At 64.4% G+C, this 55511-nt stretch carries 52 protein-coding genes and 2 tRNA genes (2 of these 54 cut by a window edge); 20 read left to right on the forward strand and 34 right to left on the reverse strand.

Translation table 11 applies throughout. The features are described from left to right. Nucleotides 1-530, reverse strand: partial view of a MerR family transcriptional regulator gene (locus ACFW0H_RS21055; RefSeq protein WP_422915804.1) — the 5' portion only. 280 nt of this gene lie to the left of the window's left edge; 530 of the gene's 810 nt are visible here — the first part of the coding sequence; it begins with the start codon at nt 528-530; its stop codon lies beyond the left edge, outside the window. Between the two features lie 260 nt (nt 531-790). Here ACFW0H_RS21055 and ACFW0H_RS21060 point away from each other — a divergent pair, with 260 nt between their 5' ends. Then, nucleotides 791-1738: an alpha/beta fold hydrolase gene (locus ACFW0H_RS21060; protein WP_422915805.1), complete on the forward strand. Its 948-nt coding sequence runs from the start codon at nt 791-793 to the stop codon at nt 1736-1738. Nucleotides 1739-1783: 45 nt separating this feature from the next. Here ACFW0H_RS21060 and ACFW0H_RS21065 read toward each other — a convergent pair whose 3' ends face one another. Continuing rightward, nucleotides 1784-3262, reverse strand: coding sequence for a DNA recombination protein RmuC (locus ACFW0H_RS21065; RefSeq protein ID WP_459077323.1), 1479 nt, complete (start codon nt 3260-3262; stop codon nt 1784-1786). 51 nt (nt 3263-3313) lie between these two features. Then, complete coding sequence (locus tag ACFW0H_RS21070) at nt 3314-3667, reverse strand: SEL1-like repeat protein (protein WP_422915806.1); 354 nt, start codon at nt 3665-3667, stop codon at nt 3314-3316. 542 nt (nt 3668-4209) lie between these two features. On the opposite strand from ACFW0H_RS21070, the gene ACFW0H_RS21075 reads away from it, so the two are divergent. Further along, nucleotides 4210-4692, forward strand: a complete 483-nt coding sequence (locus ACFW0H_RS21075; RefSeq protein WP_422915807.1) for a GreA/GreB family elongation factor — start codon at nt 4210-4212, stop codon at nt 4690-4692. A gap of 29 nt (nt 4693-4721) precedes the next feature. Then, nucleotides 4722-5138 carry a hypothetical protein gene (locus tag ACFW0H_RS21080; protein ID WP_422915808.1) on the forward strand — a complete coding sequence of 139 codons (417 nt, stop codon included), beginning with the start codon at nt 4722-4724 and terminating at the stop codon, nt 5136-5138. A 611-nt stretch (nt 5139-5749) separates the two neighbouring features. Here the strand turns inward: ACFW0H_RS21080 and ACFW0H_RS21085 are convergent. The 5 genes from ACFW0H_RS21085 to ACFW0H_RS21105 form a co-directional block, all read right to left on the reverse strand. After that, nucleotides 5750-8830 carry an error-prone DNA polymerase gene (locus tag ACFW0H_RS21085; protein ID WP_422915809.1) on the reverse strand — a complete coding sequence of 1027 codons (3081 nt, stop codon included), beginning with the start codon at nt 8828-8830 and terminating at the stop codon, nt 5750-5752. After that, a complete protein-coding gene (locus ACFW0H_RS21090) occupies nt 8827-10242 on the reverse strand; it encodes a Y-family DNA polymerase (RefSeq protein ID WP_422915810.1) in 1416 nt (471 codons plus the stop codon). Before ACFW0H_RS21090 ends, ACFW0H_RS21085 begins: the two co-directional genes overlap by 4 nt. A 7-nt stretch (nt 10243-10249) precedes the next feature. Continuing rightward, nucleotides 10250-10864: a translesion DNA synthesis-associated protein ImuA gene (gene imuA / locus ACFW0H_RS21095; RefSeq protein ID WP_422915811.1), complete on the reverse strand. Its 615-nt coding sequence runs from the start codon at nt 10862-10864 to the stop codon at nt 10250-10252. Nucleotides 10865-11039: 175 nt separating this feature from the next. Continuing rightward, nucleotides 11040-13877 carry an AMP-binding protein gene (locus ACFW0H_RS21100; protein WP_422915812.1) on the reverse strand — a complete coding sequence of 946 codons (2838 nt, stop codon included), beginning with the start codon at nt 13875-13877 and terminating at the stop codon, nt 11040-11042. 153 nt (nt 13878-14030) lie between these two features. Further along, nucleotides 14031-15641 (reverse strand): M28 family metallopeptidase, encoded by a 1611-nt coding sequence (locus ACFW0H_RS21105; protein ID WP_422915813.1) that lies wholly within the window; start codon nt 15639-15641, stop codon nt 14031-14033. Nucleotides 15642-15914: 273 nt separating this feature from the next. Here ACFW0H_RS21105 and ACFW0H_RS21110 point away from each other — a divergent pair, with 273 nt between their 5' ends. The 4 genes from ACFW0H_RS21110 (at nt 15915) to ACFW0H_RS21125 (ending at nt 18306) form a co-directional block, all read left to right on the forward strand. Continuing rightward, entirely contained in the window at nt 15915-16604 is a 690-nt protein-coding gene (locus ACFW0H_RS21110) for an SOS response-associated peptidase (protein ID WP_422915814.1), read from the forward strand. Between the two features lie 308 nt (nt 16605-16912). Next, nucleotides 16913-17203 (forward strand): hypothetical protein, encoded by a 291-nt coding sequence (locus ACFW0H_RS21115; protein WP_422915815.1) that lies wholly within the window; start codon nt 16913-16915, stop codon nt 17201-17203. A 280-nt stretch (nt 17204-17483) separates the two neighbouring features. Next, complete coding sequence (locus tag ACFW0H_RS21120) at nt 17484-17870, forward strand: hypothetical protein (protein ID WP_422915816.1); 387 nt, start codon at nt 17484-17486, stop codon at nt 17868-17870. 199 nt (nt 17871-18069) lie between these two features. Further along, complete coding sequence (locus ACFW0H_RS21125; protein WP_422915817.1) at nt 18070-18306, forward strand: type II toxin-antitoxin system ParD family antitoxin; 237 nt, start codon at nt 18070-18072, stop codon at nt 18304-18306. 124 nt (nt 18307-18430) lie between these two features. Here the strand turns inward: ACFW0H_RS21125 and ACFW0H_RS21130 are convergent, their stop codons facing one another. Next, nucleotides 18431-18814 carry an HNH endonuclease gene (locus ACFW0H_RS21130; protein ID WP_422915818.1) on the reverse strand — a complete coding sequence of 128 codons (384 nt, stop codon included), beginning with the start codon at nt 18812-18814 and terminating at the stop codon, nt 18431-18433. Between the two features lie 117 nt (nt 18815-18931). Between ACFW0H_RS21130 and ACFW0H_RS21135 the strand changes: the two genes are divergently transcribed. Continuing rightward, on the forward strand, nt 18932-19192 hold the full coding sequence (locus tag ACFW0H_RS21135) for a helix-turn-helix domain-containing protein (RefSeq protein ID WP_377695294.1): 261 nt from the start codon (nt 18932-18934) through the stop codon (nt 19190-19192). An 872-nt stretch (nt 19193-20064) separates the two neighbouring features. Here the strand turns inward: ACFW0H_RS21135 and ACFW0H_RS21140 are convergent. Next, a complete protein-coding gene (locus ACFW0H_RS21140; RefSeq protein ID WP_422915819.1) occupies nt 20065-20256 on the reverse strand; it encodes a hypothetical protein in 192 nt (63 codons plus the stop codon). A gap of 74 nt (nt 20257-20330) precedes the next feature. Between ACFW0H_RS21140 and ACFW0H_RS21145 the strand changes: the two genes are divergently transcribed. From ACFW0H_RS21145 to ACFW0H_RS21160, 4 genes are all read left to right on the forward strand, one after another. Then, nucleotides 20331-20552 carry a GDCCVxC domain-containing (seleno)protein gene (locus ACFW0H_RS21145; RefSeq protein ID WP_422915820.1) on the forward strand — a complete coding sequence of 74 codons (222 nt, stop codon included), beginning with the start codon at nt 20331-20333 and terminating at the stop codon, nt 20550-20552. Between the two features lie 810 nt (nt 20553-21362). Continuing rightward, entirely contained in the window at nt 21363-21785 is a 423-nt protein-coding gene (locus ACFW0H_RS21150) for a hypothetical protein (RefSeq protein WP_422915821.1), read from the forward strand. A gap of 619 nt (nt 21786-22404) precedes the next feature. After that, nucleotides 22405-22638, forward strand: a complete 234-nt coding sequence (locus ACFW0H_RS21155) for a helix-turn-helix domain-containing protein (protein WP_422915822.1) — start codon at nt 22405-22407, stop codon at nt 22636-22638. Next, the gene (locus ACFW0H_RS21160; RefSeq protein ID WP_422915823.1) at nt 22635-23897 is read left to right on the forward strand and encodes a HipA domain-containing protein; all 1263 of its coding nucleotides are present in this window, start codon (nt 22635-22637) and stop codon (nt 23895-23897) included. Before ACFW0H_RS21155 ends, ACFW0H_RS21160 begins: the two co-directional genes overlap by 4 nt. 170 nt (nt 23898-24067) lie before the next feature. Here the strand turns inward: ACFW0H_RS21160 and ACFW0H_RS21165 are convergent. The 4 genes from ACFW0H_RS21165 to dapA form a co-directional block, all read right to left on the reverse strand. After that, nucleotides 24068-24157 (reverse strand) — tRNA-Ser (locus tag ACFW0H_RS21165). Between the two features lie 159 nt (nt 24158-24316). Beyond that, entirely contained in the window at nt 24317-25186 is an 870-nt protein-coding gene (locus ACFW0H_RS21170; RefSeq protein ID WP_422915824.1) for a phosphoribosylaminoimidazolesuccinocarboxamide synthase, read from the reverse strand. Between the two features lie 90 nt (nt 25187-25276). Next, nucleotides 25277-26395: an outer membrane protein assembly factor BamC gene (gene bamC, locus ACFW0H_RS21175; RefSeq protein ID WP_422915825.1), complete on the reverse strand. Its 1119-nt coding sequence runs from the start codon at nt 26393-26395 to the stop codon at nt 25277-25279. 18 nt (nt 26396-26413) lie between these two features. After that, nucleotides 26414-27292, reverse strand: a complete 879-nt coding sequence (dapA, locus tag ACFW0H_RS21180; RefSeq protein WP_422915826.1) for a 4-hydroxy-tetrahydrodipicolinate synthase — start codon at nt 27290-27292, stop codon at nt 26414-26416. Nucleotides 27293-27470: 178 nt separating this feature from the next. Here dapA and ACFW0H_RS21185 point away from each other — a divergent pair, with 178 nt between their 5' ends. Both ACFW0H_RS21185 and ACFW0H_RS21190 read left to right on the forward strand, forming a co-directional pair. Next, nucleotides 27471-28028 (forward strand): glycine cleavage system transcriptional repressor, encoded by a 558-nt coding sequence (locus ACFW0H_RS21185; RefSeq protein ID WP_422915827.1) that lies wholly within the window; start codon nt 27471-27473, stop codon nt 28026-28028. 13 nt (nt 28029-28041) lie between these two features. After that, nucleotides 28042-28515 carry a peroxiredoxin gene (locus tag ACFW0H_RS21190; RefSeq protein WP_422915828.1) on the forward strand — a complete coding sequence of 158 codons (474 nt, stop codon included), beginning with the start codon at nt 28042-28044 and terminating at the stop codon, nt 28513-28515. 300 nt (nt 28516-28815) lie between these two features. Here the strand turns inward: ACFW0H_RS21190 and ACFW0H_RS21195 are convergent, their stop codons facing one another. Next, nucleotides 28816-29889 carry an AI-2E family transporter gene (locus tag ACFW0H_RS21195; RefSeq protein WP_422915829.1) on the reverse strand — a complete coding sequence of 358 codons (1074 nt, stop codon included), beginning with the start codon at nt 29887-29889 and terminating at the stop codon, nt 28816-28818. 36 nt (nt 29890-29925) lie between these two features. Continuing rightward, nucleotides 29926-30177, reverse strand: a complete 252-nt coding sequence (locus tag ACFW0H_RS21200) for a sulfurtransferase TusA family protein (protein ID WP_422915830.1) — start codon at nt 30175-30177, stop codon at nt 29926-29928. Nucleotides 30178-30332: 155 nt separating this feature from the next. Here ACFW0H_RS21200 and ACFW0H_RS21205 point away from each other — a divergent pair, with 155 nt between their 5' ends. Continuing rightward, nucleotides 30333-31766, forward strand: coding sequence for a M48 family metalloprotease (locus tag ACFW0H_RS21205; RefSeq protein WP_422915831.1), 1434 nt, complete (start codon nt 30333-30335; stop codon nt 31764-31766). 165 nt (nt 31767-31931) lie between these two features. On the opposite strand, the gene nadA is transcribed toward ACFW0H_RS21205, so the two are convergent. The 3 genes from nadA to ACFW0H_RS21220 form a co-directional block, all read right to left on the reverse strand. After that, nucleotides 31932-32990, reverse strand: coding sequence for a quinolinate synthase NadA (gene nadA, locus ACFW0H_RS21210; RefSeq protein WP_422915832.1), 1059 nt, complete (start codon nt 32988-32990; stop codon nt 31932-31934). A 360-nt stretch (nt 32991-33350) separates the two neighbouring features. Continuing rightward, nucleotides 33351-33644 (reverse strand): hypothetical protein, encoded by a 294-nt coding sequence (locus ACFW0H_RS21215; RefSeq protein WP_422915833.1) that lies wholly within the window; start codon nt 33642-33644, stop codon nt 33351-33353. Between the two features lie 417 nt (nt 33645-34061). Further along, complete coding sequence (locus ACFW0H_RS21220) at nt 34062-34706, reverse strand: response regulator (protein ID WP_422915834.1); 645 nt, start codon at nt 34704-34706, stop codon at nt 34062-34064. A gap of 324 nt (nt 34707-35030) precedes the next feature. Here ACFW0H_RS21220 and ACFW0H_RS21225 point away from each other — a divergent pair, with 324 nt between their 5' ends. Both ACFW0H_RS21225 and ACFW0H_RS21230 read left to right on the forward strand, forming a co-directional pair. Next, the gene (locus ACFW0H_RS21225; RefSeq protein WP_422915835.1) at nt 35031-39290 is read left to right on the forward strand and encodes a hybrid sensor histidine kinase/response regulator; all 4260 of its coding nucleotides are present in this window, start codon (nt 35031-35033) and stop codon (nt 39288-39290) included. Between the two features lie 36 nt (nt 39291-39326). Next, on the forward strand, nt 39327-40472 hold the full coding sequence (locus tag ACFW0H_RS21230) for an ATP-binding response regulator (protein ID WP_422915836.1): 1146 nt from the start codon (nt 39327-39329) through the stop codon (nt 40470-40472). Nucleotides 40473-40549: 77 nt separating this feature from the next. On the opposite strand, the gene ACFW0H_RS21235 is transcribed toward ACFW0H_RS21230, so the two are convergent. The 15 genes from ACFW0H_RS21235 to aspS all read right to left on the reverse strand — a co-directional run bounded on the left by ACFW0H_RS21235 (nt 40550) and on the right by aspS (nt 52742). Further along, nucleotides 40550-40625 (reverse strand) — tRNA-Lys (locus ACFW0H_RS21235). A gap of 58 nt (nt 40626-40683) precedes the next feature. Next, nucleotides 40684-41358, reverse strand: a complete 675-nt coding sequence (gene queC / locus ACFW0H_RS21240) for a 7-cyano-7-deazaguanine synthase QueC (RefSeq protein ID WP_422915837.1) — start codon at nt 41356-41358, stop codon at nt 40684-40686. A 70-nt stretch (nt 41359-41428) separates the two neighbouring features. Next, a complete protein-coding gene (queE, locus tag ACFW0H_RS21245; protein WP_422915838.1) occupies nt 41429-42076 on the reverse strand; it encodes a 7-carboxy-7-deazaguanine synthase QueE in 648 nt (215 codons plus the stop codon). A gap of 126 nt (nt 42077-42202) precedes the next feature. After that, on the reverse strand, nt 42203-43027 hold the full coding sequence (ybgF, locus tag ACFW0H_RS21250; protein WP_422915839.1) for a tol-pal system protein YbgF: 825 nt from the start codon (nt 43025-43027) through the stop codon (nt 42203-42205). Nucleotides 43028-43033: 6 nt separating this feature from the next. Next, complete coding sequence (pal, locus tag ACFW0H_RS21255; protein WP_422915840.1) at nt 43034-43531, reverse strand: peptidoglycan-associated lipoprotein Pal; 498 nt, start codon at nt 43529-43531, stop codon at nt 43034-43036. A 58-nt stretch (nt 43532-43589) separates the two neighbouring features. Further along, nucleotides 43590-44894, reverse strand: a complete 1305-nt coding sequence (gene tolB / locus ACFW0H_RS21260) for a Tol-Pal system beta propeller repeat protein TolB (RefSeq protein ID WP_422915841.1) — start codon at nt 44892-44894, stop codon at nt 43590-43592. Next, nucleotides 44891-45937, reverse strand: a complete 1047-nt coding sequence (gene tolA, locus ACFW0H_RS21265; RefSeq protein WP_422915842.1) for a cell envelope integrity protein TolA — start codon at nt 45935-45937, stop codon at nt 44891-44893. Before tolA ends, tolB begins: the two co-directional genes overlap by 4 nt. After that, complete coding sequence (tolR, locus tag ACFW0H_RS21270) at nt 45937-46395, reverse strand: protein TolR (protein ID WP_422915843.1); 459 nt, start codon at nt 46393-46395, stop codon at nt 45937-45939. The genes tolA and tolR overlap by 1 nt, the downstream gene beginning before the upstream one ends. 34 nt (nt 46396-46429) lie before the next feature. Then, complete coding sequence (gene tolQ / locus ACFW0H_RS21275; protein WP_422915844.1) at nt 46430-47125, reverse strand: protein TolQ; 696 nt, start codon at nt 47123-47125, stop codon at nt 46430-46432. 2 nt (nt 47126-47127) lie between these two features. Continuing rightward, nucleotides 47128-47574, reverse strand: coding sequence for a tol-pal system-associated acyl-CoA thioesterase (gene ybgC / locus ACFW0H_RS21280; protein WP_422915845.1), 447 nt, complete (start codon nt 47572-47574; stop codon nt 47128-47130). Nucleotides 47575-47667: 93 nt separating this feature from the next. Continuing rightward, nucleotides 47668-48720, reverse strand: coding sequence for a Holliday junction branch migration DNA helicase RuvB (gene ruvB, locus ACFW0H_RS21285; protein WP_422915846.1), 1053 nt, complete (start codon nt 48718-48720; stop codon nt 47668-47670). Between the two features lie 6 nt (nt 48721-48726). Next, nucleotides 48727-49332: a Holliday junction branch migration protein RuvA gene (gene ruvA / locus ACFW0H_RS21290; protein ID WP_422915847.1), complete on the reverse strand. Its 606-nt coding sequence runs from the start codon at nt 49330-49332 to the stop codon at nt 48727-48729. Nucleotides 49333-49353: 21 nt separating this feature from the next. Further along, nucleotides 49354-49878 (reverse strand): crossover junction endodeoxyribonuclease RuvC, encoded by a 525-nt coding sequence (ruvC, locus tag ACFW0H_RS21295; protein WP_377695320.1) that lies wholly within the window; start codon nt 49876-49878, stop codon nt 49354-49356. Nucleotides 49879-50013: 135 nt separating this feature from the next. Then, complete coding sequence (locus tag ACFW0H_RS21300; protein ID WP_422915848.1) at nt 50014-50763, reverse strand: YebC/PmpR family DNA-binding transcriptional regulator; 750 nt, start codon at nt 50761-50763, stop codon at nt 50014-50016. Nucleotides 50764-50966: 203 nt separating this feature from the next. Then, nucleotides 50967-52742 (reverse strand): aspartate--tRNA ligase, encoded by a 1776-nt coding sequence (gene aspS / locus ACFW0H_RS21305; RefSeq protein WP_422915849.1) that lies wholly within the window; start codon nt 52740-52742, stop codon nt 50967-50969. A 273-nt stretch (nt 52743-53015) separates the two neighbouring features. Here aspS and ACFW0H_RS21310 point away from each other — a divergent pair, with 273 nt between their 5' ends. The 3 genes from ACFW0H_RS21310 to ACFW0H_RS21320 form a co-directional block, all read left to right on the forward strand. After that, nucleotides 53016-53834 (forward strand): SDR family NAD(P)-dependent oxidoreductase, encoded by an 819-nt coding sequence (locus ACFW0H_RS21310; protein ID WP_422915850.1) that lies wholly within the window; start codon nt 53016-53018, stop codon nt 53832-53834. A gap of 134 nt (nt 53835-53968) precedes the next feature. Beyond that, nucleotides 53969-54439 carry a Dps family protein gene (locus tag ACFW0H_RS21315; protein ID WP_422915851.1) on the forward strand — a complete coding sequence of 157 codons (471 nt, stop codon included), beginning with the start codon at nt 53969-53971 and terminating at the stop codon, nt 54437-54439. Between the two features lie 104 nt (nt 54440-54543). Then, nucleotides 54544-55511, forward strand: the 5' portion of a protein-coding gene (locus tag ACFW0H_RS21320; protein ID WP_422915852.1) for a GGDEF domain-containing protein. 100 nt of this gene lie beyond the right edge of the window; the window shows 968 of its 1068 coding nt (coding positions 1-968); it begins with the start codon at nt 54544-54546; the stop codon falls past the right edge of the window.

Below are 55511 nucleotides of genomic sequence, written 5' to 3' on the forward strand. Positions count from 1 at the left end.
AGTGGAATTCCCGAGCGGTAGAGCTGCACCCCGGCGCTGAATACCCGGGGGTTGAGCACCCGCAGGTGGTCGCCGGCGAACTCGATCAGGCCCAGCTCGCGGGCACGGTCCATGTTGTCGTCGGTAAGATCGGCGCCGAACAGCGCCTGCACTTCGTCGAAGCCCAGGTGGGTGGGCTCCACCAGGTTCCAGGCACCGACAATGGCCTGCTCCAGCCCCAGCACATGGGCCAGGTCCTGGCCCTGCTCCCAGGCCTCCAGCAGCTCGCGAATGCTGGCGATGCTGTAGCCGCGTTCCAGCAATTGGCCGATCAGCCGCAGCCGCGCCAGGTGCTCGCCGTTGTAGATGCCCACTCGCCCACGCCGCTCCGGCGGCGGCAGCAGGCCGCGATCCTGGTAGGCGCGCAGGTTGCGCACCGTGGTCGAGGCTTCGCGGGCCAGTTCATCCACCGTGTATTCAGCGTCCGGCACGGCCGGGCTTGCGGCAGTCGGGTGGAGCAGCTTGCCGAGGAAGGAGGGGACATTTTTCATGGCCCGGATCATATCGCCGCCCCGTTCGCCCCAACAACAGCGGCCGCCCGCCCCAACCATTGGCTGGACTTGCCCCACCCTCCTCTCCCCCGACTTCGCCGGAACCGCCACGCAAGCGCTCTGCAACGGACGTTTTCGCCTTTGGGTAAGCGGGTAACGCGGTCGGAACGAGTGCCACCAAGGGCTGGCCAGGGCCGGACTCCCTGCTGAAGAATGACCATTACATCAAGCAATGTAACAGTCACTCCCAGGAGAGCCCCATGAACCTGCCCTTGCCACTGGAACCCCGGCGCTTCGCCGTGAAGGGCGCCGGCGTGGAACTCGCCGCCTACCGCTGGGGCAATGCCTGCGGGCCAACCCTGCTGCTGGTGCACGGCTACCCCGACAACCATGAGGTCTGGCTGCCGCTGGTGCGTGAGTTGGCCGCCGACTACCAGGTCATCGCCTACGACGTGCGGGGTGCCGGCGCCTCGGATATCCCGCGCCGGACCCGCGACTACCGGCTGGAGAAGCTGGCCCGGGACCTGGAAGCGGTGATCAGGGCAGCCAGCCCCGAGGGCCCGGTGCACCTGGTGGCCCACGACTGGGGCTCGATCCAGTCCTGGGAAGCGGTGACCGAGCCTCGTATCCAACCGCTGCTGGCCTCCTACACCACGGTGTCCGGCCCCTGCCTGGACCACGTCGGCCACTGGCTGCGCGAGCGCCTGAAGGAGAAACGCCTCCGCGCCGTCGGGCAGGTGCTCGGCCAGCTGGTCAGCTCCTGGTACGTCGCTTTCTTCCATACCCCGTGGTTGCCGGAACTGCTCTGGCGCGCAGGGTTGGCCCGCGCCTGGCCAGGCCTGCTGCGGCGTCTGGAAGGGGTGCGGGCGACGCGCGGCAATCCCACGCAGGAAGCCGATGGCCGGCATGGTGTGAAGCTCTATCGCGCCAACTTCATCAGCAGCCTGTTGCGCCCGCGCCCGCGATCGACCCGGGTACCGGTGCAATTGATCGTCGCCACCCGTGACCGCTTCGTGCGCCCGCAGCTGTTCCAGCAACTCGACCGCTGGGCGCCGCGCCTATGGCGCCGGGAAGTGGCCGCCGGGCACTGGCAATTGCTGGCCGAGCCGCAACGCCTGGCCGGCTGGATCAGGGAGTTCGTCGGGCAGATCGAAGGCGGCGAGGCAAAGGACGGAGGCTGTCTGAGGAAAGTGGGCGCTTTTATGTAGGGGCGAATTCATTCGCCAAGCAGGCCGCAGGTCTGCCCAACAATCTCAACCCTCGATCTGCTCATCCAGCAGCGGCAAGCCCGCCGCCCGCTCCAGCAGGTCGTTGGGCAGGCTCTTGCTGGCGCGGGCGCCGAGGAGCTTGAGGTTCTCCACCCGGCCGATCAGGTTGCCACGGCCTTCCACCAGCTTGTTGCGGGCGTTGGCGTAGGCCTTGTCCAACTGCTGCAGGCGGCTGCCCATCTCGTCCAGGTCCTGGACGAAGGCAACGAACTTGTCGTACAGCGCCCCGGCGCGTTCGGCGATCTCGCGGGCGTTCTGGCTTTGCCGTTCCTGGCGCCAGAGGCTGTCGATCACCCGCAGGGTGGCCAGCAGCGTGGTCGGACTGACGATCACGATGTGCTGCTCGAAGGCCTCCTGGAACAGCCCGGGGTCGGCCTGCAGGGCCGTGGCGAAGGCGGCCTCGATGGGCACGAAGAGCAGCACGAAGTCCAGGCTGTGCAGGCCCTCCAGACGCTGGTAGTCCTTCACCGACAGCCCCTTGAGGTGGCTGCGCAGGGACAGGACGTGCTGCTTCAGGGCCTGGCTGCGGGCGGTTTCGTCCTCGGCGGCGATCAGCGCCTGGTAGGCCGTGAGGCTGACCTTGGCGTCCACCACCACCTGCTTGTCCCCCGGCAGCTGGATCAGCACGTCGGGCTGGAAGCGTTCGCCCTCGGCGCTCTTCAGGCTGACCTGGGTCTGGTATTCGCGGCCCTTCTCCAGGCCGGCGTGCTCCAGCACCCGTTCCAGCACCAGCTCGCCCCAGTTGCCCTGGGTCTTCTGCCCTTTCAGCGCGCGGGTGAGGTTGGTGGCTTCATCGCCCAGGCGCTGGTTGAGCTGCTGCAGCCGCTCCAGTTCCTTGCCGAGGGAGAAGCGCTCGCGGGCTTCCTGTTGATAGCTTTCCTCCACCCGTTTCTCGAAGGCCTGGATGCGCTCCTTGAGCGGGTCGAGCAACTGGCCGAGGCGCTGCTGGCTGGTTTCGGCGAAGCGCTGTTCGCGCTCGTCGAAGATCTTCCCGGCCAGCTCGGCGAACTGCGCGCGCAGGTCGTCGCGGGCCGCCTGCAGGTCACCCAGGCGCTGCTCGTGGGCCTCGCGCTGCTCCCGCAATTCGGCTTCCAGGCCCGCGCGCTCGGCATCCAGGCGACGCAGTTCGACGTCCTTGCGTTCGCGTTCCTGGTTCCAGGCAAGCAGTGCTTCGCGAGCGCTCTGGCGCTCGACACCCAGCAGCTCAGCCTCGCGGCGCAGGGCCGCCAGTTCGGCCTGCTGGGCTGCGTTGAGCTGGCCGAGTTCGCGGTTTTCCACACGGCTGTCGTCCAGCTGCACGGCCAGGCCGTCCTGGGCCAGTTGGGCGTGGGTCAGGCGCTCTTCGAGCAGGGTCTGTTCGGTCTCAAGGGCGCTGAGCTTGCGCTGCAGCTGCCAGGCCAGGCCCAAGAGGGGCACGGCGGCGGCGAACAGGCCGATCAACAGGTTGGGGATATCTATGGGCATGAGCGGCTCCGCGCTGGAATGCCGGGAGTATACCCAGCGGCGGGCGCGCGATCAGGGGTGCTGTGGGAGGCTGCTGAGCAGGCGGCTCAGTTCCAGTTGCGCGCGACGATCACCGGCGCGGGCGGCCTGGCGCAGCATGTCCAGGCCGATGCGGCGGTCACGCTGGTTGCCGCAGTCGCGGCAGAGCATCTGCCCCAGGCGACTCTGGGCGGCCACCACGCCTTCCCGCGCGGGCTGCTTGAGCAGCTGGCCGGCGAACCGCTTGACGCTCGGCGCCTGGCCCAGGCGCGGGTTGTCCAGCAACCAGAGGGCGACGCGGGTCGGCAGGGTTTGCGGGCTGGAAGCGGTATCGGCGGGAACGCGGTACTTCATGAAACAGGGGCAGCTGGACGGAAAGGCGCGCAACTCTACTCCTTTTTTTCGGCGGGTAAAGTCTTGCATTTGCCGAAGGTCGCGTTCTAGAGCAAGTGCTCGGGACAATCCACAGAAGCTGTGGATAACTCTGTGAAAAAGGTGCTCGAAATGTCACCGAGCGCTTGTGGATCGTGGCCTCCACTCAAACTGATGATTTTTTCACCAATTATAAAAATCGTTATTTATCATGCACTTACGAATTCATCGCGGAGAATCAAGCGCTTACGGGGCATTCCGGCAGCGGTTTACGAGTCTGCTTCGCGACTGTGCACAACTCGAAACTGTCAATACCCCATTCGCCCCGTTGTGGGGCATCCGGTGCTGAAAACGCTCTGGAACCTGTGTTGCACGGGCGTTCCAGCCGACGACGAATGGCACGAAACACGACCTGGAGCGGACGTCCAGAAGCGGGTACCAAGGTTCATCCGCGCCAACTCCGTGCACAGGTTCTTCGGCTTCTTGCACAGGCCTGTCTCCCGCCTTTGCCGGAAGGTCCTTAGAATGTCTTGCCTTGCCCCAGCCGACCGCGCCCCATGGACAAAGCCCGTATCCACCGCCTGATCCTCGACAAGCTCGCCGCTGACCTGCAGCTGCTGCAGCGCGCGGCGCAAACCGCCTACGAGGCGGCGACCCACGCGGAAAACATCGCCGAGAACAAGTACGACACCCTCGGCCTGGAAGCCTCCTACCTGGCCACCGGCCAGGCCCGCCGTGCAGCCGAGATCAAGCAGGCATTGGGACTGTTCGAGAACCTCAACCTGCGCACCTTCGATCCGGCGCGGGGCATCCAGCTCAGCGCGCTGGTGCTGCTGGGCGCCGAGGACGGCAGCGAGCAACTGCTGTTCCTCGGCCCCGAAGCCGCCGGCCTGAAAGTGGTGGACCAGGGCGAGGAAATCACCGTGATCAGCCCCCGCTCGCCCCTGGGCCAGGCCCTGCTGGGCAAGGCCGAAGGCGCCGAGGTGACCCTGACCATCGGCAATGGCCGTCAGACCTTCGAGGTGCTGGAGGTACACTGAAGCTGCTGCCCCACCGCTTCGGAGGCCCCATGAATCGCCAACGCCGCATCCTGCGCATCAGCTTCAGCCCCCTGGCCCTGACCCTCAGCGTCGCCCTGGGGGTCTGGCTCGGTTTCATCGCCATCGGCGTGACCACCTACGTCGGCTACCAGTTCTACATGGCCAAAGCCCAGGCACCGGTCGCCGAGGTCATCATTCCGTCACCCGCCGCGCCCCAGCCGGCGCCAACCCCGGCCCCCGCGCCCGCCCTGCCGAGCACGGGCGAGGAACGCCTGCAGAAGTACGAGGAGAACTACAACGCCGCCCAGCGCGCGGACAACGAGCGCCAGGAACGGTTGGCGGAACAGCGCCGGCTGGACGAGACCAAGTGCCAGTTCTGGACCGAGCAGTACCGCAACGCCCCTACCGAGAAGGCCAAGCGGAACATGGACCAGGAGTGCCGTTGACCGGTACCCCGTCCGATCGCCACGACCGAGCCGACCAAAGGCAGCCGGCTTCAAGCAGTCGTCACACGGGCCAGACTAGACTCAGGACGTGCGCCCTCCACTTTGGCGCCTGAGGCGGTTCGCAATGGGTCCCGAAATTTTCATAGCCCTGATGATTCTGGGCTGGCTGCTGGCTGCGGTCGCGCTGCTCTGGGCCATGCTCAGGATCTCCCACCATCACCACCACCATCACAGCCGGCCTACACCGCCCCACTCCTCCCGCTCGTTCCGGCGGCAAAAGGCGAAGGACACGCCGGCGACGCCGCACTGACTTTCAAGGCAACAGCCGAAAACGTGCGGCGATTTGCGCCGATCCAACACCGCTGGTGGATAGAAAAGCGCTATCCACGCTACATGGCTACGAACTGGGCAGCTCACCGTAGGATGGGTGGAGCGGAGCGATACCCATGCGGGCAGGGCTGATGGGTATCGCAAGCTCGCGGAACGCCGCCCGACCCATCCTTGAACTATCCACCCTACATGGCTCAGATAATCGCAGGGGCCGCTACGCGTCCCTTGGCGAATGAATTCGCCCCTACAGTAACCGCCTATATGCGGCCATCCTCGCCGATCTAGCGGAAATCACGGCTGCGCACATCCAGCCCGTCGAGCAGCGGCGTGAGGTCATGCAGGCGGCGGGCGATCAGGTGGCGCACGCCCTCCACCGATTCCAGGCGGCCGTCCACCTGCAGCAGCCGCGAACCCACCAGCACGCGGCGCTGGCGTTCGGCGAGATCGTTCCAGACCACCACATTGACCATGCCGTGTTCGTCTTCCAGGGTGACGAAGATCACCCCGCTGGCGGTCTGCGGGCGCTGCCGCCCCACTACCAGGCCGGCGACGCTGACCTGGCGTCCGTGTTCCACCGCCAGCAGCTCCCGTGAACTGCGGCAGCGTCGCTTGCGCAGGTCGCCGCGCAGCAGGGCGATGGGGTGCGGCCCGAGGGTGGTGCCCAGGGTGGCGTAGTCGGTGAGCATGTCTTCACCCACGCTGGGCAGCGGCAGGGCCACCTGCGTTTCGTCCTGCTCCGGCAGGCCGGCGAAGAGCGGCGCCTGCACCTCCACCCCGGCCACGGCCCAACGCGCCCGGTGGCGGTGTCCGGCCAGTTCGCGCAGGGCGCCGGAGTCGGCCAGCAGCTCGCGGGCGCGGGCATCCAGGCGGGCACGCTGGCTGAGGTCGCCGACGCTGGCGAAGGCCGCCGCCTGCCGCGCCGCCTCGATGCGCCGCGCATCCTCCTCACGGAAACCACGCACCATGCGCAGCCCCAGGCGGATGGCCAGCTCGCTGCCCGGCCCCACGGGCTCCAGGGAGCAATCCCAGCCGGAATGCCGCACATCCACCGGGCGCACCTCGATGCCGTGGCGGCGGGCGTCCTGCAGCACCTGGTCAGGGCTGTAGAAGCCCATGGGCCAGCTGTTGATCAGGGCGCAGGCATAGATGGCCGGCTCGTGGCATTTCAGCCAGCAACTGGCGTAGGTGAGCAGGGCGAAGCTGGCCGCGTGGGATTCGGGAAAGCCGTAGCTGCCGAAACCCTTGATCTGCTCGAAGATCTGCTCGATGAAGGCCTGTTCGTAACCCTTGGCGCGCATCCGCTCGGTCAGCCGCTGGCGATGGTGCTCCAGGCCGCCATGACGTTTCCAGGCGGCCATGGAGCGGCGCAATTCGTCGGCCTCGCCGGGGCTGTATTCGGCGGCCACTATCGCCAGCTGCATCACCTGTTCCTGGAACAAGGGCACGCCCAGGGTGCGCTCGAAGACGGGGACCAGCTCCGCGGAGGGGTATTCGACCTTCTCCAGGCCATTTCGCCGGCGCAAGTAGGGATGAACCATGTTGCCCTGGATCGGCCCCGGCCGAACGATGGCGACCTGGATCACCAGGTCGTAGAAGGTCCTGGGTTTCAGGCGCGGCAGCATGGACATCTGCGCCCGCGACTCGATCTGGAACACACCGATGGTGTCGGCGCGGCCGATCATCTCGTAGGTGGCCGGGTCTTCGGCGGGAATCTGCGCCAGCGTCAGCGCCTGGCCACGATGGACCTCGATCAGCTTCAGGCAGCGACGCAGCGCGCTGAGCATGCCGAGGGCCAGTACATCCACCTTGAGCAGCCCCATCAGGTCGAGGTCGTCCTTGTCCCACTGGATCACGGTGCGCTCGGCCATGCTGGCGTTCTCCACCGGCACCAGGCTGTCCAGCGGCGCTTCGGAAATCACGAAGCCGCCGGGGTGCTGCGACAGGTGGCGGGGAAAGCCGATCAGCTCGCTGGTCAGCGCCAGCACCCGGCGCAGCACCGGGCTGTCCGGGTCGAAGCCGACCTCGCGCAGGCGCTCCGCCGCCGGGGCCTGGTCGCTCCAGCCGCCGCAGCAGTCGGCCAGGGCATTGACCTGGTCCGGCGGCAGGCCGAGGGCCTTGGCCACATCGCGCACCGCGCCGGCGCCGTGATAGGTGCTGACCACCGCGGTGAGCGCCGCCCTTCCCCGCCCGTAGCGGCGGAACACGTACTGGATGACCTCCTCGCGGCGCTCGTGCTCGAAGTCCACGTCGATGTCCGGCGGCTCGTTGCGCTCCTTCGACATGAAGCGCTCGAACAGCAGACTCACCCGCCCATCCGGCCCCAGCTCGGTAATCCCCAGGGCGAAGCACACCACCGAGTTGGCCGCCGAACCCCGGCCCTGGCAGAGGATGTGCTGGCTGCGAGCGAAGTTGACGATGTCGTACACCGTGAGGAAGTAACTTTCGTAGCCCAGCTCGGCGATCAGCGCGAGTTCCTGCTCCACCTGATCCCGCGCCTTCTTCGGCACGCCATCGGGCCAACGCCACTTGAGACCCTGTTCGGTCAGCCCACGCAACCAACTGGTGGCACTGTGGCCTTCCGGGACCAGCTCATGGGGGTACTGGTAGCGCAGCTGGCCCAGGTCGAAGCCGCAGCGGCGGGCGATGCGCACCGACTCGGCGAGCAGCTCCGCCGGGTAGAGGCCGGCCAGCACCTCGCGACGACGCAGGTGGCGCTCGCCATTGGGGAAGAGTCGGTGCCCGGCTTCGGCCAGGGTGCAGTGGTGACGCACGGCGGTCATGCAGTCCTGCAGGGCGCGGCGGCCACGGGCATGCATATGCACATCGCCGCTGGCCACCGCCGGGATATCGAGGCGTTCGGCCAGGGCCAGCAGGCGTGCCAGGCGGCCGGCGTCGTCCGGGCCCCGGTGCAGCTCCACCGCCAGCCACAGGCGCCCGGGGAAGCACTGGCGCAGCCAGGCGGCTTCGCGATCATCGTCATCAAAGTCGGGCACCCAGAGCGCCAGCAGGCCGTCCGCCGGTTCCGACAGGTCGTCACGCAGCAGGCGGTACTGGCCCTTCTCCGCCCGCCGTCGGGCCTGGGTGATGAGACGACAGAGGCGTTGGTAGCCGGCCAGGTTTTCCACCAGCAACACCAGCTTGGGTCCGCCTTCGACGCGCATCTCGCTGCCGATCACCAGGGGCAGCCCGGTCGTCTTCGCGGCCTGCCAGGCGCGGACGATGCCGGCCAGGGTGCATTCATCGGTGATCGCCAGGGCCGCGTAGCCATGCAGCGCGGCGCGCTGGAACAGTTCGAGCGCGCTGGAGGCCCCACGCTGGAAACTGAAGTTGGACAGGCAGTGCAGCTCGGCATAGGCGCTCATGCGAACCAGCCGTGCAGCAGCAGCGGCCCCTCCCCGCCCACCGTGCGAAAAGCCCAGCCGCGCTGGCCGCCGCGGGTTTCCACCAGGTAGTAGTCACGGCGCACATCACCGCCATCCCACCAGCCGGACTCGATGCGCTCGGGGCCGGCGAGGATGCGCAGGGTGGTTTCGCGCAGGGGCAGCGGTTCGCGCAACAGCCAGCCGGGACGCGGTGGCGCGGAGGGGAGCGGCACCGGCGGGCGGTCGGCATCCAGCTGCCAGGCCGCTTCGGGGCGGTGGTCGGCGCGGGCGGCAAGGCTGTGCACCGCCTCGTCCCCCAGGCGCGCGCGCAAGCGTTCGCGCAGCTGTTCCCAGGGCAGGGATTGCTGCGGGCGTTCGTCGAACAGCTCGCGACGCTCCGGCACGAAGGCCGGCAGGTCCCGCGCCTGCAGGCGGAAGGCGCGCACCGGCGCCGGCACCTGCAACTGCTCCAGGCGCCCGCGTGCCAGTTCGAAGAGCATGGCCGCTTCGCGCTCGGCGCTGAGCAGGCCCACCGGTACCTGGGTATCGCCGAGGTCGCGGTGTTCCAGGAACAGGGTGAAGCGCTGCACGCCACTGTCACGGCTGGCGAGGAAGGCGGCCAGGTCGGCGGTGAGACGGCGCAGGGGGAAGAGCAGCGCCTGGTGGGACTCCACCTCGAAGTTCAGCTCGATGCGCAGGTCGAACTCGTCCGGCGGCCGGTAGCACTCCAGGGCCAGGGGCCGTTCGCCGAGCAGGGTGTCGAAGTGTTGCAGCACCTCGGCCGGAAAGCGCCGGGCCAGCGTCTCCCGTGGCAGCGCCAGCACCTGTTCCAGGTGACGCAGGCCCATGCGGGCAAAGGCGGTGGCGGTTTCGCGCGCCAGGCCAGCGCGGTCCACCGGCATGCGCCCGAGGGCCTGGCGCAACTCGTCCTGGTGCGTCACTGCCAGGCCGTCGTAGGCATTGGCCAACATCCGTGCCGCCGCCGGGTTGGGGGCGGCGACGATGCGATGACGGAAGCCCAGTGCCGCCAGTTCCTGGCGCAGCCGCGCCTCGAAACGCGGCCAGGGGCCGAACAGGGCGAAGCTGGATTCCACCTCCAGCAGCAGGCAGCGCGGGTATCGCAGGCTGACCTGGGAACTGAAGCCATAGGCCCAGGCCGCGAGCAGTCGTTCCCAGCGTTCGACCTGTGCCGGGTCGTACTCCACCAGTGCGAAGTCGCGGGTCAGGGCATGGGCGGCGGTCAGTGACTGGCCGGGGCGCAGCCCCAGGGCCCTGGCCGCCGGGTTGAGGGCGCGCAGCACACGGCGCTGCGCCGTGCCGGCCACCAGCGCCAGGGGCGCCTCGGGGTCGGGGTGGCCGCGCAGCACGCCATCCAACGCCAGTTGCGGTAGCAGTATGCAGGCCCAGCGCATGGCGGCTTCACCGGACCAGGGCGATGGGATTGGCCGGTGGCAGGCCACCCCGGCACTTGAGCACCCGCAACTGCGCCGGCAGCCCGTCGACGGCGATGCGCAGGGCCGCTGGCGAGGGATTGAAGGCGGCATCCAGGGGGCGATAGGCGAAGGCCAGGGTCTGGCCGGTTTCCGCGGCCACCTGCAAACGGCGCAAGGCGCGGTCGTCGGCCTGCTGCGGCCAGCAGAGCACCGCGCCGCAACTGCCGGAACGCAGGCATTGCTCGGCGGCCCAGAGCGCGTCACGGCCGCTGGCTTCCACCAGCGCCAGCCAGCGCAGATCGACGCCGGCGGCCTGCCAGGCCTGGGGATAGGGAATATGGGGCGGCGCCACCAGCACCACGCGCTCGGCGCTGGCGGTCAGCCGCGCCAGGGTGGGCCAGAGCAGGCGCAACTCGCCGAGCCCCGTAGCCGGGACAAGGATTTCGCTGAGGGCGGCTTCAGGCCAGCCACCGCCGGGAAGGACCCTGTCCAGGGCGACGAGGCCGGTGGGCTGGTCGCTGCCGGCCGGCTGCGCGCCGGGCTGGCCCTTCCACACCCGCCGTTCGTTGAGCAGGGTGTCGAGGGCAACGACAGCGCCCATCAGCGCTGCCCGGAAGAGAAAAACGGCAGCCCCGGGAAAGGGCTGCCGAAAGGGCCAGGAACAATCACCAAGGCCATCAGGGGAAATCCTACGAATACTGTATTTATATACAGTAAATCGCGCTACCTGCTCCGCGTCAATCCGGGAAGACGGAAGGCAGTCCCGGCAAGCGCCATCAACTGAAGCTCAGGCTGCGTTCCGACTCATCCAGGCGTTCCAGCAGCACGGCCCGCGTCGCATCACGTAAGCGGATCGACTCCGGCCAGCCCGGCCCCTCCGCCCGCAGCGGCGCGCACACACTGACATGGATCGCCCCACGCAGCGGGAACCACTGGCCGTCGCGCAGCACCGTGCGGGTGCCGCGGATCGCCACCGGCAACAAGGGAACCGCGGTATTGGCGGCCAGCACGAAGGCGCCCATGTGGAAGGCCCGCAAGCCCGGCTCACGGGTGAAGGTGCCCTCCGGGAAGAACAGCAACGACTGGCCAGCGCGCAACGCCCGCTCCAGGGTCTCGCTGTCGGCCACACTGCGTTGCAGGTCGAAGCGCTCGACGAAAAAGGCCCCGAGCTTGCGCAGGAACAGGCTGGGGATCCACTGGCCCGCCAGTTCACGCTTGGCGACGAAACCGAACCGCGGCGGCAGCGCGGCGCAGAGAATGACCCCATCGAGATAGCTGGCATGGTTGGCGGCCAGCACGCTGGCCCCGTTCCTCGGCAGGTGTTCCAGCCCTTCGACGCTGAACGGCACCCCGGCCAGGCGGATGAACAGCCGCGCCGCCCAATGGACGAAGGCGCGGCACCCGCTCCGGTGCGGCAGGATCGCAACGCCCAGCCAGGTCAGCGGCGTGACCAGCCAGAACAGCAACCAGATATAGACCGCATAGGACAGGGCGCGAAAAGCCTGCCAACCACGGCCGAGATGCCCGCGCATGGCCTGCAGCAGCAGGCGCAACACCTGACGCCACGGCGCGAGGCGCGGCCGCCCGGCTTCGCCGCGCTCGTACAGTTCGCGGCAGGCGGCCCGGCGGATCTTGCCGCTCGAGGTCTTCAGCACGCTATGGGCTGGGACCAGGACGATGTCGTCGGGCGGCACGCCGGCCAGGTCGACGAGGATGCGGTTGACCTCCTGGCGCAGGCGTTGCAGCGCCCCCTCCTCCTGCTCCTGGGCTTCCGCCATCACCACCAGGCGGTCGGTTCCGCTGGCCGCGTCACGGCTGCCGAATACCGCGACACAGCCCTTGCGCAGGCCCGGCAGGTTGCCCACCGCCGTCTCGACATCGTAGGGGTAGATATTGCGCCCGGCGCGGATGATCAGGTCCTTGGCGCGGCCGGTGAGATAGACCTCGCCATCGGCCATGTAGGCGAGGTCGAGGGAGTCCATCCAGCCGTCGCGCAGGACCCGCGCGGTTTCCTCCGGGGCGCGGTAATAGCCCGAAGTGGTCGAGGGCCCGCTGAATTGCAGGTGGCCTTCCCGGCGTTCGGGGAGCTCGACACGGTGGTCGTCGACGATGCGGATCTGGTGTCCCGGCAGGGGGCGCCCGCAGGAGACGAAGCGGAGGGTGGCGCTGTCTTCGGCCGCCGGCGCAAGAGCCTGGCCACGGAGCTGGAAAGCCTCGCGCTGCACCCGGTCGACCAGCGGACCCCGGCCCAGGGGCGGGAAGGATACGCCCAGGGTGCCCTCGGCCAGGCCGAAGACCGGCATCAGCGCGGTGGAAGCCAGGCCATAGCGCGCGAAACGCTCGGCGAAGCGCTGCAAGGTGGCCGGGCTGACCGGCTCGGCGCCGTTGAGGGCCAGGCGCCAGCTGCTCAGGTCGAGGCCTTCAAGATCGCTGTCGGCGAGCTTGTTCAGGCACAGCTCGTAGGCGAAGTTGGGCGCCGCCGACAGCGTGCCGTGGAAGCGGTCGATGGCCCACAGCCAGCGCGCCGGCCTGGACAGGAAGGCCAGGGGCGACATCAGCACCAGGTTGAATCCGTAGTACAGGCTGCCCAGCCAGGCGCCGATCAGCCCCATGTCGTGGTACATGGGCAGCCAACTGACGAACAGGTCGCCCGGCCCCACCTGCAGCGCCGTCCCCATGGCACGCAGGTTGGCCAGCAGGTTGGCGTGGCTCACCATCACCCCCTTGGGCTGGCCGGTGCTGCCCGAGGTGTACTGCAGGAAGGCGATATCGTCCGGCTGCCGCACGGGCGCTGCGTATTCGCGCCCTTCGCCGCCCAGCTCGGCAACACTGGCGATGCGCGCCAGGCTCGGTACCAGGGGGCGGAGCAGCTGGGCCAGCAGCCTCGCCTCGGTGACGGTGATCAGCACCCTGGCCTCGGCGTTGCGCAGGATGCCGGCCTGGCGCTGCAGGTGGTCCTCGATCTGCGACAGGCGCAGCGGCGGGTAGATGGGCACCGGTATGCCGCCCGCGAGCAGGATGCCGAAAAAGCCCAGGAGAAAGTCACGCCCGGTGGGCAGCATCAGCGCCACCGCCTGCCCGGCGAGCAGGCCACCACGCTGCAGGCCAGCCGCGACGGCCAGGGCGCCCTGCTGCAAGGCGTCGTAGCTGATGTCTTCCGGCTGCTCGTCATCCCCCAGCAGGCGCACGTGGGTTTTCCCGGGGTGCCGCCGCACATGCCAGTCCAGCACCTCGATCAGGGTTGGTGCGGCATCCGGCGTCTGGTGTTCGCCCGTCGCGGGCTCGCCGGAATGGTTGGTATGGCGCGGAAGACGCGACTGGGTAGCCTGGCGGTGCTGCAGCACATGCAGCACGTCTTCAGGGGTGCTTGCCGAGGCGAACAGCTCCTGCGGCAAACGAACACCGAACTCGTGCTCGATGCGCGACCAGAGTTCGACCCGGGTCAGGCTGTCCACCCCGAGGTCGCGGTCCAGCACGCTGTGCAAGGTGACCCGCAAACCTTGAGCAGCCTGGGGGCGTAGTTCGGTCACTGTGCGCTGGACGATCTCCAGCAGCTTGTCCGCGTCCCCGTCATGGGCGGGAACATTGCCGGTTTCCGCAGGCGGACGAGACATGGGCGGTCCTCATGACTAAAGGTCTTCGCCACTGTCCAGTATGCGCCCCTGCCGGCCTTTGCGCGGCCATGGGCCCGTGAAGCTTCGTTTCGGCGCGTATCCGGCGCCGGCCCGGGCTCTGCGCCGGTCACCCGGCGCAGAGGGGTTCAGGCGTTATTGGATGAAATGATTACCCCAGCGCTCGGCCTGGCGCACCGACTGCTTGCGCAGGGTGGTGATCCCCTGGGTTTGCTGGGCGGCGGCGATCTCGTCGTCGATGACCTTCGTCGACTGCGACAGCCAGCTGGTGGCGAAGGCCATGGCGTCCCCGTTGATCTCCAGGGCATTCAGATCGATGTTGCCGATGCCGTCGCAACCCTGGTGGTAGCAGGGGTCGAAGGCCTGGCCGGCGGCGCCGCCAAACGTCTGCGCCTGCGCCTCGCTCTTGATGTCCTCGGCCCCGGTGAACAGGCCACCGAAGGGGATGCCCACCTCGAAGAACTGCGCATAGTCGGAGCGGAAATCGATCTGGGTCCCCTCGAAGGGTTCGCCACGCAGGTTGAAGTAGGCCTCGAACAGGCGCTCGATGGCGGCCGAGCCGGGCGGGCCCTGCAGGCCGAAGGAGGAGCCGTCGCCGTCATAGATGAAGTTGGCGAAGTTCGGCGAACCGATCATGTCGAAGTTCAGGTACGCCTTGATCTTCTGCCGCGCCTCATCGCTCAGGCTGTTGACGTAGAAGGTCGAACCCACCAGCCCGGATTCCTCGGCCCCCCACCAGGCGAAACGCACCTTGTTCTGCGGATGCGCCTTGCGCAGCAGCACCGCCATCTCCAGCAGGGCCGCGCTGCCCGAGCCGTTGTCATTGATGCCGGGGCCCTCGAACACCGAGTCCAGGTGGGCGCCGGCCATGACCACGTTGTCCGGGTTGCCGCGCGGGGTCTCGGCCACCAGGTTGAAGGTCTCGGTCTTGTCGCGGATCACGTCCGCCACCATGCGCAGCTGCAGGCCGGCGGTCTGCGACCAGGCCACGCCGTTGTCATAGGTGGCGAAAAGCACCGGGATCCCGCCCTCATAGGTGTCGCCCAGGGTGACGTTCTCCAGGCCCTTGCGCTCCTCGGTGTTGCCCTGGTTGAAGATGATCGCCCCCGCCGCACCGGCTGCCGCGGCGTTCTCCGCCTTCACTTCGAAGGTGCAGCCGCCCCGCTGGATCAGGGCGATGGCGCCGCTGGGGAAGCCGGCGAAGTCTTCCGCCTCGCAGCCGCTGGTCGAGGTATTGCCGGCGCCGAGGGAGAGGTCCACCGCCACCACCGGCGCGCTGACATCACCCGGGTCGGTCTGCGACAGGTAGTTGAAGTCCTCCTCCCAGACATAGCCGGCCGGCTGCGGCGCCAATGCCTGCAAGGTGCCCGGCCCCTTCGGGAAAAAGGCGGTGAAGGGGAACGGCTGCACCTGCACCTGGTAGCCGGCACGCTCCAGGGTCTGTTTCACGTAGTCGATCGAGGCCTGGTAGCCCGCTAGCCCGGCGGCGCGATTGCCGTCGTTGAGGGTGGCGATATCCTGCAACTCTTGCAGGCGGGTCATCACATTGCTCGCCTCGAGGCAGCGCGGCAGGCCCAGCGGCGTGCCGACCAGCACAGGCGACTTGCAGATACCAGGGTTGGGCTTGCCTGGGCTCCAGAATTCGCCGAAGGCATCGCCTTCGGGCGCCGGTGCGGCAAGGGTGGAAGTTGAAGCGGCGAGAACCAGGGAACCAACAACACGTCTGACGTTGTTCTTGCGGGTCATGACTTCAATCCTTTTGAAGTGGTTGTAGGCGGCCTGCCATGGCATTGCGCCACTGTCCTGTACGGCTTCCTCTGGGGCAGGCCTGGAAGAACAGACTGGCGCAGGTCGTTCAGTTCTTCCAATTCCTTGTAAAAAACGTGCAGCTTGTCGCCTTTTCGCGTCAATTCGCCGGAGATGAACAAGGCAACTGGCCATCAGTGCTGCCACCAGCGGAGCCGGCGGCCTCCCGCGCAGGTCCTATGCTGATACCACTCCCCGACTCAGGAGCACGCCATGTGCGGCCGCTACGTCAGCCCCTCCGAACGCGCCATCGAAGCGTACTGGCACATCGGCGCCCGCGACTCGGGGCGCTGGATCCAGCGCTTCAATGTGGCCCCCACCAGCAGCGTGCCGATGTTGCGCCTGGACGACGACGGCCAGCTCGAACTGGTCCCCGCCCGCTGGGGCCTGATCCCGTTCTGGTGGAAGGACATCAAGCCACCGGCCATGTCCTTCTTTGCCCGCAGCGAAGAAGCCGCCAACAAGCCCATGTGGCGCCAGAGCCTGCGCACCCAGCGCTGCCTGATGCCCGCCCAGGGCTGGTACGAGTGGAACCCGCACCAGGAAGTGCGCAACGCCAGCGGTCGCCTGGTCCACCAGCCCTACTACCTCTACAGCCCGCAAGACACGGTACTGGGGATTGCCGGCATGTGGGCCACCTGGACCGGGCCCGATGGGCAGGCAATCACCTCCTGCGCCCTGCTCACCCGGGAAGCCGCCCCCGCCATACAGGCCATCCACGGGCGCATGCCGGTGGTATTGCCGCCAGAGCAGTTCGCGCTGTGGCTGGCCCCCGGAACACCGGCCGAACAGCTGCAGCAGGCCATCGCCCAGGCGCGTGATGACTTCACCGGACACGCGGTTTCCACGCGGGTGAACAGCGTGCAGAACGATGATGAAAGGCTGATAGAGGCGATTGCCTAATCGCCCGAAAAAACGCGACTCGGCAGGGTTTCGGTCGATGCCGGTCGCGAAATCGACTTGATGCTCATCAGCAATGACCTACAGTACAGCGACACAATGAAGTGCCTGGTGCCTGTGGATGCGGTCATCAGGTAAAGCTCAGCCTGATGGAGACCATGGATGGACAGTGAACAGAACCTGGAAAACCCCAGATCTTCGGGGGCTCCATCGGCAGCGGATCGACGGCTTGGGCACAGGCGACGTGATTTGCGGCATCCCCAGGCTATCGTTGTTCAATGCAGCACCCAATGACAGACAGGGAGGTCGGTATGGGACTGGAAGACCGCGATTGGCTCCAGCAGGCACACCCGAAACCAGAAGGCAGGACGCGCAAGCGCCCGGAGCGCACCACGGCGCCTCCCGGCGACGCCCAGGACGGCACTTCGATCGAGCCCATCAACCGCTCGGCCAAGCAACGGCCCCCGTCCCCCTGCATCCAGCCGCCGGCACAGGAACTCCTGGAAGGACGCAACCGCACGTCACCTCCCCCCGTATCCCTGGCCGTACTGCTGGTCCTTTGCCTTTCCGTTGCGGCGGCGGCGCTCTACCTCTACTTCTGAGGGCCTGAGCACAAACGGAGGAGTGGGGACGGCTATCGGGTAGCCCTTTTTCGAGCCCGAATGACTGCGCCAATCCTTCGCATTTCACGACTCGCGCCTTGCCCTTTCAATCCAGCACGAAAAAAGGCGAATACACTTACTCCGCACAGGCAGCGGCTACACGGGGGAGGATTCTCGCCCCAATCCGTCGACGGCCTCCGCTCCCAGGCGCCCTGCCTCGACCGGCTAACCGGCAACATCACGCCGATTCAGCCAAACGCACCTGCCTGGAGCAACAACCATGAAAAACACCTCCCCTGGCAACTCTTCAGCATTCTTTCGTAGCGGCAAGGTCCTGCTTCTTTCCTCCCTGCTGATCGCAACAGGCTGTGCGCAGAACCCCGACATCAGGGCCAGCCGCGACGGTACGTCCGGCATCACGAGCCGAGCCGATACGGAATACGTGAACTGCGTGAAGGGTGGCATCCGGCACGACGCCGCCACCTTCACCCAGGAGGAGAACGGCAAGACCCTCTTCTTCGTGGGCAGCACCGATCCCGCCAAGGCGTCAGGGCTGGTGGAACTCTCCAACGCCCCAGGCCAGAACCATTTCTCCGTCTATCAGCGAAATGCCTGGCAGGACAAGGGAAGGCTGATCAATGCGGCAGTGATGTGTTCCAGGGCATAAGACTTCGGCGCCTGTCGAGCGAGGGACGGTCTTGAGCAAGTGCTTGTCGACGCCCCTGTGAGCCCATCTAGAAAGCAAACGCCCCGCAGAGTTGGGTCTGCGGGGCGTTTTCATGAGTAGCTTCGACATCTGCTTGGCACCTGGCCCGGGCACCCGCTGCTAACATGGCGTGGCAAGTTTTGCCAAAAGGCGGGCCCCCATGAGCACCATGAACATTTCCCTGCCCGACTCCCTGAAAAGCTTTGTCGATGAGCAGGTCAGACAACGAGGCTACGGCACCAGTAGCGAGTATGTGCGCGAGCTGATCCGCAAGGACCAGGACCGCCAGCGCCTGCGTAACCTGCTTCTGGAAGGTGTCGCCTCCACCCCCGCCGCCCCGGCCGATGACAACTACTTCGACGCGCTGCGCAACCGGGTACGGAACGCCAGGGCATGATTGTCTAGCCCGTAATTCCCCGCGCCCTGGCCAATCGGGATATCGAGGACAGTGTCAGCCACCTCCTGGCCGGCCGCAGTAGCAGAAACGCTGGCGCGGTATCCGGCACCTGCTTGTGGACCTGCTACAGCACACTTGTCGAAGATGCAGGCAACAGGTCTCCCGCACACCGGTAGACCCAATCCTGGTGCCAACGCCGGCTCTGCAACCGGCCCAGGACATAGCGCCGGTAGTGATCCGACGACATGGACTGTTTGCGATCGTGGCGCTTGCAGTTGCAGTAGGAACAAGCGGCCACGATGTTCTCCGGCTCATCCCCACCTCCATCACAGCGAGCCACCAGATGCTCGGCCGTGCACTTGAAGCGCCACGCCTGCCTCAGCGACATGTGGTGCTTGTGGGCAAAACCTTCCATTCCTTTCAGCCACATGGCGACTCCGCAGTAGAAGCAACGACCAGACTGGTTGATGTACGCATTGAATCGATGCCGGATAAGCGCGCGGGACATGGTTAGGTCCTTGGCAGCCTCGCCAAACCTCCTCCGTGGGTGTATTGGCAAATTATCCCAACTTCAGATATCCCAAAACCGGATTTACGGTCAGCTGTTTCTGAAGGAGCAGCGGACATGGTGAAAGGCATCTATCGCCCGGAGTACGAAACGCTCACGCAGTTGATCAGGCAAATGCGCGCCAATGCTGGAATGACGCAGAGCCAATGCTCGGAGGCCCTGGGCCGGCCGCAGTCATTCATGAGCGATGTGGAGAATGGTTCACGCAGGCTGGATCTCGTCCAGATACGCGATCTGTGCGCTGTGCTGGGAACTGATCTCCCAACCTTCGTACGCACCTACGAGAGCCTTCTGGCAGGCTCCGAGCAGGACAGGTGATGGCGGGAAGATACGCCTGGGGCTCGGTAGCGTCCCCAAAGCAAAAAGCCCCGCAGACCAAGGTCTGCGGGGCTTTTCTCGATATGGTGGGACGATAAGGATTTGAATCGTACCGGTGGCTGGCTCAGTACGTCGCAGCCCTGCTCAATTCAGGGTTTCCGGCCATCCCCCCGTGCCGATTTTCGACAGTTCGTGCCTGTGATTTCGACACTTCTTCGACACTTCTTTAGGGCTCTGCCTCAAGGCTGAAGGAGAAGCCGCTGGCGCAATTTCACCCTTATTAGAAAAAGGGGACATGAAAAAGGGGACTAGAGTAATCAAATAAATCTGTCCCCTTTTCCTACCCGAAAGCGTGCCTCTTCACCCCTGAAGAGGAGAGGGGTGACTCGCGCCGGCGAGCTCAGAGTGAGCAACTGCCACACGTGCTTGCCCGTGGCCTTCCTGTGATCGACCCAGAAGTGAATGGCACAGGCCAATGCTGGCAGGAGCCCTAACAGGTAACCCCAAAAGTTATCCAAAGACCTGCCCCATGTTGTGATGGCTCAGTGCTTCCAGTGTGGCAAGAGTCGTTGATCGCTCGAGGGAGATATCGCCACCGCAGTCCCGACGTATTGCGCCGCACTGAACGTCGCGGCTGGGCGCTTGCAATCACGCAGCGCTTGATTGGAATTGGCGTTAAGAAAGTGGTCGTTTTTTCTAGCGGGGCGGCAGGGGTTGGCCGAAGTTGAAACACCCCCGCCATTTGTCAGCCTCACATCTACCTGCGTACGCCGGGCGTATGCTGAATGTGTCCCGTAAGAGGACAGAAAAGCCATCGCCAGCCCTTCCCCTTGGGTATATGTAAACGCGGTGGCTTTTCTATTTGGAGGAAGCTATGGGAGCGTCATCGCCAGATACAAGGCGAAGCAACCGGTAGCGGAAACAGTTGCAAGCACAAGGGCATTCACCCGTTTCAGGCTTTTTTCATCGTCTGCATCGCCGGTGTAGCTGACGGCAACAATCAAACCCATGTGCATCAACCAGATGGCGGCGCTGATCCCTGCCAGTACAAATTCCCTTTTCATCCCTGATCCTGTAGCGGTCCATCGCTGCCAGCGTACCCTATCGGATGGTATTCCAGCGGAAGGAGAGAGCCACGATGAGTTCCATTGTTCTTGAGTCTGTGCTGACGTGCCCACATTGTGGCCATGCCCAGCAGGAAACCATGCCCACGGACGCCTGCCAGTTTTTCTACGAGTGCAGCCATTGCAAGGCCCTGCTGCGGCCCAAGCCGGGGGACTGCTGCGTGTTCTGTTCGTTCGGCTCCGTACCCTGCCCGCCTATTCAGCAGCAACGCGGCTGCTGCCAAAGTAAGGCTTAGCATAGGACTCTTCCCGAATGCTGAGACTTCGCCCGAAGGAATTGGCCAAATACAGACGTGATTACGCTGGCGTAGAGCGTGAGACGGGCCACCGGGCGCTCTGCCCCATCGATGGCTGGTACGAGCGGGTAAACGAGGGCGAGCCGTGGGCAACGCGCGGAACGATTACCCCGGCCTGATCGCGCCGCTCGCCGCTGCATGATCCAACCCTGACAAACGGCCTTGAACGATTCCGCCGTGACGGCGATCAAAGTAGGTGAGAGGCAGCGATCAGCGAAGTTCCACTGCTGGAATCATCAGACAACTGTCTGGGGCCCCTGCAACAGCTCACTGACCACTGTCTCTCCGAACCGCGGCGCATCCGAGTGATCGTCGCGGTTCGTCATTTCAGCCCATCCGCGCCAGTTCGCGCTTCACCAGGCTCTGGTACTCCGGCGGATTCAGGGCATCGAGCCGCTCGGCGGCCCACTCAATCCCCGGACACCTGTTACCCGTTTTCGGAAACTCTTTTCCGCGTATTTGGCGAGGGAGTCGCAGATGACCGGAAATGGCCAGGCTGTCACGAGATGTTGGAACGTAGCTGCAGCCCTCGGCAGAGAACTGTCTGCTGGCCTTCCACCTGAACCGAATTCATAACGGATCTATCATTTATATGGGCGGCGAAGACAAGAAGACTGCTTGTTGAGCTAGGACGCGGGTCGCCAGGAACATGTCGAACAGTTCCGAATAGCCATGGCCGCCGGGACCTCCACGGTGTACCGCGGAGGGGGTTGGTTTTGTCTGCCTCGCAACGGGGCGAGGAAGCTGACCATGCGCAAAGAAATGAACTCGCTTCAACTACAACAACTACCGCGCTACCAGGTGATGATGGACTTTCCGCACGTCCAGGGCCGGCGGTGGGTTGTCTTGGAAGAGGACTACTTGGCCGTAGCGCGGCAAAGGGATCGTCTGCTGGACGAGGTCGAGGCGCTGCTGAGAGACGGCGTGCGACTGGATGCGGTGCAGGTGAATTGCTGGGACGTGCGGTTCATAAGTCGGGCAGGCATGGATGACGCCGCCATCAGCATTGAGGTAGTCGGCCACTACGCGGCCCCTCCTGTAGAACGCGTCGTTGGTGAGAACTACAGTGGAGACCTACGTGCAGCTATTGACCAAGCGCGGGCTGCGGATGTGGACCCACCCGAAAGGCCCAAGTTCGAAGGTCATGGCAGGCCCTTGGCCCGGCATTCCTAGCCACTGCGCCAGTGCTTGGCATTGCACCAGGGATGGTCTTGCCAAGCTCTCGATCTTTAGCAACAAGGTTGGCGAGTTCGCCCAAACGGCCGTAACTCGAAACGACGGCCCGACTTGCTGGCTGGAAACCTAGCTCCAGACCCGCTCAACCATCCGGTCGTTCGTCCAGAATGGCGATTTGGCCCAAAATTGGTCCTGAACGCGGAGCCCTGAAACACAAAGCCCCTGACTTCTTCTTAGAAATCAGGGGCTTCGTGGTTTTCATGTATGGCGGGAAGATAGGGATTTGAATCATACCGGTGACTGGCTCAGTACGTCGCAACCCTGCTCAGTTCAGGGTTTCCAGCCATCCGCCCGTGTCGATTATCGACAGTTCGTGCCTGTGATTTCGACACTTCTTCGACACTCTCGTCGCTCTCATAGGGCTAGCCAACAATCGAAACCAAAGCTTCGATACTGCCTGGAGCGCCCTGCTAAACACCAAAATAGAAACCACAGTTTCGTTTTCACAAAAAGAGCAGTGCTACCCCATAAAACTGAAGCCATAGTTTCGATTTTTCTTGACTGCGCCATGCTCCCTCCTACAATCGAAACCATAGCTTCGAAATGGATATCCCAAATGGATCAGCACTCGTACGTCCCCGTTCGCACACCGGAAGATCTCGGAAAGGTCGTTCGCGAGGCACGGAAAAAGCAGCGCATTCGCCAGGAGGACATGGCAATGCTGATTGGTAAAAGCCACGTGCATTTACGCGATATCGAAAAGGGCAAGCCAACAGTCTCCCTGGGGAGTGTTCTGCAACTGCTCGATGAGCTGGGCATTCGGGTCTATCTGGACGTGCCGAAGCCATGAGGCAGTTGGAAGTCACCATAAACAACGAGCATGTCGGCAGCCTGATCGACCAGAACGGTGTATGGGTGCTCGCGTATTCGTCTGACTGGCTGAATAACCCCCGATCATTCGACCTCTCACCCACCCTTCCCCGCTCTGCAGGGCGGGTCGTGGATAGCTCTACGGAACGCCCTGTTCAGTGGTTCTTCGACAACTTGCTACCAGAAGAGCAGGCCCGCCAGTTGCTGGCCAGCGACGCGAAAATCGAGTTTGCAGATGCCTTTGGGCTCCTGGGCTACTATGGTGCTGAATCGGCGGGAGCCATCACGCTTCTGCCAGGATTTGAACCAATACCCGATGGCGGGCTCCAGCCGCTCCCTGACGACGTGCTCAGCCAGCGCATCAGGAACCTCCCTCGGGTATCGCTGACCACCGGAGCACCCAAGCGAATGTCACTGGCAGGCGCCCAACACAAGTTGCCTGTCGTGGTCCTGGACGGCGTGTTGTACGAGCCAATCGGCAGCCGGCCATCAACTCACATCCTCAAGCCGAACCACCCGGAAACAGACCAGTACGACAACAGCGTGGCCAATGAATGGTTCGTTATGTCTGTCGCCCAAATGGCCAGGCTGAACGCTGCCCCCGTTGCTATTCACCGCGTCCCGGAGCCGGTTTATCTGATTGAGCGTTTTGACAGGCAAGTAGTCGACGGGCAACTGAAACGCCTGCATGTCCTGGACGGTTGCCAGTTGCTGGGACTGGATCGCCAGTTCAAATACCAACAGGCCTCGATGAAGACACTTCGGCACATCGTCAGTCTCTGTCGCCGGAAAGCCGAAGCACGAATCCAGCTATTCAATTGGCTGGTATTCAACATCCTGGTCGGCAACAACGACGCCCACCTGAAGAACCTCTCTTTTTACGTCACATCGGACGGCGTTGACCTTGCGCCTAACTACGACCTGCTCTGCACAGCGATATATACCGCAAACAAGGAATCGGCCCCCTGGCTGGATGCTGAGCTGGTATGGAAGGTAGAAGGCATGCGAACACACGCCGAAGTAACCAGGGAGCATGTTCTCTTCATGGGCAGCCACCTCGGATTACCGAACAGAATTGCCGCCAAGCTGATGGATGAGCTTGTGAAGGCAACCCTGGAGGCTGCCGATCATCTGCTACAAAGCCTGCCGGAGCGCTTCCTTGCCGGTGAGAGATACCTGCTGCGTCGAATTGTTCATGGCGTTATGCGAGACATGGCTGCAAAGCTGCGTACGCCCTGACTCACGGGGAACGCCAAGGAATGAAGACCAAGCCCGTTACCCCCGGGTTCTGGCCTACCTGAGTGAAGCGACTGAGCAAGCCGCACTGTTTTTTTCGACACTCTGGAGCGAGCCCAAAAAGCAAAAACCCCTGAAACTCTAAGAATTTCAGGGGTTTAGGCTTTTGAATATGGCGGGAAGATAGGGATTTGAACCCTAGGTGCCATTGCTGACACAACGGATTTCGAATCCGTCCCGTTCGGCCACTCCGGCATCTTCCCGAACGGCGCGCATGATACCAGTTCATCGGCCGTTGGCGAAGCCCGTGGCGTGATTTTTTCGCGTGGTTTCAGATGGTTGCGGTGCGATGGGGATCGCTTCGCGATCCTTGGCGAATGAATTCGCCCCTACAGGTGAGGGGCGAATTCAGGCAAAGCAGGTCAGGAAGTCAGCTTGGTCAGGGCTTCGCGGTACTTGTCGGCGGTCTTCTGCGCGACTTCGGCGGGCACGGCCGGGGCCGGAGGCTCCTTGTTCCAGCCGGTGGATTCCAGCCAGTCGCGGACGAACTGCTTGTCGAAGCTCGGCGGGTTCTTGCCTTCGACGTAGCTTTCCACCGGCCAGAAACGGCTGGAATCGGGGGTCAGCACTTCGTCCATCAGGGTCAGGGTGCCGTCTTCGTCAATGCCGAATTCGAACTTGGTGTCGGCGATGATGATGCCGCGGGTGGCGGCGTATTCGACGGCGGTGCTGTACAGGGCGATGGCGGTGTCACGGACCTTGGCGGCCAGTTCCTTGCCGATGATGGCTTCGCACTGCGCGAAGGAGATGTTCTCGTCGTGGTCGCCAACGGCGGCCTTGGTCGAGGGGGTGAAGATGGGCTGCGGCAGCTTGGAGGCTTCCTTCAGGCCGGCCGGCAGCTGGATGCCGCAGACGGTGCCGGTCTTCTGGTATTCCTTCCAGCCGGAGCCGACGATGTAGCCACGCACGATGGCTTCGACGGCAACGGGTTTCAGGCGCTTGGCCACTACGGCGCGACCTTCCACCAGCGGCAGTTCTGCGGCGGGCACCACGTCTTCAACCTTGTCACCGGTGAAGTGGTTGGGAACGATGCCTGCGAGCTTGTCGAACCAGAAGTTGGAGATGGCGGTGAGGATCTTGCCCTTCTCCGGGATCGGCTCATCGAGGATCACGTCGAATGCGGAAAGGCGGTCGGTGGCGACCATCAGCATGCGCTTGTCGTCGATTTCGTAAAGGTCGCGGACCTTGCCCGAGTAGATCTTCTTCAAGCTGAGGGTGGAGGGTGTGCTCATGTCGTTTTTCCGCCTTTATCAAACGAAACAGGCGAAACCCGGGGGTTTCGCCTTGTTGTTTCCACGATCCGCCGTGAACCGGCGTACTGCTTAGCCGAGGTTTTCCTGGATCAGGGTCAGCACGCGGCGCGCCACATCGGGCGGGGCCACGGTGTTGATGTCCTTCTCCACGGTGACCTGCACGCTGTCGCCGACGCGGGTCAGGCGAACCTGGTAGCGCTCGGCGCGGGCCTCGATCTCTTCCGCGCTGGCGTCGCTGCCCCACAGACGACTGAAGAAGCCGGGCTTCTCGTCCTTCTTCTGGGCGCCTTCGGCGAGGTTGATGTAGTAGACGCCCAGGCTGCGGTTGAGGTCGTCGACGCGTACGTCGGCGGTTTCCAGGGCGCGACCGACGCTGGACCAGGAGCGGTCGAAGTCGGCGCCGAGGCTGAGCATGGGGTTGCCGTTGCCGTCTTCGGACAGGGTCACGCGGTTCGGCGCGTCGAAGTCACGGGCGGCGAGCAGGGAAACGGAACCACCCTGTTCGGCGCTGCGGGCCATGGTGGCGAGCATTTCGTCCAGCAGTGCGGCTTCCAGGCTCGGGTTGTCGGAACGGCTCGGCCAACCGGTGTCGGCGGTGCTGCCCGCCGGACGGGTCACGCTGGTGACGAAGATTTCGCTGGTATTGCGCTGTACGCCCGGCTCGATGCGCACCCGGGCGCGGACTTCGCTGTCCGGCTCGACGCCGCTGACGCGGCTGCCCAGCCGACGGGCCAGGGGGCCGGAGAGCTGGTCGAGGCGCTGCCAGTCGGTGCTGAACTCACCGGTCTGCGGGCGCTCATCGGCGATGCGGAAGCCACCTTCCTCGAAGAACTGGCGGGCCACCGGCCAGACTTCCGCCGGGACGCGCTGAGCGACCACCCAACGGGAGTCGCCGCTCTTCTGCAGGCTGTAGTCGCTGACTTCGCCCTTGGCCTGCAAGGCCTGCGGACGAGGTACCTCGAATTCACCTTCGGCACGGCTGCTGGCGACGTTCACCGGCACCGGCAGCAGCGGGTCGAGACGCTTGGCCTCGACACTCGGGGGGAGCTGCATGGGAGCGGTCTGGCGTGCTTCCAGGTAGTCGCTGCCGCGGTCGCGGAAGTAGCCTTCCTGGCCCCAGAGCCAGCCGCAGCCGCTGGTGCTGGAAATGATCAGGGCGAGTGCGGAGAGTCCGGCCAGTCGCTTCATGCGGGATGTTTCCTTGGATTAGGCGAGAAGGCCGGACTGGCGCATTGCTTGACGCAGCGGTTCATGGCAGCGCGGGCTGAGCCAGGTCAGCGGCAGGCGGATGCCATCGGGAATCAGACCCATCTCGTGCAGGGCGAACTTCACCGGGATCGGGTTGGACTCGATGAACAGTGCCTTGTGCAGCGGCATCAGCTTGTCGTTGATGGCGCGGGCGGCAGCCGCCTCGCCACGCATGGCGGCGGCGCAGAGCTCGGCCATGGCGCGCGGGGCGACGTTGGCGGTCACGGAGATGTTGCCCTTGCCGCCCATCAGCATCAGCTCGACGGCCGTGGCGTCGTCACCGGAGTAGACGAGGAAGTCCTTGCTCACGCGGTCCAGGACTTCCTGGCCACGCTGCAGGTCGCCGGTGGCTTCCTTGATGCCGATGATGTTGCTGATCTTGGACAGGCGCTCGACGGTTTCCGGGAGCATGTCGCACACGGTGCGGCCCGGGACGTTGTAGAGGATCTGCGGGATGGCCACGTTTTCGGCGATGTGGCGGAAATGCTGGTACAGGCCTTCCTGGGTAGGCTTGTTGTAGTACGGGGTCACCAGCAGGCAGGCATCGGCGCCGACATTCTTGGCGGCGGCGGTGAGCTCGACCGATTCGCGAGTGGAATTGCCACCGGTACCGGCGATGACCGGGATGCGGCCATTGACCTGGTCGACCACGCGGCGGATCACTTCCACGTGCTCGGTAACGTCCAGCGTCGCGGACTCGCCCGTGGTGCCGACGGCGACTATGGCGTTGGTGCCCTCTTGAAGATGGAAGTCGACGAGTTTGGCCAGGCTGTCCCAGTCCAATTGACCCTGCGCATCCATGGGCGTAACCAGTGCCACCATACTGCCCGCAATCATGCAACCGCTCCTGCCGGAAAAAGAGAGCCGTAATGGTACTGTCGGCTCTGGCCTTGCACAAGGTGAACGCAAGCGCCGTCAGGCGGCTACGGCATTCCCCCCGGCGACGGTTTTCGCTAACCTTCCCCGTTTGAACAGCGCGGCCCCGGCCGCCCTCCCCTCGCTTTAGGAACGCTGCATGTCCACCACCCCGCCCCGCGAACAATTCCTCCTGATCAGTGCCCTGGGCCGCAACCCGATGGAGCTGACCAATGTGCTGTGCCGCGCCAGCCAGGAAAACCGCTGCGCCGTGGTCAGCAGCCGGCTGACCCGCCACGGCGAGTTCTGCGCCCTGGTGCTGCAGATTTCCGGCAGCTGGGACGGCCTGGCGCGTCTGGAATCGGGGATGTCGGCGCTGTCCAAGCGCCATGGCTTCACGGCCAACGTGACCCGCAGCAACGCCCTTGAGGTACGTCCCCAGGCGCTGCCCTATGTGGCCTATGTCAGCGCGGCGTACCGCCCGGACATCCTCAACGAGCTGTGCCAGTTCTTCATCGATCACCGCGTCGAGCTGGAAAACCTCACCTGCGACACCTACCAGGCACCGCAGACCGGCAGCACCATGCTCAACGCCACCATCACCGTGACCCTGCCCGCCGGCACCCAGATCAGCTGGCTGCGCGACCAGTTTCTGGATTTCGCCGATGCCCTGAACCTGGACGCCCTGATCGAACCCTGGCGCCCGCAGCATCCCTGAGGAGCAAGTAGACATGGCAGTTACCCTGGACAAACCCGTCGCCGATTTCACCGCCCAGGCCACCAGCGGCCAGGAGGTCAGCCTGTCGGCCCTCAAGGGCAAGCAGGTCGTGCTCTACTTCTACCCGAAGGACAGCACGCCCGGCTGCACCACCGAGGGCCAGGGCTTCCGTGACCAGCACGCGGCCTTCCTGGCGGCCGATACGCTGATTTTCGGCGTATCCCGCGACGGCATGAAGTCCCACGAGAACTTCAAGTGCAAGCAGGAGTTCCCCTTCGAGCTGATCTCCGACAAGGACGAGGCGCTTTGCCAGCTGTTCGAGGTGATCAAGCTGAAGAAGCTCTACGGCAAGGAATACATGGGCGTCGACCGCAGCACTTTCCTGATCGACAAGGCCGGCGTACTGCGCCAGGAATGGCGCGGTGTGAAGGTGCCCGGCCATGTGGACGCGGTGCTCGCCGCAGCCCAGGCGCTGAACAAGGGCTGAAGCCCGCCGGAATGAGAAAGGCCGCGATTGCGGCCTTTTTCATTGGGGTGGTGGAATTCCACTTCGTGGATTTTCACCCTACATGGCTGGGGCGGGGAGATTGGGCATCGTAGCCTTGTGGATGGGTCGGGCGGCGCTCCGCGAGCCTGCGAAACCCATCGATCCGCGGTGATGGGTTTCGCTCCGCTCTAGCGGAGCGCCGCCCGCACCATCCTACAGAAGTTCAAGAACACGCCGATCAGTACCGCCACGCCGCACGGAGGGAGGCCCCACACAGCCAGTAGGGTGGATAGCGCTTTTCTATCCACCAAGAGCTCCGTTGCGCGGCGCCGCCCGGGGCCAGGCATCGAGCACAGCCTTGAACAGGGTGGCCAGGGGAATGGCGAAGAACACCCCCCAGAAGCCCCACAGCCCCCCGAACAGCAGCACGGCGCAGATGATCGCCACCGGGTGCAGGTTCACCGCCTCGGAGAACAGCAGCGGCACCAGCACGTTGCCGTCCAGGGTCTGGATCACCGTGTAGACCACCATCAGGTAGATGAACTGGTCACTCCAGCCCCACTGGAACAAGGCGATCAGCGCCACCGGTACCGTCACCACCACCGTGCCGATGTAGGGCACCACCACCGAGAGCCCTACCAGCAGGGCCAGCAGTGCCGCGTAGTTGAGGCCCAGCCAGACGAAAGCCACGTAGGTGACGCCGCCACAGATGACGATCTCGATCACCTTGCCGCGGATATAGTTGGCGATCTGGATATTCACCTCGTCCCACACCTGGGTCATCAGGCCGCGCTCGCTGGGCAGGTAGCCGCTGAACCAGCGGCCGATCAGCTCGCGGTCCTTGAGGAAGAAGAACACCAGGATCGGCACCAGCACCAGGTAGATCATGATGTTGACCAGCAGCGGCAGGCTGGACAGCGAGAAGGTCAGCGCCCATTGGCCGAACTTGCCTATCTCGCTGCGCGTGACCTCGATGGCCCGCAGCACCTGCTCATCGTTCACCAGGTGCGGATAACGCTCGGGCAGGAGCAGCAGCAGCGATTGCCATTCGGCGAGCATCCCCGGAAGTTCCTGGAACAGCGTGCTGAGCTGCTGCCAGAGCAGCGGCAGCAGCACACCCAGGATCAGCGCCAGGGCACCGATGAAGAGCGTAAAGACGATCCACACCGCGAGGGTCTGCGGCAGCCGCAGGCGTTCCAGCAAGTTGACCAGCCCTTGCATGAGAAAGGCCAGCACCAGCCCCGCCAGCACGGGCGCGAGCATGTTGCCGAGGGTGAGTACAGCGGTGAAGCCGAGAACCAGGACCACGGCCAGCACCACGGCTTCTTCATCGGAGAAGTAGCGCTGGACCCAATCGCGAAGCACCTTGAGCATCAGAATTCCCTTGATGGCCCCAATCGTGGGCCCCGCTCAGGCCTTGCGCAGCCAGTAGCGGAACACGCCGTCTTCGACCTCTTCGTGCAGCAACTGGTGCCCAGCCAACTGCGCGAAGGCACGAAAGTCCCGTTGGGAACCGGCGTCAGTGGCGATCACCTTGAGCACGGCGCCGCTGGGCAGACGATTGAGTTCAAGCTTGGCCTTGAGCAAGGGCAAGGGGCAGTTCAGGCCACTGGCATCCAGCTCGGCGTCGAAGACATCGGTTCGACTCGCGGAGTCAGTCATGGGGGTTCTCCGGGGAAAGCGCCTGGCGGGGACACGGACGGTCGCGGCGCAGAAATACTTGAGCGGATGGTTAGGATACCCAAGGCAGAGCGCTGCTGGCCAGCCGGAGGGGCTGGAGGCTACAGTTAGGCCTTTGCCGCCAACGAGCCCAGTGCATGAATCTTCTGCGCCCCACTCTGCTGACGCTTGCCTGTTTTCTCGCCTCCCCCGTCATGGCCGACGACCTGCCGTCCCTCGGCGACTCCAGTTCCTCCGTCGTTTCCCCGGAACAGGAACACCAGCTTGGCCGCGCCTGGCTGAGCCTGCTGCGCGGCCAGGTGCCGCAACTCAGCGACCCGCAACTCAAGGATTACGTCGAGAGCAGCGTCTACCGGCTGGCGGAAACCAGCCAGCTGCAGGACCGCCGTCTGGAATTCGTGCTGCTCAACAGCCCGCAACTGAACGCCTTCGCCGCGCCGGGCGGGATCATCGGCGTCAACGGCGGCCTCTTCCTCTATGCCCCGACCGAAGCCGAGTACGCTTCGGTACTGGCCCACGAACTGGCGCACTTGTCCCAACGCCACTTCGCCCGCGGCGTCGAGGCCCAGCAGCGCATGCAGATCCCGGTGATGGCGGCGATGCTCGCCGGCATCGTCGCCGCGGCGGCCGGTGCCGGTGATGCAGGCATGGCGGCGATCATGGGCACCCAGGCCGCGGCCATCCAGGAACAGCGCCGCTTTTCCCGGCAGAACGAACAGGAAGCCGACCGCATCGGCCTGCTGAACCTGGAAAAGGCCGGTTACGATCCGCGCGCCATGCCGCGCATGTTCGAACGCCTGATGCGCCAGTACCGCTACGATGCCAAGCCGCCGGAATTCCTTCTCACCCACCCGGTGACCGAAAACCGTATCGCCGACACCCGCAACCGTGCCGAGCAACTGCCCCCCGGTGGCGTCGAGAACAGCCTGCGCTACCAGCTGATGCGCGCGCGGGTGCAATTGATGTTCGAGGAAACTCCCGGCATTGCCACCAAGCGCTTCCGCGCCCAGCTCGAGGAAGACCCGAAGCTGGACGCCGCGCGCTACGGCCTGGCCATCGCGCTGATCAAGGGCGGCCAGCTCAACCAGGCGCGGGAGAACCTGGAGCCGCTGCTGGCCAAGGCGCCCAACGAGATCGTCTACAACCTCGCCCAGGTGGACCTGGACATCACCGCCAACCGCCTGGCCGATGCCCAGCAGCGTGTGGAGCGGCTGCTCGCCCGCTACCCGAACAACTACCCGTTGAAGCAGATGCGTAGCGACCTGCTGATCAAGCAGAACAAGCCGAAGGAGGCCGAGAAGGTCCTCGACGACCTGCTCAAGACCCGTTCGGACGACCCGGACGTCTGGTACCAGGTGGCCGAGGTCCGTGGCCTGGCCGGCAACACCATCGGCCTGCACCAGGCCCGCGCCGAGTATTTCGCCCTGGTGGGCGACTTCGACCAGGGCATCGAGCAGCTGGACTTCGCCAAACGCCGCGCCAGCAACAACTTCCCCCTGGCCGCACGCATCGACGCCCGCCAGCAGGAGCTGATCCAGCAGCAGGCGATGGTCAAGCAGATGATGCGCTGAGGCATCGCGTCAGACAGGACGGGTGGATATCGCTTTTCATATCCACCAACGGAGTTCCTCCTGGCGCCGATGGTGGATCGATGACGCGTGATCCACCCTTGGTCCAAATTCGCTCCTGCAGGAACAAAAAAGCCCGGACGAGTCCGGGCTTTTCTTGCGGGGCAATCAGGCGTTGCCGGCCTGCTTCAGGCGCGCCGCCTGGGTGAAGTCCAGCATGCGCTTGAGCGGCTTGATCGCCTTCGGGATCAGCGCCGGATCAACGAAGATCTCGTTGGTGCCTTCGCGCAGGCACTGCAGGGTGCGCTCCAGGGTATTCATGGCCATCCACGGGCAATGGGCGCAGCTGCGGCAGGCCGCGCCGTTGCCGGCGGTGGGGGCCTCGATGAACTGCTTGTCCGGGCACAGCTGCTGCATCTTGTAGAAGATGCCGCGGTCGGTGGCGACGATGAAGGTCTTGTTCGGCAGGGTCTGCGCGGCCTTGATCAGCTGGCTGGTGGAGCCCACCGCGTCGGCCAGTTCGATCACCGCTTCCGGCGATTCCGGGTGGACCAGCACGGCGGCGTCCGGGTACAGCGCCTTCATGTCCTGCAACTGCTTGGCCTTGAACTCCTCGTGGACGATGCAGGCACCGTCCCAGAGCAGCATGTCGGCACCGGTTTCACGCTGGATATAGCGACCCAGGTGCTGGTCCGGCGCCCAGATGATCTTCTCGCCGTTGTCCATCAGGCTCTCGACGATTTCCAGCGCGCAGCTGGAGGTCACCACCCAGTCGGCACGGGCTTTCACCGCCGCCGAGGTGTTGGCGTAAACCACCACGGTCCGCTCGGGGTGCTGGTCGCAGTAGGCGGAGAATTCGTCCACCGGGCAACCCAGGTCCAGGGAGCAGGTGGCCTCCAGGGTGGGCATCAGCACGCGTTTTTCCGGATTGAGGATCTTCGCGGTCTCGCCCATGAAGCGAACGCCGGCGACGACCACGGTCTGCGCCGAGTGCTGGTTGCCGAAACGCGCCATTTCCAGGGAGTCGGAGACGCAACCACCGGTTTCCTCGGCCAGAGCCTGGATCACCGGGTCGCAGTAGTAATGCGCCACCAGCACGGCGTCCCTGGCCTTCAGCTCGGCGGCGATGGCGGCACGATAGTGCGCCTCTTCCTCGGCCGTCAGCTGCTTGGGCTGCTTGGCGGCAAGGTGGGCCTGGACCAGAAAGCGTTCGGAAAGCTGTGTCATAAGGCTGGAACCTGCGAGCGCGTGGCGCGGAAACAATTATACACCCGTGCCCTTGTGGCCTGGACGCCACAGGGTTGGGGCGCGGATCATACCGCAGATTTGGCGGCTCCGGGACAGCCCTGGCGACCACCGTCCGTCCCCGCTGCCGCAAACGCCTTGCCCTCCGAACCTCAGACAATAAAAAAGGCCCGCCTAGAATAGGCAGGCCTGGACCAGCAACACCTGTAAGACTTGTTCCTCTGACCATGGTGCACTCCGCACCGGAACAATCCCCCAGGTACCTAAAAGTCCCAACGTCAGCACCAACTTGAATCCGACCATGCCGCGGTGCCCCGGACATGGACTGAATGCGAATCCGGCCTAGCGCCTCCCCTTCATGCACAGCACAGCCAGGTAGCCGCCCCAGATCACACTGGCCAGGGCGACCATCTGGTTGAAGTCAAAATCGCTTTGGTTCTGCAACATCATCGAAAACTCGACATACAAGCACAGGGCTCCCGCCGCCAGAGCAAGCAAGTACGCGTTTCTGCTTCTGGTCCGACGCAGCTGGAACACCCTTCTCATGCCATCGGCTTTCCACTCCTGGAGCGGTATGCACTGCACCTCCTCCAATAGCACCAAACCCCACAGCAAGGCACACAGCCAATAACCCATTGTTCAACCTCCGGTTTGTTCGATCACTCGACACGATTGCGGCACTATTTCCGGGCCGGATGTCCCCGCGTCGGCAAGGGCGAATCCAACTGGTTCTGCGCAGGCGATCCCGAATCGTGAAACGGAAGTTCGAGCTGAACGGGTTCTTTCCCGCTATCGGTAGTCACGTTGCGCTTGTGGAAAATGTACATGGGAAAGGGCGATACATTGATTGATTGCATGACTCGCCTCCCACCGATAGACATCCATGATGAATATACGGACGAGATCCTCTTCGCCGTCTGTGCGCTCTGGTAGAGGCTGAACTATGCGGAAGTGGTGCAAGCGCCGGTATCGTCGTTCCCGCGCACCTGCTGTCGTTGTAGTGGCCATGGTCGTGTAGGGTTTCGACTACAGGCACGGTGCCCCAGGGTCTGCCTAGGTCAGCAGCCCATTTTCCAGGGCATAGCGCGCCAGCTTGGCGTTGCTGTCCATGCCGGTCTTTTCCAGGATGCGCGAGCGATAGGTGGTGACCGTGCTGGGACTCAGGTGCAGAAGCTCTGCGATGCGGACGATCCGCTCGCCTGAAGCGAGCAGCTTGAGGACTTCCAGCTCCCGATCCGAGAGCATTTCGTGGGGGGCGCCGCCGCCGCCGGTGCCGATGGCGTTGACCAGCCGTTCCGCCAGCTCGGGGGTGACGTGCTTGCCGCCCTGGGCCGCCTTGCGCACGGCATCGACCAGGGTGCCCGCGGAAATGTCCTTGGTCAGGTAGCCCGCGGCGCCCATCTTGATGGCACGCAGCGCATAGGCCTCGATCGAGTGCATGCTCAGCATCAGCACCGCCAGCCTGGGCTTGTCGTTGCGGATCATCCTCAGCAGGTCCAGCCCGCTCTTGTCGGGCAGGCTGATGTCCACCACCGCCACGTCGAAATCCTGTTCCTGGACCAGGCGCATCGCTTCCTGGGTCGTCTCGGCCTCGCCCGTGACATCGATCTCACCTGCTGTCTCCAGCATGCGCCGCACGCCATTGCGCACGATGCTGTGGTCGTCTACCAGCAAGACCCTGATTCTGCGGTCAGTCATGTGACGCCCCCGGGGCAGGCCAATGCGCTGCCCGGCTAGGTTTGCCGACAAACTTTCACACTATGCCTGCCGCCAAGGGCCGGCAAGCCACTGAGGCAGGCGCCAGGACTGGCGGCCAACGCCTGCGGACCGGCAGCTATAGTTTCAGGATGCGAGCGCGGGTGGTCGCGGGTCTGCTGCCCCGGGCCGCCCGCGTGAACTCCAGTCCGGGGCTGCTCCATTCCTGGCACCTGAATTTCCTGCCGACGCAATGCTCCGGGAAAAGGATCCTGAATCCTGGCGGGGCGAAACATGGCCACACAAACGCCACCCGAACAATTGGACATGGCAATCCTGCTCGCGACCCTGAAGGCCTTCCGCAAGGGCGACTTTACCGCGCGCATGCCGGAAGACCGGACCGGCACCCCGGGCAAAATCGCCGAAACCCTCAACGAAATCATCGATATGGCCGCGGACACCGTCAGCGAGATGGAACGCGTGGCGCGGCAGGTCGGCAAGCAGGGCAAGGCCCACGAGCGCATCGAACTGCCGATGCTGCGCGGCTCGTGGCGCACCATCGTCAATTCGAGCAACACCTTGACCAATGACCTGATCAGCCCGATGAGCGAGATGATCCGGGTTATCGGCTCAGTGGCCGAAGGCGACCTGCACCAGCAGATGCCCACGGAATTCGACGGCCTGAAGCTGAAGGGACAGTTCCTGAAGTCGGCCGAGACGGTGAACACCATGGTGATGCGTCTCGGCTCGTTCACCGCCGAGGTGACCCGCGTGGCGCGGGAGGTCGGCACCGAGGGCATCCTCGGCGGCCAGGCCAAGGTCCCGGGGGTATCCGGCACCTGGAAGGACCTGACCGATTCGGTGAACAGCATGGCCGCCAACCTGACCAACCAGGTGCGCAACATCGCCGACGTCACCACGGCGGTGGCGCGGGGCGACCTCGGCAAGAAGATCACAGTGGAGGCCAGGGGCGAGATCCTCGAGCTGAAGAACACCGTCAACACCATGATCGACCAGCTCTCGAACTTCGCCGACGAAGTGACGCGGGTGGCGCGCGAAGTTGGCACCGACGGCAAACTCGGTGGCCAGGCCACCGTGACCGGCGTTGGCGGCACCTGGAAGGCCCTGACCGACTCGGTGAACAAGATGGCCGCCAACCTGACCAACCAGGTCCGCAATATCGCCGACGTGACGACTGCGGTGGCCAAAGGCGACCTCGGGCGCAAGATCACCGTGGAAGCCAAGGGCGAAATCTTCGAGCTGAAGAACACTATCAACACCATGGTCGACCAGCTCAATAGCCTCGCCGCCGAGGTGACGCGGGTGGCCCGCGAGGTCGGCAGCGAGGGCAAGCTCGGTGGCCAGGCCCAGGTGCAAGGCGTTTCCGGGACCTGGAAGGACCTGACCCAGAACGTGAATTTCATGGCCGCCAACCTGACCAACCAGGTGCGCGGCATCGCCAAGGTGGTGACCGCCGTGGCCAACGGCGACATGAAGAAGAAACTCACCCTCGAAGCCAAGGGCGAGATCGCCGAACTGGCCGACACCATCAACGACATGACCGATACCCTGGCGCTGTTCTCCGAGCAGGTCACTTCGGTGGCGCGGGAGGTGGGTGTCGAAGGCAAGCTGGGCGGCCAGGCCAACGTGCCGGGCGCCGCCGGCACCTGGCGCGACCTCACCGACAACGTGAACGGCCTTGCCGCCAACCTGACCAGCCAGGTCCGGGCCATCGCCGACGTGGCCACCGCCGTGACCAAGGGTGACCTGACCCGGGAAGTGCAGGTGGAGGCCAAGGGCGAAGTGGCTGAGCTCAAGGACAACGTCAACGAGATGATCCGCAATCTGCGCGAGACCACGCGGCAGAATGCCGAGCAGGTCTGGCTGAAGGCCAACCTGGCGAAGTTCACCCGCCTGCTCCAGGGCCAGCGCGACCTGTATGCCGTCGCCCGGCTGGTGCTGTCCGAACTGGCGCCGCTGATCGAGGCGCAGCACGGCGTGTTCTACATGATGACCGAGAGCCCGCCCGACGCTCCGACGCTCAAGCTGCTGTCGACCTACGCGTTCAAGGGCAACATCAACGTCAACGACGAATGGCGGCTCGGCGAAGGGCTGGTCGGTCAGTGCGCCTATGAGAAACGGCGCATCCTGCTGACTGACGTTCCGAGCAGCTACGTGGCCATCTCCTCGGGACTCGGGGCGGCGGCACCGCTGAATATCGTCGTGCTGCCGATCCTCTTCGAGGACAAGGTCAAGGCCGTGGTCGAGATGGCTTCGTTGACTACGTACAGCCTGATCCACCAGCACTTCCTCGACCAGCTCGCCGAGTCCATCGGCATCGTGCTCAACACCATCGAAACCAACATGCGCACCGAGGAACTCCTCGCCCAGTCGCAATCCCTGGCGCAGGAGCTGCGCGTCCAGCAGGAAGAGCTCAAGCAGACCAACGAAGAGCTGGAGCACAAGGCCCGCCTGCTGGAGGAACAGAAGGCCGAGGTGGAACGCAAGAACCGCGAGGTGGAGATCACCAAGCTGTCGCTGGAAGAGAAGGCGGAACAACTGATGCGGACCTCACGGTACAAGTCCGAGTTCCTCTCCAGCATGTCCCACGAGCTGCGCACGCCCTTGAACAGCCTGCTGATCCTGGCCCAGCAGCTCAGCGACAACGCGGAATCCAACCTCACGCCCAAGCAGGTCGAGTACGCCCGGACCATCCACGGCGCCGGCAAGGACCTGCTGGAGCTGATCGACGAGATCCTCTACCTGTCCAAGATCGAGTCGGGCACCGTCACCCTGGACCTCGACGAAACCCTGTTTTCCGACCTGCACGACCAGATCGAGCGCACCTTCCGCCCGGTGGCCGAGAGCCGGGGCCTGGGCTTCACCATCGAACTGGCGCCCACCCTGCCCTCCTCCATCTGGACCGACGGCAAGCGCCTGTTGCAAGTGGTGAAGAACCTGCTGTCCAACGCCTTCAAGTTCACCGAGAACGGTGAGGTCCGGATCGCCATCGCTCCCGCCGCCTCGGGGTGGAGCGAAGACCATGGCGAACTGAACAGCGCCAACTCGGTGGTGGGCTTCGTGGTCACCGACTCCGGCATCGGCATTCCCGTCGACAAGCAGAACCTGATATTCGAGGCATTCCAGCAAGCCGATACCGGAACCTCGCGCAAGTACGGCGGCACCGGCCTCGGCCTGTCGATCAGCCGCGAACTCGCGCGTGTGCTGGGCGGGGAGCTGAGGCTGATCAGGAGCGAACTCGGCAAGGGCAGCAGCTTCGCCTTGTTCGTGCCGGTGCGGGCCCACGAAGCGAGCCGCCTGGCGGCAGGGGAAACGCTGGCGGAAGCCGGGTACGATTTCTCGCCGCCGCAGCCAGCGCAGATCGTGGACGACCGCGAGTCCGTGCAGCCAGGGGACCGGGTGCTGCTGGTGCTGGGCGCCGATGCGCGCCTCTCCACCGGCTGGCTCAACGCCGCGCCGCAGCAAGGTTTCAAATGCATCGTCAGCCCCCGCGGCGGGGATGCGATGGAGCTGATCGGGCGCTTCAGCCCGGCGGCCATCTGCCTTGACCTGGATGTTTCGGACGTCAACGGCTGGCAGGTGCTCGAGCGCATCAAGCTCAGGCTCGCCACGCGGCACATTCCCGTGCTGATCGTCTCCAGCGCGGATGAGCGCACCCAGGGCCGACGCCTCGGTGCGTTCGGCCACCTGGCCAAGCCGCTCGCAGCCGCCGACATCAGACAGGCGCTGACCGCGCTGGCGAAGTTCATCCAGCGCAAGACCAGGAACCTGCTGATCGTCGAAAGCGACGAAGGCCAGCGCGCGCGACTCCTCAACTTGCTCGGGAATGGCGATGTACAGGTGGAAACGCTCGGCAGCTGCGCCGAGGCCCTGAAGCGGCTGGGCAAGAAGCGCGTCGACTGCCTGGCGGTGGACCTCAACAGCAGTGGCGCCAGCGGCCTGGAATTCCTCGAAACGCTGCAGCAGGGCCCTGCGACCCGCGACATACCGATTGCTGTCTTCGGCAGCGAGTCGCTGCCCCGTCAGGAGCTGAGGCGTCTGAGGCTCTTGCTGGGACGGGGTGTGATCAAGGAAGTCCGGTCCCTTGAGCGCCTGCTCGACGAAACGATGCTCTATCTGCACCGCGACCTCACCGCACTGCCGGCGGCCCAGCGCCGGATGCTGGAACGCCTGCACAAGGCCTCGGAAAGCCTGGAGGGCAGGAAAGCCCTGGTGGTGGACGACGACGTGCGCAATATCTTCGCGCTGACCAGCGTGCTGGAAACCAATCGGATACAGGTGGTTTCGGCGGAGAACGGCCGAAGCGCGATCGAGCTGCTGCAGCAGCATGCGGATATCGACATCGTCCTGATGGACATCATGATGCCCGGCATGGACGGCTTCGAAACCATGCGCCAGATACGCCGCTATCCGAAGTTCGACGCGCTGCCGATGATCGCGCTGACGGCCAAGGCGATGGAAGGCGACCGGGAGCGCTGCATCGAAGCCGGCGCGTCCGACTATGTCAGCAAGCCGGTCAACACCGAACAACTGCTTTCACTGATACGCAAGTGGCTCTATCGCTGACACCCTGCCTGGCGCAGGCGAGAACAGGACACCGATATGGGAATCGAGCGACAGGAAATACCGGTATTCAGGGAGCAACCCCAGTTAAGCCACCTGACGCCCCCGGACGGCGTGCCGGCGGCCCTCCTGCTGGTGGACGACAATCCGGCCAAGCTCACGGCGCTCTCCGCCGTGGTGGCCGACATGGGACTGGAGATCAGCACTGCCACCTCCGGCCGCGAAGCCCTGCGCCTGCTGTTGCGGCGCGACTTCGCCGCCATCCTGCTGGACGTGAAGATGCCGGAGATGGATGGTTTCGAGACGGCGACCCTGGTCCATGGCCGCCCGAAATCGGCACACACGCCGATCATCTTCATCACGGCCGAAGCCAGTTCGGACTCCGAACGGATTCGCGGCTACGGCTCAGGCGCGGTGGACTTCATTTTCTCGCCGATCATGCCCGACGTGTTGCGCGCCAAGGTCCGGGTATTCGTCGACCTCTACTACCTGCAGCGCAAGCTGATGCTGCAGGCCGACGAGCTGTTGCATTCGAAATTGCAATTGCGCCACCTGGCCTCCTATCAGGAGCAGGTCAAGGAACAGGAACGCAAGCGCATCGCCCGGGAAATCCACGACCAGCTGGGACAAAGCCTGCTGGCATTGCGGATGGATGTATCCATGCTGCAGGAGCGCGCCGACGACCTGCCCCCGGAACTCGTGGAGCGGGTGAACGACGCGCTGAACCATATCGACATCGCCATCCGGAGCGTGCGCGCCATCATCAACGACCTGCGCCCGCCGGTGCTCGACCTGGGCCTGCAGGCGGCGATCGAGTGGCAGCTCGACGAATTCCGCCAGCGCACGGGCATCGACTGCACGCTGCTGGCCAGCGGGGCGGACCTCCACTGCGACCAGGACGACCAGCGGGCCACCACGCTGTTCCGCATCCTCCAGGAGGCACTGTCCAACGTCACCCGGCACGCACAGGCGACGCGTGTTCAGGTGGAGCTGAAACAGGACGGGCAGCGGCTGCAGCTGCGGATCGCGGACGATGGCGTCGGCATGACGGAGGAGCGCAAGGCGGACTCCTTCGGGCTGGCGGGGATGAAAGAGCGCATCGGCATGCTGGGTGGCGAGTTCGCCATCGACAGTTCGCCGAACAATGGAACGACCCTGACCGTCAGTATGCCGCTGGACGCTTGAGCGACACGCTTCGCAGCACGCCCGGAGTAAAACCCGGAAACGAAAAAGCCCGCCTGATAAGGCGGGCTTTGGAAGGTTGGTGGGTCGTGTAGGATTCGAACCTACGACCAATTGGTTAAAAGCCAACTGCTCTACCGACTGAGCTAACGACCCAACGCGAGGCGCATGATACTGATTTTATTCATGAATTCAACACCCCCGCGAAAAAAAATTACTGGTAGCGCGTAGGATCGTTCACGCCGGCCGCCGAAAAGCCGGCAGCACGCAGTCGGCAGCTATCGCATTTGCCACAGGCGCGACCGTCATCATCAGCCTGATAGCAGGACACGGTGAGTCCGTAATCGACGCCATGCCCCATGCCGGCCTGGACGATCTCGGCCTTGCTCAGGTTTTGCAGCGGCGCGCGGATGCGGAAGCCATCCCCTTCTACCCCGGCCTTGGTGGCCAGGTTGGCCATGCGCTCGAAGGCTTCGACGAACTCGGGGCGGCAGTCCGGATAGCCGGAGTAGTCCACGGCGTTGACGCCGATGAAGATGTCGCGCGCGCCCAGCACTTCGGCCCAGCCCAGGGCGAGCGACAGGAACACGGTGTTGCGCGCCGGCACGTAGGTCACCGGAATGCCCTCGGTGGGGCTCTCGGGCACGTCGATGGACGTGTCGGTCAGGGCGGAACCGCCGATGCCGTTCAGGTCGAGGCCGATCACCTTGTGCTCCACCACGCCCAACTGACGGGCCACGCGTTCGGCGGCATGCAGTTCGGCGCGATGGCGCTGGCCATAGTCGAAGCTCATGGTGTAACAGGCGTAGCCTTCGGCGCGGGCCAGGGCGACCACGGTGGCCGAATCCAGGCCACCGGACAGGAGGATGACCGCTTTCTTCTCGCTCATGGGGGTTCCCTCGAAATCGGCCCGCGCATTGCGCCGTGCGCAGGCGGGCAAAGTGCGCAATCGCGCCGGATCAGTGGCCCGGCTCGTCGTTCCAGAGGATCTTGTGCAACTGCAGCTGCAGGCGCACGGGCAGGTTGTCGGCGACTATCCAGTCCGCCAGGTCGCGGGCGTTCACCTCCTTGTGGCTGGGCGAGAACAGCACCTCACCGGCGCGCTGCTCGAGGCGGTACTCGATCAGCTTGGACACCGCCCAGTCATAGTCCTCGCGGGAGCAGATGACGAATTTCACCTGATCGTTGGCCGTCAGGTGGGCGATATTCTCGTAGCGGTTGCGGCCGACTTCGGCAGAGCCGGGGGTCTTCAGGTCGACCACCTTGCTCACCCGCGGGTCCACGGCGGACACGTCCAGGGCGCCGCTGGTCTCGATGGAAACATCGAAGCCGGCATCGCACAGGCGCTGCAGCAACGGGATGCAATTCGGCTGGGCCAACGGCTCGCCACCGGTGACGCAGACATAGCGCGGCTTGTAGGCGGCGACGCGTTCGAGGATGGCGTCGAGGCTCATGATCTCGCCACCGCTGAAGGCGTAGGCGGTGTCGCAGTACTGACAACGCAGGGGGCAGCCGGTGAGGCGCACGAAGACCGTCGGCAGGCCGGCGGTACGTGTTTCCCCCTGCAACGAGTAGAAAATCTCGGTGATTCGCAGGGTTTGATGCATATCAGCCACGGGCGTGACGGCGAAACAGGCCATCCGCCTCCGTTGCGGGATTGAAGGTTGGAGGCTGGCGATTCTAACGAAAAAACCCGCGACTGGCGCGGGTTTTCTTGATTCCGGGTTCAGGAATCAGGGCAGGCGCTGCAGGTCGCGTTGGGCCAGCTGGGCGGCCGAGCTGCCCGGATACTGGGCGATGACCTGCTGCAGGATGGTCTTGGCCTTGGCGCTGTTGCCCAGGCGCTGCTCGACGTCGGCCAGCTTGTACAGGGAGTCCGGTACTTTCGGGTGCTGCGGATAGGCCTGGCCGACGCGGGCAAAGGCCTCGCTGGCGCCTTGCAGGTCGCCTTTGGCGAGGTTCACTTCGCCCAGCCAGTACTGCGCATTGCCGGCGTACTGGCTGTTGGGGTACTTGCGCAGGAAGGCGTTGAACGCCTGGCTGGCCTTGTCGAAGTCCTTGGCCTTGATCAGGTCGAAGGCGGCGTCGTAGTAGAGCTTTTCCTTCGCGGGGTCGCCCGGTTCAGTGCTGGCGGCAGCTTGCTGCGCCGGAGCGGCCGGGGCGCCGTTGGCGGCGGGAGCGCCAGCGGCAGGGGAATTCTGGGTAGCCGGTGCGCCAGCGGCGGCACCACCGGAAAGACGGCGATCGAGGTCCTGATAACGCTCCAGACTTTCCTGTTTCAGGCGCTGGATCTCGTACTGCTGCTCCTCGACCATGCCGCGCAGGCGAGTGATCTCTTCCTGCATCTGCTGGAGCTGCATGAACAGCTCGCCCTGCGCGGAGACGGGGGCCGCGGGGGCCCCTGTCCCGGCGTAGGCAGCGCCAGCCGTGCCATAACCGGACGGCGGGTAACTTCCACCGTAACCGGCGTTGTTATCCACCACGGGAACCTCAGCCAGCGCCATGAACGGCAGGCTGGAGAGGGCCAAGAGGGTCAGAGCACGGCTGGACTTGCGCATGGCGAATTACTTGCGCAGTTCTACGCGGCGGTTTTGCGCCCAGGACTGCTCGTCGTTGCCAGTGGCAACCGGACGCTCTTCGCCGTAGGAAACCAGTTCCAGCTGAGCCGGGGAAACGCCCTGCAGAACCAGGTAGCGCTGAACGGCCTTGGAACGACGCTCACCCAGAGCCATGTTGTACTCGCGGGTGCCGCGCTCGTCGGTGTGGCCTTCCAGGACAACGCGGTTGCCGTTGGCCTTCAGGTCCTTGGCGTGTACGTCCAGAGCGCGCATGGCTTCCGGCTTCAGGTCGGAGCTGTCGTACTCGAAGTAGAAAGTGGTGATAGCGCGCAGAGCGGCTTCTTCGCTCATGCTGCCGTCTACACCGCTGCCACCGGCGTTGTAGCCAGCGTTCGGGTCAACAGCGCCTTCTCCGGTGCCTTCGCCGCCTTTGGACGAGCAACCAACAGCCACGGCCATGGCCAGTGCCAGAGCGGCAAATTTGCCGAATTTCAGCATTTCCATCATGTAACTCCTAATGAACCCCAGGTGTGTTTAGCAAAGGTATTTTTTAATGACCGCTTCAGTTCAGGTACGGCGACCAGGAAGGTTCGCGAATGTCGCCCTGAACGGTGGGAATCGGGACCCGCACGCGCCCGTTTGTAGACACGAGCATCAATACGCCGCCCCCCTGCTGGCGAGTTGCGTAGATTAGCATGGTGCCATTAGGCGCAACAGTGGGCGAGTCGTCCAGCGTGGTGCCGGAAAGGATGCGCGGAGCGCTGCCGGCGCGGGTCAGGTCCTGGGCGGCCACCTTGAAGTTGGTGAAGCCGTCCTGGCGGTGGATCATCACCAGCATCTTCTCGTCAGCCGAAAGTTTCGGGTTGGCGTTGTAGTTGCCGGTGAAGGTCACGCGCTGCGGTTCGCCACCATTGATGCTGGTCTTGTAGACCTGCGGCTTGCCGGCGCGATCCGAGGTGAAGTAGATGGTCTGGCCATCCGCGCCCCAGAAGGGCTCGGTGTCGATCGCCATGTTGTTGGTGACGCGGCGCAGCTGGCGGCTGCCCAGGTCCATCACGTAGATCTCCGGGTTGCCATCGCGGGACAGCACGAAGGCCAGGCGATTGCCTTCCGGCGACCAGGCCGGGGCGCCGTTCAGGCCTTCGAAGTTGGTGATCTGCTCGCGGCGGCCGGTGTCGATGTGCTGGATGAAGATGCGCGGGCGCTTCTGCTCGAAGGACACATAGGCGATACGGCGGCCATCCGGAGCGTAGCGCGGCGACAGGATGGGCTCGCGGGACTGCAGCAGGGTCACGGCGCGCTGACCGTCGTAGTCGGAGCGCTGCAGGGTGTAGCGGGTGTTGTTCACCGAGAAGCGTTCGGCGGTGACGTAGAGCATGCGGGTGGAGAAGGCGCCCTTGATGCCGGTGAGCTTCTCGAAGGACTGGTCGGCGATGTAGTGCGCCATGTCACGCAGCTGGTCGGTGGAACCGCTGACGTTGCCGGCCATGACCTGCTGTTCGGTGGTGACGTTGAACAGCGCGAACTGCACCTGCAGGCGGCCGCCGGCCGGCACGATGCTGCCCACCAGCACGTATTGGGCACCCAGGGCCTTCCAGTCACGGTAGATCACTTCGCTGGCCTGGGTCGGCAGGCTGATCATGTTCTGCCGCGGGATCGGCTCGAAGTAGCCGGAGTTGCGCAAGTCGGTGCCGATGACATCGGACATCTGGGTGGGCAGCACGGTGCCGCCCTGCCAGCCAAAGGGCACCACGGCGATCGGGGTCGCCCGGTCGGTACCGCTGGTGATCACCAGCGGGTCGGCGGCCTGGACGGAGCCGACCAGCATGGCCACTCCGAGCAGGACGATACGAATCAGGTTATTCACAGACTCAAATCCTCCGGTTTGAAGATGATGCGGCGCTGCCTGTACATCTGGTCAAAGGTAGCGCGGTCCAATTGTTGCATCTCGGGGATGCGCCCGACGCTGCGGACGGCACTGACGGCCGACTGGTCGAAAGGCGAATCGCCGCTGGAACGGGTGACACTGGCGTTGGTGATGGTGCCATCGGGCAGCATCTCGATCCTTATCTCTACGCTCATGCCGTTACGCGCCGATGGCGGGCGGCGCCACTGCTCGCTGACCAGCTTGATGATCAAATCATCGAGGCTGCCGGCGACCTGGTCACCCACTTCATCGGCCAGCGCCTGCTGGTGGCCCACGTCCTCGGACAGCAGCTCGGCCAGGGCCGCGGCTTTCTTGTCCTCGACCGCCTTGCGCTTGGCCTCTTCCGACGCTTTCTTCTTCGCGGCGTCGGCGGCGGCTTTCTTCTTGGCGTCTTCGGCTGCCTTTTTCTTGGCTGCCTCGGCGACCGCCTTCTTCTTCGCCTCTTCCGCGGCCTTTTTCTTGGCCTCTTCAGCGGCTAGCTTCTTGGCCTCTTCGGCCGCCTTCTTCTTGGCTTCCTCTTCGGCTTTCTTCTTGGCGAAATCGGCCTGTTTCTTCTCTTCGACCTTCTTCGCCTCTTCGACTTTCTTGGCTTCGGCTACCTTCTTGGCCTCCGCGGCCTCCGCTGCCTTCTGCTCAGCCACCTCGGCCTTTCGAGCCTCCTCGGCTTTCTTTTGTTCCGCCGCCTTGGCCGCCGCGACCTTCTGTTCCTCGGCCTTCTTCTGTTCCAGTTGCTCGGTTTCGTACTGGGGAGCCGTGGTCTTTTTCTTCTCGCCCGCGATCTTCTGGTTGGTCTGGGTGGTGGCCTGGCTCTGAGATTTGAGCTGGTACAGGGTGGCCTGGACGATAGGCCGGGACGGCGGCAGTTCCGGGGTGAAGGCGAAGCTGACGAACAGCATGCCGAACATCAGGGCGTGCAGGGCCACGGCCCAGATGGTCGGCCAGAAGTAGCTTTCCGAGGAGGAGCGTTCGCTCTGCTGTTGCATCAAGGCGCCTCGGTGATCAGCCCGACGTTGGCCACGCCGGCCTTCTGCAGGCCGCCCATCACCGCCATCACGGCGCCGTAGTCGACCGTCTTGTCGCCGCGGACGAAGACCTGCACGGTCTTACCCTGGCGACTGTTCTCGGCCATGATGCCGGACGCCGCGGAGACCAGTTGGTCCAGGGAAACCGAGGTCTCGCTCTTCTTGCTCTGGTCGGTGTCGACCTCTTCGCCCATGTTCCAGTAGTAGGACTTGTCAGCCTTGATCGAGATGGTCAGGACACGGGCGTTGTTGTCCTGCGGCAGGGCCTCGCTGGAGACCTTGGGCAGGTCGACCTTGACGCCCTGGTTGAGCATCGGCGCGGTGACCATGAAGATCACCAGCAGCACGAGCATGACGTCGATGTAGGGCACGACGTTCATCTCGGCGACCGGTTTGCGTTTGTGGCGGATTCTGGCCATGGCTTGAAACCTTTCCTCTCAGGGTCCCGGCGGCTTACTCGTCGCTGGTGTGCACCTTGCGGTGCAGGATGGCCTGGAACTCGTCGGCGAAGGTGTAGTAACGGCCGATAAGGGTCTCACCACGAGCGGCGAAGCGGTTGTAGGCGATGACCGCCGGGATCGCGGCGAACAGGCCGATCGCGGTGGCGATCAGCGCCTCGGCAATGCCGGGGGCTACAGTGGCCAGGGTCGCCTGCTGTACCTGGGCCAGGCCACGGAAGGAGTTCATGATGCCCCATACGGTGCCGAAGAGGCCGATATAGGGACTGGTGGAACCCACGGTGGCGAGGAAGGGCAGGCTCTGCTCGAGCTTCTCTTCTTCACGGGAGATGGCGACGCGCATGGCACGGGCCACACCCTCCATCACCGCATCCGGGTCGACGCCAGCCTGCTGGCGCAGACGGGAGAATTCCTTGAAGCCGGCGCGGAAGATCTGCTCGACGCCGCAGTCCGGGTCCGGATTGCTGCCGGCCTGGCGGTACAGCTTCGACAGGTCGATGCCGGACCAGAAGCGCTCCTCGAAGGTCTCCAGAGACTTCTTGGCGGCGCGCAGCAAGTTGCTGCGCTGGAAGATCATGATCCAGGAGGTGACCGAGGCGGCCACCAGGGTCAGCATGACCAGCTGCACCACAATACTGGCGTTGCTGATCAGGCTCCACATGGAGGTATGGTCGACGACGTTGGCTTCCACGCTTAATCTCCTGCTGGGAATAGACCCGGGTCGGTAGCGAAGGCTTCACGCAGCGCTTCGGGAATCGCCCGGGGTTTCAAACTGTCTGCACGTACACAGGCCACCAGGAACTGCCCTTCGCATAACAATGCGTCATCGGCGGCTCTTCTCACCTGTTGACGAAAACGCAGGCTGGCACGGTTCAACTCCATCACCTCGGCACTGACGTTCAGTTCGTCGTCCAGCTTCGCGGGCGCCAGGTAGCGCGCTTCGGCCGAATGCACGACGAACAGCAGGTTCTCCCCGACCAGCTCGGACTGGGCAAAACCCAGGCTTCGCAGACGCTCGGTTCGAGCCCGCTCCATGAACTTGAGGTAATTGACGTAGTAGACGATGCCGCCGGCATCGGTGTCTTCGTAATAGACACGACAACGATGCTGGAATGGCTGGGCCCCATTTTGCGCGCGCATACTCTAGTGCTAACTCCTAAGGTTGCCAATCCGAAGAGGCAACTGTTTTTTTCATGGCTCCGTCCCTGTCGAGCGCTTCGACCACGAAAGCCGCTATTCGTCACCCGAGCCGAACAGATCGGTCGTCGGGTTGTCCGCCATGCGCCTGGGCAGGTTCAGCCCGAAGTGCAGGTACGCGTGACGGGTGACCACCCTCCCCCTCGGGGTGCGCATGATGTAGCCCTGCTGGATCAGGTAGGGCTCAAGCACGTCTTCGATGGTATGGCGCTCTTCGCTGATAGCCGCCGCCAGGTTGTCGATGCCCACCGGCCCGCCGTCGAACTTGTCGATCATGGTCAGCAGTAGACGTCGGTCCTGGTGGTCGAAGCCACGCTCGTCGACATCCAGCAGGTTCAGCGCCTGATCGGCGATGGTGCGCGTGATCTGGCCCTGGCCGCGAACTTCGGCGAAATCCCGCACCCGGCGCAGCAGGCGGTTGGCAATACGCGGCGTGCCACGGGCGCGGCGGGCGATTTCGAAGGCGCCTTCCGGCTCGATGTGCAGGCCGAGGATAGCGGCCGAGCGCGCAACGATGGTGGCCAGGTCCTGGGTGCTGTAAAACTCCAGGCGCTGGACGATACCGAAGCGGTCACGCAACGGGTTGGTCAGCATGCCGGCGCGGGTAGTGGCACCGACCAGCGTGAAGGGCGGCAGGTCGAGCTTGATGGAACGGGCCGCCGGGCCTTCGCCGATCATGATGTCGAGCTGGAAGTCTTCCATTGCCGGATAGAGCACTTCCTCGACGATCGGCGAGAGTCGGTGGATTTCGTCGACGAAGAGCACATCGCCGGCTTCCAGGTTGGTGAGTAGCGCCGCCAGGTCGCCCGGGCGCTCCAGCACGGGGCCGGAGGTGCTCTTGATGGCCACGCCCATCTCGCTGGCGATGATGTTGGCCAGGGTGGTCTTGCCCAGGCCCGGCGGGCCGAAGATCAACGTGTGGTCGAGGGCCTCGCTGCGCCCCCTGGCTGCCTGGATGAACAGCTCCATCTGCTCGCGCACCACCGGCTGGCCGATGTAGTCGTCCAGCCGCAGCGGACGGATGGCGCGGTCCAGCTGCTCGTCGCGGTCGCGGCTGCTGGCGGTGATCAGGCGGTCGGCTTCGATCATGCGGGGTTACACCATTCCTTTCAGGGCGCGGCGGATCATTTCTTCGCTGGACAGCCCCTCTTCCTTGACGGCGGACACCGCGCGACTGGCCTCCTGGGGCTTGAAGCCGAGGGCGATCAGCGCACTCAGGGCATCATTTTCCGCACTGGAGACTGCCACGCCAACCCGGGGTTCGACCACCAGGGTGGCGATGGCCGGCATGCTTTCCCAGGCCTTGAAGCGATCCTTGAGCTCCACCAGCAGGCGCTCGGCGGTCTTCTTGCCGACGCCCGGGATCTTCACCAGGGTCGAGGTGTCCTGGGCCTGCACGCAGCGCACCAGTTCGTCCACCTCCAGGCCGGACATCAGCGCCAGGGCCAGTTTCGGCCCGACGCCATTCAAGCGGATCAGCTCGCGGAACAGCTCGCGGTCGCGCTTTTCCCAGAAGCCATAGAGCAGATGGGCATCCTCGCGCACCACCAGGTGGGTGTGCAGGGTGACAGGCTCGCCGACCGAAGGCAGGCGATAGAGGGTGGTCATGGGCACTTCAAGCTCGTAGCCCACGCCGTTGACGTCGAGGATCAGGTGCGGCGGTTGCTTTTCCGCCAGGTTGCCGCGCAGGCGTCCAATCACGAAGTGCGTCCTTTGAAAGGGTTACAAACGAAGCCGGCCGCCCCGCCGCTTGGCGGTCGCCAGCCCGTGGGGTATCAGGCTCTGTCGGTGGTGTGCATGGCACAGGGCGATGGCCAGGGCATCGGAGGCATCGATCTGAGGCTTCTGCACCAGTTTGAGCAGGTGCATGACCATCATCTGCACCTGCTGCTTGTCGGCACCGCCGGTACCGGCGATGGCCTGCTTGACCTGGCTGGCGGTGTATTCGGCGATCTCCAGGCCAGCCTCTGCCGCCGCGACTATGGCCGCGCCACGGGCCTGACCCAGCTTGAGTGCGGAATCGGCGTTACGCGCCATGAACACCTGCTCGATGCCCATGGTCACCGGGCCATAGGTGCGGATCACCTCGCCCACGCCGCGGAAGACGATCTGCAGGCGCTCGTGCAACTCGCCGGCACCAGTGCGGATGCAGCCCGAGGCGATGTATTCGCAGCCGCGCCCGGTATCGCGGACCACACCGTAGCCGGTGATGCGCGAGCCGGGATCGATACCAAGAATCAGGGTCATGCCGCCGCAAGCTCCGAGGGCCGACCGCGGTCGGCACACTGTCTATTTATCCAGCCGCGAGTATACGGACCCGTCCACCAACAAAAAAGCCGGAAGCGCGCGGGGCGACTTCCGGCTTCAGGATCAGGCCAACGCTCAGCCGAGTTGCTCCATGATTTCTTCGGAAATTTCAGCGTTGTGGTAGACGTTCTGGACGTCGTCCAGGTCTTCCAGCATGTCGATCAGCTTCATGACCTTCTGCGCGGTTTCAACGTCCGTAATGGGCGCGGTGATGGACGGGATCATCGCCACTTCGGCCTCGTCGCCCTTGAAACCGGCAGCAGTGAGCGCCTCGTTCACCGAGAGGAAGTCGGCGAAGGTGGTGTAGACCTCCACCGAGCCGTCTTCTTCGGCCACGACGTCATCGGCGCCGGCTTCCAGCGCCGCTTCCATCAGGGCTTCTTCGTTCACGCCGGGGGCGTAACTGATCTGGCCCTTGCGGTCGAACATGTAGGCCACCGAACCGTCGGTACCCAGGTTGCCGCCGCACTTGCTGAAGGCATGACGCACTTCGGCCGCGGTGCGGTTGCGGTTGTCGGTCATGGCTTCGACGATGATGGCCACGCCGCTTGGCGCGTAACCTTCGTAGCTCAGCTCGACCATGTTGTCGGCATCGTTGGAGCCGGCGCCGCGGGCGATGGCGCGATCGATAGTGTCGCGGGTCATGTTCGCAGTCAGCGCCTTGTCCACAGCCAGGCGCAGACGCGGGTTGTCCGCCGGGCTCGGACCGCCGTGCTTGGCGGCAACGGTCAGCTCACGGATGAGCTTGGTGAAGATCTTGCCGCGCTTGGCATCCTGGCGTTCTTTGCGGTGCTTGATGTTGGCCCATTTGGAATGACCAGCCATAACTGACTCCGTACTCTACTGAACGGACGGCGCCATGGCGCCGCCTCGGGTTGGTTCCGAGAACCTGATCACGACCAGCTGCGCGTCGGCCCTGCGGCGTTAAAAACAGGCTCGGAATGCTCATTTACAACCCGTAAACTCCGCTTCCTCGCCTGTTTTTGCCTTGCATGGCTCTAGCTCGCAAGATCGTGAGCAGGTTCTGATTACTCGGCCTTGGCCTGCTCGCGCAGGCGGATGTTCAGCTCGCGCAGGGCCTTGGCATCCACGGTGCCCGGAGCCTGGGTCATGACGTCGCCGGCACTCTGGGTTTTCGGGAAGGCAATCACTTCGCGGATCGACGAAGCGCCGGTCATCAGCATCACCAGTCGGTCCAGGCCAAAGGCCAGGCCACCGTGCGGCGGTGCACCGTACTTCAGCGCATCGAGGAGGAAGCCGAACTTCTCTTCCTGTTCCGCATCGTCGATGCCGAGTACGCGGAACACCGCCTGCTGCATGGACTTGTCGTGGATACGGATGGAACCGCCGCCCAGTTCGGTGCCGTTGAGCACCATGTCGTAGGCGCGGGACAGGGCCGCAGCCGGGTTGGCTTCCAGCTCTTGCGGGGCGCACTTGGGCGAGGTAAACGGGTGGTGCAGCGAAGTCAGGCTGCCGTCATCGTTCTCTTCGAACATCGGGAAGTCCACGACCCACATCGGCGCCCACTCCTTGGTGAGCAGCTTGAGGTCGTGACCGACCTTGATACGCAGCGCGCCCAGGGCGTCACAGACGATCTTGGCCTTGTCGGCGCCGAAGAACACGATGTCGCCGTCAACCGCGCCAACGCGATCGAGGATCACATTCAGATTCTCTTCGGGAATGAACTTGACGATAGGCGACTGCAGACCTTCGACGCCCTTCGCGCGCTCGTTGACCTTGATGTAGGCCAGGCCCTTGGCGCCATAGATGCCGACGAACTTGGTGTAGTCGTCGATCTGGCTGCGCGGCATGGAAGCGGCGCCCGGGACGCGCAGGGCGGCAACGCGACCTTTCGGGTCGTTGGCAGGGCCGGAGAAGACTTTGAATTCAACAGCCTTCAGTTGGTCGGCAACGTCAACCAGTTCCAGCGGGATCCGCAGGTCCGGCTTGTCGGAACCGTAGCGGCGCATGGCCTCTTCGAAGGGCATGTGCGGGAATTCGTCGAACTCGACGTCCAGCACTTCCTTGAACAGCTGGCGCACCATCTTCTCGGTGATGTGGATGATGTCGCTTTCTTCGAGGAAGCTGGTCTCGATGTCGATCTGGGTGAATTCCGGCTGGCGGTCGGCACGCAGGTCTTCGTCGCGGAAGCACTTGGCGATCTGATAGTAGCGGTCGAAGCCGGCCACCATCAGCAGCTGCTTGAACAGCTGGGGCGACTGCGGCAGGGCGAAGAAGTGGCCCGGGTAGGTACGGCTCGGCACCAGGTAATCGCGCGCGCCTTCAGGAGTCGGACGGCCGAGGATCGGGGTTTCCACATCGAGGAAGCCGTTCTCGTCCAGGTAGCGACGAATGCTGCTGGTAATGCGCGCGCGCAGCTTCAACTTGGCGGCCATTTCCGGACGGCGCAGGTCGATGAAGCGGTAGCGCAGGCGGGTTTCCTCGCCCACATCGGAGTATTCGTCCAGCGGGAACGGCGGGGTCTCGGCCTGGTTCAGTACTTCCAGCTCGTAACCCAGCACTTCGATGGCACCGGAAGCCATGTTGGCGTTGCGCGCGCCTTCCGGACGCATACGCACCTTGCCGGTGATCTTCACCACGTACTCGCTGCGCACACGGTCGGCGCGGGCAAAGGTTTCTTCGCGGTCCGGGTCGAATACCACCTGAGCCAGGCCTTCGCGGTCACGGATGTCGAGGAAAATGACCCCGCCGTGGTCGCGGCGGCGGTGTACCCAACCGCAGAGGGTGACTTCCTGGCCATCCAGGCTCTCGTTCAGTTGGCCGCAATAGTGGCTGCGCATCATGGTCGTGTTTCGCTTCTCTTGAGTCGTGAATTCGTCCGCCCCAAGGGCGGCGGAGCATCCGGCGGAGGTGCAACCCCTTGCCGGACAGGCCGGGGTTCGCGGCAAAGGGCGGAATTATATAGCGAATATTGACAAAACGCAGCCGCCCACCCGGCGCCTCCAGGCCGTGCAGACAAGCGCCACGTCGCTTGCTGCGCCCGCCAGCAGTGACTAAGCTCGCCAGCACTCGCCCGACGGACGGACGGAAGGACGCAACGCTTACAAGGAGTGAAGATGCAGTCGCTTGCAGGGAAGGTCGCGGTCATCACGGGGGCCGGCTCCGGCATCGGCCGGGCGCTGGCCAATCAGCTCGCCGCCCAGGGTTGCTGCCTCGCCCTTGCCGACATCGACGCCGACGGCCTCGAAGCCACTGCAGCCCCCTTGCGCCGCGACAGCCAGCACGTTTCCACCCACGCCCTGGACGTCGCCGACCGCAATGCCGTGCACGCCTTCGCCGACCAGGTAGTTGCCGACCATGGCAGCGCCCACCTGGTGATCAACAACGCCGGCGTGGCGGTTTCCCAGACCATCGCCGAGCTGCGCTACGACGACTTCGAATGGCTGATGGGCATCAATTTCTGGGGCGTGGTCCACGGCACCAAGGCCTTCCTGCCCCATCTCCTGGCCCAGGGCGAAGGGCATATCGTCAACCTGTCGAGCATCTTCGGCATCGTCAGCCTCCCCACCCAGGGCGCCTACAATGCCAGCAAGTTCGCGGTGCGCGGCTTCACCGAAGCGCTGCGCCAGGAGCTCTGCCTCACCCCCATCAAAGTCAGCTGTGTCCATCCCGGCGGCATCCGCACCAATATCGCCCGCTCGGCACGATTCTATCGGGGCATGGATGGCAGGAGCGACGCCGCCCGGGCGGCAGAGCGCTTCGACAGACTGGCGCGCACCTCAGCGGACCAGGCGGCGCAAACCATCATCAAGGGCATCCTGGCCGGCCAGCCACGGATCATGGTCGGCGCCGACGCCCGTTTCCTGGACCACCTGCAACGCCTGCTGCCCGCCAATTACCCGCGACTGCTGGGCAAGCTGCTGGGCAAGGGCTGAACCCGACCCGCACCAATGACTTCTAACGATCGCTTCCATTGACAGAAGACAAGGCCGGCCCGCATTCGACCCGTGCTAGGCTCTGCCCATCACGGCCCTGCCTCGGGCCGCAAGCTACCGAGAGGAGAATTGGTATGGAAATCAACATCGGAATCGCCGAACAGGATCGCGCAGCCATCGCGGAGGGCCTGTCCCGCCTGCTGGCCGACACCTACACCCTCTATCTCAAGACCCACAACTTCCACTGGAACGTCACCGGGCCGATGTTCAACACCCTGCACCTGATGTTCGAAGGCCAGTACAACGAATTGGCCCTGGCGGTCGACGCCATCGCCGAACGCATCCGGGCCCTGGGCTTCCCGGCCCCCGGCACCTACGCCGCCTACGCCCGCCTGTCCTCCATCAAGGAAGAGGAAGGCGTGCCGAGCGCGGAGGACATGATCAAGCAACTGGTGCAGGGCCAGGAGGCCGTGGTGCGCACCGCCCGCGGCATCTTCCCGCTGCTGGACAAGGTCAGCGACGAGCCCACCGCCGACCTGCTGACCCAGCGCATGCAGGTCCACGAGAAGACCGCCTGGATGCTTCGCAGCCTCCTCGCGGTCTGATCCGCAGGCGATCAAAAAGGCCCGGGATACCGGGCCTTTCGCTAGGCGCCACAGCCCGCCTGCTCTATGCTCTGGCAATTCGACATCTCGTCACAGTGAAGTGCATGAGCCAGCCTCCGAAACCGCCGTCGCTGCTTGAGCTATTCCCCGAAGAAACCCGTGAGGCCGCCGACCTGCTGAAACAGGCCGTCCCTCACATGGTGCGCCATTCGATCCCGCCGAACCCCGTGCACTACGCCCTCTGGTACACCTATAGCAAGGGGCTGGAACCCGACCTCAACCGTCGCCTGGACAAGATCACCCAGGATTTCGACGTCTTCCCGCCGGAGTCGGCGATCAAGCTGTTCCGCGACTACATCATCCGCGGCGAACTGGAAGAGGCACGCCAGGGCCAGCAGCAGGTCATCGAACTGGTCGACGACATCGAAAGCGACGTCAGCCGCAGCGTGAACGGCAGCCAGGCCTACCAGAGCAGCCTGGCGAGTGGCCTGGCCGCCCTGCACGAACCCATCATCGACGACTTGCCCGGCGTGCTCAGCCATCTGCAGGAAAGCACCCAACTGATGCAGGAGCAGCAGGAGCTGTTCCTCTACCGACTGCGCGCCGCGCAATCGGAAATCCAGCATCTGCGCAACCAGCTGGAACGCGCGCAACTGGCCGCCACCCTGGATGGCCTGACCCAGGTATTCAATCGCCAGGCCTTCACCCGCCTGCTGGATCAATCCCTGAAGAATGGCCAGGAAGGCTTGGCGCTGGTGATGCTGGATATCGACCACTTCAAGCAGTTCAACGACCAGTTCGGCCACCCGCTGGGCGACCGCGTGCTCCAGCATGTGGGCCAATTGCTGCGGGAACTGCTGCCAGCGCGCGCCATGGCCGGCCGCTATGGCGGCGAGGAATTCTGCGTGCTGCTGCGCGACTGCCGTGACCTGGATACCGCCCGGCGCTTCGCCGAGCAGTTGCGCGGCAAGGTGCAGGCCCTGCGCGTCAAGGTCCGGCGCACCGACCAGGTCCTCGACACCATCACCGCCAGCTTCGGCCTCGCCCTGGCGGAACCCGGCGACAGCTTCGA

This window comes from Metapseudomonas cellulosilytica, assembly GCF_049334135.1.
GTDB lineage: Bacteria > Pseudomonadota > Gammaproteobacteria > Pseudomonadales > Pseudomonadaceae > Metapseudomonas.

What these genes read in the sequence shown, in the direction of transcription:
- ACFW0H_RS21060 (WP_422915805.1), top strand. Translation starts at nt 791, where the DNA reads ATGAACCTGCCCTTGCCACTGGAACCCCGGCGCTTCGCCGTGAAGGGC.
- ACFW0H_RS21065 (WP_459077323.1), bottom strand. Translation starts at nt 3,262, where the DNA reads ATGCCCATAGATATCCCCAACCTGTTGATCGGCCTGTTCGCCGCCGCC.
- ACFW0H_RS21075 (WP_422915807.1), top strand. Translation starts at nt 4,210, where the DNA reads ATGGACAAAGCCCGTATCCACCGCCTGATCCTCGACAAGCTCGCCGCT.
- ACFW0H_RS21080 (WP_422915808.1), top strand. Translation starts at nt 4,722, where the DNA reads ATGAATCGCCAACGCCGCATCCTGCGCATCAGCTTCAGCCCCCTGGCC.
- ACFW0H_RS21085 (WP_422915809.1), bottom strand. Translation starts at nt 8,830, where the DNA reads ATGAGCGCCTATGCCGAGCTGCACTGCCTGTCCAACTTCAGTTTCCAG.
- ACFW0H_RS21090 (WP_422915810.1), bottom strand. Translation starts at nt 10,242, where the DNA reads ATGCGCTGGGCCTGCATACTGCTACCGCAACTGGCGTTGGATGGCGTG.
- imuA (WP_422915811.1), bottom strand. Translation starts at nt 10,864, where the DNA reads ATGGGCGCTGTCGTTGCCCTCGACACCCTGCTCAACGAACGGCGGGTG.
- ACFW0H_RS21100 (WP_422915812.1), bottom strand. Translation starts at nt 13,877, where the DNA reads ATGTCTCGTCCGCCTGCGGAAACCGGCAATGTTCCCGCCCATGACGGG.
- ACFW0H_RS21105 (WP_422915813.1), bottom strand. Translation starts at nt 15,641, where the DNA reads ATGACCCGCAAGAACAACGTCAGACGTGTTGTTGGTTCCCTGGTTCTC.
- ACFW0H_RS21110 (WP_422915814.1), top strand. Translation starts at nt 15,915, where the DNA reads ATGTGCGGCCGCTACGTCAGCCCCTCCGAACGCGCCATCGAAGCGTAC.
- ACFW0H_RS21115 (WP_422915815.1), top strand. Translation starts at nt 16,913, where the DNA reads ATGGGACTGGAAGACCGCGATTGGCTCCAGCAGGCACACCCGAAACCA.
- ACFW0H_RS21120 (WP_422915816.1), top strand. Translation starts at nt 17,484, where the DNA reads ATGAAAAACACCTCCCCTGGCAACTCTTCAGCATTCTTTCGTAGCGGC.
- ACFW0H_RS21125 (WP_422915817.1), top strand. Translation starts at nt 18,070, where the DNA reads ATGAGCACCATGAACATTTCCCTGCCCGACTCCCTGAAAAGCTTTGTC.
- ACFW0H_RS21130 (WP_422915818.1), bottom strand. Translation starts at nt 18,814, where the DNA reads ATGTCCCGCGCGCTTATCCGGCATCGATTCAATGCGTACATCAACCAG.
- ACFW0H_RS21135 (WP_377695294.1), top strand. Translation starts at nt 18,932, where the DNA reads ATGGTGAAAGGCATCTATCGCCCGGAGTACGAAACGCTCACGCAGTTG.
- ACFW0H_RS21140 (WP_422915819.1), bottom strand. Translation starts at nt 20,256, where the DNA reads ATGAAAAGGGAATTTGTACTGGCAGGGATCAGCGCCGCCATCTGGTTG.
- ACFW0H_RS21145 (WP_422915820.1), top strand. Translation starts at nt 20,331, where the DNA reads ATGAGTTCCATTGTTCTTGAGTCTGTGCTGACGTGCCCACATTGTGGC.
- ACFW0H_RS21150 (WP_422915821.1), top strand. Translation starts at nt 21,363, where the DNA reads ATGCGCAAAGAAATGAACTCGCTTCAACTACAACAACTACCGCGCTAC.
- ACFW0H_RS21155 (WP_422915822.1), top strand. Translation starts at nt 22,405, where the DNA reads ATGGATCAGCACTCGTACGTCCCCGTTCGCACACCGGAAGATCTCGGA.
- ACFW0H_RS21160 (WP_422915823.1), top strand. Translation starts at nt 22,635, where the DNA reads ATGAGGCAGTTGGAAGTCACCATAAACAACGAGCATGTCGGCAGCCTG.
- ACFW0H_RS21170 (WP_422915824.1), bottom strand. Translation starts at nt 25,186, where the DNA reads ATGAGCACACCCTCCACCCTCAGCTTGAAGAAGATCTACTCGGGCAAG.
- bamC (WP_422915825.1), bottom strand. Translation starts at nt 26,395, where the DNA reads ATGAAGCGACTGGCCGGACTCTCCGCACTCGCCCTGATCATTTCCAGC.
- dapA (WP_422915826.1), bottom strand. Translation starts at nt 27,292, where the DNA reads ATGATTGCGGGCAGTATGGTGGCACTGGTTACGCCCATGGATGCGCAG.
- ACFW0H_RS21185 (WP_422915827.1), top strand. Translation starts at nt 27,471, where the DNA reads ATGTCCACCACCCCGCCCCGCGAACAATTCCTCCTGATCAGTGCCCTG.
- ACFW0H_RS21190 (WP_422915828.1), top strand. Translation starts at nt 28,042, where the DNA reads ATGGCAGTTACCCTGGACAAACCCGTCGCCGATTTCACCGCCCAGGCC.
- ACFW0H_RS21195 (WP_422915829.1), bottom strand. Translation starts at nt 29,889, where the DNA reads ATGCTCAAGGTGCTTCGCGATTGGGTCCAGCGCTACTTCTCCGATGAA.
- ACFW0H_RS21200 (WP_422915830.1), bottom strand. Translation starts at nt 30,177, where the DNA reads ATGACTGACTCCGCGAGTCGAACCGATGTCTTCGACGCCGAGCTGGAT.
- ACFW0H_RS21205 (WP_422915831.1), top strand. Translation starts at nt 30,333, where the DNA reads ATGAATCTTCTGCGCCCCACTCTGCTGACGCTTGCCTGTTTTCTCGCC.
- nadA (WP_422915832.1), bottom strand. Translation starts at nt 32,990, where the DNA reads ATGACACAGCTTTCCGAACGCTTTCTGGTCCAGGCCCACCTTGCCGCC.
- ACFW0H_RS21215 (WP_422915833.1), bottom strand. Translation starts at nt 33,644, where the DNA reads ATGGGTTATTGGCTGTGTGCCTTGCTGTGGGGTTTGGTGCTATTGGAG.
- ACFW0H_RS21220 (WP_422915834.1), bottom strand. Translation starts at nt 34,706, where the DNA reads ATGACTGACCGCAGAATCAGGGTCTTGCTGGTAGACGACCACAGCATC.
- ACFW0H_RS21225 (WP_422915835.1), top strand. Translation starts at nt 35,031, where the DNA reads ATGGCAATCCTGCTCGCGACCCTGAAGGCCTTCCGCAAGGGCGACTTT.
- ACFW0H_RS21230 (WP_422915836.1), top strand. Translation starts at nt 39,327, where the DNA reads ATGGGAATCGAGCGACAGGAAATACCGGTATTCAGGGAGCAACCCCAG.
- queC (WP_422915837.1), bottom strand. Translation starts at nt 41,358, where the DNA reads ATGAGCGAGAAGAAAGCGGTCATCCTCCTGTCCGGTGGCCTGGATTCG.
- queE (WP_422915838.1), bottom strand. Translation starts at nt 42,076, where the DNA reads ATGCATCAAACCCTGCGAATCACCGAGATTTTCTACTCGTTGCAGGGG.
- ybgF (WP_422915839.1), bottom strand. Translation starts at nt 43,027, where the DNA reads ATGCGCAAGTCCAGCCGTGCTCTGACCCTCTTGGCCCTCTCCAGCCTG.
- pal (WP_422915840.1), bottom strand. Translation starts at nt 43,531, where the DNA reads ATGGAAATGCTGAAATTCGGCAAATTTGCCGCTCTGGCACTGGCCATG.
- tolA (WP_422915842.1), bottom strand. Translation starts at nt 45,937, where the DNA reads ATGCAACAGCAGAGCGAACGCTCCTCCTCGGAAAGCTACTTCTGGCCG.
- tolR (WP_422915843.1), bottom strand. Translation starts at nt 46,395, where the DNA reads ATGGCCAGAATCCGCCACAAACGCAAACCGGTCGCCGAGATGAACGTC.
- ybgC (WP_422915845.1), bottom strand. Translation starts at nt 47,574, where the DNA reads ATGCGCGCGCAAAATGGGGCCCAGCCATTCCAGCATCGTTGTCGTGTC.
- ruvB (WP_422915846.1), bottom strand. Translation starts at nt 48,720, where the DNA reads ATGATCGAAGCCGACCGCCTGATCACCGCCAGCAGCCGCGACCGCGAC.
- ruvC (WP_377695320.1), bottom strand. Translation starts at nt 49,878, where the DNA reads ATGACCCTGATTCTTGGTATCGATCCCGGCTCGCGCATCACCGGCTAC.
- ACFW0H_RS21300 (WP_422915848.1), bottom strand. Translation starts at nt 50,763, where the DNA reads ATGGCTGGTCATTCCAAATGGGCCAACATCAAGCACCGCAAAGAACGC.
- aspS (WP_422915849.1), bottom strand. Translation starts at nt 52,742, where the DNA reads ATGATGCGCAGCCACTATTGCGGCCAACTGAACGAGAGCCTGGATGGC.
- ACFW0H_RS21310 (WP_422915850.1), top strand. Translation starts at nt 53,016, where the DNA reads ATGCAGTCGCTTGCAGGGAAGGTCGCGGTCATCACGGGGGCCGGCTCC.
- ACFW0H_RS21315 (WP_422915851.1), top strand. Translation starts at nt 53,969, where the DNA reads ATGGAAATCAACATCGGAATCGCCGAACAGGATCGCGCAGCCATCGCG.